The 57,233-nt window shown below is 63.9% G+C and carries 59 protein-coding genes (2 of these 59 cut by a window edge); 33 read left to right on the top strand and 26 right to left on the bottom strand.

The annotated features are described in order from the left end of the window. A protein-coding gene (gene kstD / locus G6N27_RS13535) for a 3-oxosteroid 1-dehydrogenase (RefSeq protein WP_163776791.1) crosses the window boundary here: on the bottom strand, window positions 1-160 show its beginning. Its footprint begins 1,523 nt before the window's first position; the window shows 160 of its 1,683 coding nt (coding positions 1-160); its start codon is at window positions 158-160; its stop codon lies off the left edge, out of view. A 73-nt stretch (window positions 161-233) separates the two neighbouring features. Here kstD and G6N27_RS13530 point away from each other — a divergent pair, with 73 nt between their 5' ends. The 7 genes from G6N27_RS13530 to G6N27_RS13500 all read left to right on the top strand — a co-directional run bounded on the left by G6N27_RS13530 (window position 234) and on the right by G6N27_RS13500 (window position 6,725). After that, a complete protein-coding gene (locus G6N27_RS13530) occupies window positions 234-1,019 on the top strand; it encodes a 2-keto-4-pentenoate hydratase (RefSeq protein ID WP_163776790.1) in 786 nt (261 codons plus the stop codon). 284 nt (window positions 1,020-1,303) lie between these two features. Beyond that, window positions 1,304-2,221 (top strand): acetaldehyde dehydrogenase (acetylating), encoded by a 918-nt coding sequence (locus G6N27_RS13525; RefSeq protein ID WP_163776789.1) that lies wholly within the window; start codon window positions 1,304-1,306, stop codon window positions 2,219-2,221. Continuing rightward, a complete protein-coding gene (gene dmpG / locus G6N27_RS13520) occupies window positions 2,218-3,267 on the top strand; it encodes a 4-hydroxy-2-oxovalerate aldolase (RefSeq protein WP_163776788.1) in 1,050 nt (349 codons plus the stop codon). The genes G6N27_RS13525 and dmpG overlap by 4 nt, the downstream gene beginning before the upstream one ends. Before the next feature lie 53 nt (window positions 3,268-3,320). Further along, complete coding sequence (locus G6N27_RS13515; RefSeq protein ID WP_163776787.1) at window positions 3,321-3,587, top strand: hypothetical protein; 267 nt, start codon at window positions 3,321-3,323, stop codon at window positions 3,585-3,587. Window positions 3,588-3,655: 68 nt separating this feature from the next. Continuing rightward, on the top strand, window positions 3,656-4,795 hold the full coding sequence (locus G6N27_RS13510) for a hypothetical protein (protein ID WP_163776786.1): 1,140 nt from the start codon (window positions 3,656-3,658) through the stop codon (window positions 4,793-4,795). Window positions 4,796-4,797: 2 nt separating this feature from the next. After that, entirely contained in the window at window positions 4,798-5,580 is a 783-nt protein-coding gene (locus G6N27_RS13505; RefSeq protein WP_163781769.1) for an SDR family oxidoreductase, read from the top strand. Further along, complete coding sequence (locus G6N27_RS13500; RefSeq protein ID WP_163776785.1) at window positions 5,580-6,725, top strand: sulfotransferase family protein; 1,146 nt, start codon at window positions 5,580-5,582, stop codon at window positions 6,723-6,725. Before G6N27_RS13505 ends, G6N27_RS13500 begins: the two co-directional genes overlap by 1 nt. A gap of 55 nt (window positions 6,726-6,780) precedes the next feature. On the opposite strand, the gene G6N27_RS13495 is transcribed toward G6N27_RS13500, so the two are convergent. After that, a complete protein-coding gene (locus tag G6N27_RS13495) occupies window positions 6,781-7,239 on the bottom strand; it encodes a hypothetical protein (protein WP_163776784.1) in 459 nt (152 codons plus the stop codon). Continuing rightward, window positions 7,236-8,387: a Rieske 2Fe-2S domain-containing protein gene (locus tag G6N27_RS13490; RefSeq protein WP_163776783.1), complete on the bottom strand. Its 1,152-nt coding sequence runs from the start codon at window positions 8,385-8,387 to the stop codon at window positions 7,236-7,238. The genes G6N27_RS13495 and G6N27_RS13490 overlap by 4 nt, the downstream gene beginning before the upstream one ends. Window positions 8,388-8,511: 124 nt before the next feature. Between G6N27_RS13490 and G6N27_RS13485 the strand changes: the two genes are divergently transcribed. After that, on the top strand, window positions 8,512-9,036 hold the full coding sequence (locus G6N27_RS13485) for a gamma carbonic anhydrase family protein (protein ID WP_163776782.1): 525 nt from the start codon (window positions 8,512-8,514) through the stop codon (window positions 9,034-9,036). A 12-nt stretch (window positions 9,037-9,048) separates the two neighbouring features. On the opposite strand, the gene G6N27_RS13480 is transcribed toward G6N27_RS13485, so the two are convergent. Continuing rightward, window positions 9,049-9,714 (bottom strand): SRPBCC family protein, encoded by a 666-nt coding sequence (locus G6N27_RS13480; RefSeq protein ID WP_163776781.1) that lies wholly within the window; start codon window positions 9,712-9,714, stop codon window positions 9,049-9,051. Between the two features lie 347 nt (window positions 9,715-10,061). Here G6N27_RS13480 and G6N27_RS13475 point away from each other — a divergent pair, with 347 nt between their 5' ends. After that, window positions 10,062-10,760 (top strand): ABC transporter ATP-binding protein, encoded by a 699-nt coding sequence (locus G6N27_RS13475; RefSeq protein WP_163781767.1) that lies wholly within the window; start codon window positions 10,062-10,064, stop codon window positions 10,758-10,760. Further along, entirely contained in the window at window positions 10,757-13,261 is a 2,505-nt protein-coding gene (locus G6N27_RS13470; protein WP_163776780.1) for an ABC transporter permease, read from the top strand. Before G6N27_RS13475 ends, G6N27_RS13470 begins: the two co-directional genes overlap by 4 nt. Before the next feature lie 28 nt (window positions 13,262-13,289). Here G6N27_RS13470 and G6N27_RS13465 read toward each other — a convergent pair whose 3' ends face one another. From G6N27_RS13465 to G6N27_RS13425, 9 genes are all read right to left on the bottom strand, one after another. After that, window positions 13,290-13,739, bottom strand: coding sequence for a hypothetical protein (locus tag G6N27_RS13465; protein ID WP_163776779.1), 450 nt, complete (start codon window positions 13,737-13,739; stop codon window positions 13,290-13,292). A gap of 127 nt (window positions 13,740-13,866) precedes the next feature. Further along, window positions 13,867-14,352: a hypothetical protein gene (locus tag G6N27_RS13460; protein ID WP_163776778.1), complete on the bottom strand. Its 486-nt coding sequence runs from the start codon at window positions 14,350-14,352 to the stop codon at window positions 13,867-13,869. Window positions 14,353-14,412: 60 nt separating this feature from the next. Next, window positions 14,413-15,045 (bottom strand): class I SAM-dependent methyltransferase, encoded by a 633-nt coding sequence (locus G6N27_RS13455; RefSeq protein WP_163776777.1) that lies wholly within the window; start codon window positions 15,043-15,045, stop codon window positions 14,413-14,415. Next, on the bottom strand, window positions 15,032-15,667 hold the full coding sequence (locus G6N27_RS13450; protein WP_163776776.1) for a DUF4389 domain-containing protein: 636 nt from the start codon (window positions 15,665-15,667) through the stop codon (window positions 15,032-15,034). The genes G6N27_RS13455 and G6N27_RS13450 overlap by 14 nt, the downstream gene beginning before the upstream one ends. A 31-nt stretch (window positions 15,668-15,698) precedes the next feature. After that, a complete protein-coding gene (locus G6N27_RS13445) occupies window positions 15,699-16,106 on the bottom strand; it encodes a nuclear transport factor 2 family protein (RefSeq protein ID WP_163776775.1) in 408 nt (135 codons plus the stop codon). A gap of 54 nt (window positions 16,107-16,160) precedes the next feature. Then, complete coding sequence (locus tag G6N27_RS13440; protein ID WP_163776774.1) at window positions 16,161-17,039, bottom strand: TIGR03619 family F420-dependent LLM class oxidoreductase; 879 nt, start codon at window positions 17,037-17,039, stop codon at window positions 16,161-16,163. Beyond that, entirely contained in the window at window positions 17,036-18,205 is a 1,170-nt protein-coding gene (locus G6N27_RS13435; protein ID WP_163776773.1) for a thiolase domain-containing protein, read from the bottom strand. The genes G6N27_RS13440 and G6N27_RS13435 overlap by 4 nt, the downstream gene beginning before the upstream one ends. Before the next feature lie 54 nt (window positions 18,206-18,259). Continuing rightward, window positions 18,260-19,321: a thiolase domain-containing protein gene (locus G6N27_RS13430; protein ID WP_163776772.1), complete on the bottom strand. Its 1,062-nt coding sequence runs from the start codon at window positions 19,319-19,321 to the stop codon at window positions 18,260-18,262. A gap of 9 nt (window positions 19,322-19,330) precedes the next feature. Next, window positions 19,331-20,323: a Zn-ribbon domain-containing OB-fold protein gene (locus tag G6N27_RS13425; RefSeq protein ID WP_163776771.1), complete on the bottom strand. Its 993-nt coding sequence runs from the start codon at window positions 20,321-20,323 to the stop codon at window positions 19,331-19,333. A gap of 58 nt (window positions 20,324-20,381) precedes the next feature. Here G6N27_RS13425 and G6N27_RS13420 point away from each other — a divergent pair, with 58 nt between their 5' ends. From G6N27_RS13420 to G6N27_RS13390, 7 genes are all read left to right on the top strand, one after another. Continuing rightward, window positions 20,382-21,413, top strand: coding sequence for an LLM class F420-dependent oxidoreductase (locus tag G6N27_RS13420; RefSeq protein ID WP_163776770.1), 1,032 nt, complete (start codon window positions 20,382-20,384; stop codon window positions 21,411-21,413). A 43-nt stretch (window positions 21,414-21,456) separates the two neighbouring features. After that, complete coding sequence (locus tag G6N27_RS13415; protein WP_163776769.1) at window positions 21,457-22,173, top strand: acetoacetate decarboxylase family protein; 717 nt, start codon at window positions 21,457-21,459, stop codon at window positions 22,171-22,173. After that, window positions 22,170-23,372 carry a cytochrome P450 gene (locus G6N27_RS13410; RefSeq protein ID WP_163776768.1) on the top strand — a complete coding sequence of 401 codons (1,203 nt, stop codon included), beginning with the start codon at window positions 22,170-22,172 and terminating at the stop codon, window positions 23,370-23,372. Before G6N27_RS13415 ends, G6N27_RS13410 begins: the two co-directional genes overlap by 4 nt. 686 nt (window positions 23,373-24,058) lie before the next feature. After that, on the top strand, window positions 24,059-25,381 hold the full coding sequence (locus G6N27_RS13405; RefSeq protein WP_163776767.1) for a UDP-glucose dehydrogenase family protein: 1,323 nt from the start codon (window positions 24,059-24,061) through the stop codon (window positions 25,379-25,381). Between the two features lie 43 nt (window positions 25,382-25,424). After that, a complete protein-coding gene (locus G6N27_RS13400) occupies window positions 25,425-26,369 on the top strand; it encodes a UDP-glucuronic acid decarboxylase family protein (RefSeq protein WP_163776766.1) in 945 nt (314 codons plus the stop codon). Further along, a complete protein-coding gene (locus G6N27_RS13395; RefSeq protein WP_163776765.1) occupies window positions 26,366-27,136 on the top strand; it encodes an ABC transporter ATP-binding protein in 771 nt (256 codons plus the stop codon). Before G6N27_RS13400 ends, G6N27_RS13395 begins: the two co-directional genes overlap by 4 nt. 25 nt (window positions 27,137-27,161) lie before the next feature. After that, a complete protein-coding gene (locus G6N27_RS13390) occupies window positions 27,162-27,911 on the top strand; it encodes an ABC transporter permease (protein WP_163776764.1) in 750 nt (249 codons plus the stop codon). A gap of 16 nt (window positions 27,912-27,927) precedes the next feature. Here the strand turns inward: G6N27_RS13390 and G6N27_RS13385 are convergent, their stop codons facing one another. The 6 genes from G6N27_RS13385 to G6N27_RS13360 all read right to left on the bottom strand — a co-directional run bounded on the left by G6N27_RS13385 (window position 27,928) and on the right by G6N27_RS13360 (window position 34,059). Beyond that, entirely contained in the window at window positions 27,928-28,620 is a 693-nt protein-coding gene (locus G6N27_RS13385) for a hypothetical protein (protein WP_163776763.1), read from the bottom strand. A gap of 171 nt (window positions 28,621-28,791) precedes the next feature. Next, on the bottom strand, window positions 28,792-29,619 hold the full coding sequence (locus G6N27_RS13380) for a sulfotransferase (RefSeq protein WP_163776762.1): 828 nt from the start codon (window positions 29,617-29,619) through the stop codon (window positions 28,792-28,794). A gap of 16 nt (window positions 29,620-29,635) precedes the next feature. After that, window positions 29,636-30,670 (bottom strand): FkbM family methyltransferase, encoded by a 1,035-nt coding sequence (locus G6N27_RS13375; RefSeq protein WP_163776761.1) that lies wholly within the window; start codon window positions 30,668-30,670, stop codon window positions 29,636-29,638. After that, the gene (locus G6N27_RS13370; RefSeq protein ID WP_163776760.1) at window positions 30,667-31,944 is read right to left on the bottom strand and encodes a hypothetical protein; all 1,278 of its coding nucleotides are present in this window, start codon (window positions 31,942-31,944) and stop codon (window positions 30,667-30,669) included. The genes G6N27_RS13375 and G6N27_RS13370 overlap by 4 nt, the downstream gene beginning before the upstream one ends. Further along, window positions 31,941-33,032, bottom strand: a complete 1,092-nt coding sequence (locus tag G6N27_RS13365) for an NAD-dependent epimerase/dehydratase family protein (RefSeq protein ID WP_163776759.1) — start codon at window positions 33,030-33,032, stop codon at window positions 31,941-31,943. The genes G6N27_RS13370 and G6N27_RS13365 overlap by 4 nt, the downstream gene beginning before the upstream one ends. A gap of 226 nt (window positions 33,033-33,258) precedes the next feature. After that, the gene (locus tag G6N27_RS13360; RefSeq protein ID WP_163776758.1) at window positions 33,259-34,059 is read right to left on the bottom strand and encodes a crotonase/enoyl-CoA hydratase family protein; all 801 of its coding nucleotides are present in this window, start codon (window positions 34,057-34,059) and stop codon (window positions 33,259-33,261) included. A gap of 69 nt (window positions 34,060-34,128) precedes the next feature. On the opposite strand from G6N27_RS13360, the gene G6N27_RS13355 reads away from it, so the two are divergent. The 3 genes from G6N27_RS13355 to G6N27_RS13345 are packed head-to-tail and all read left to right on the top strand — an operon-like array spanning window position 34,129 to window position 38,116. Beyond that, window positions 34,129-35,775 (top strand): acyl-CoA synthetase, encoded by a 1,647-nt coding sequence (locus G6N27_RS13355; RefSeq protein WP_163776757.1) that lies wholly within the window; start codon window positions 34,129-34,131, stop codon window positions 35,773-35,775. Then, a complete protein-coding gene (locus tag G6N27_RS13350; protein ID WP_163776756.1) occupies window positions 35,772-36,539 on the top strand; it encodes a fructosamine kinase family protein in 768 nt (255 codons plus the stop codon). The genes G6N27_RS13355 and G6N27_RS13350 overlap by 4 nt, the downstream gene beginning before the upstream one ends. A gap of 20 nt (window positions 36,540-36,559) precedes the next feature. Continuing rightward, window positions 36,560-38,116, top strand: a complete 1,557-nt coding sequence (locus G6N27_RS13345; RefSeq protein ID WP_163776755.1) for an acetolactate synthase large subunit — start codon at window positions 36,560-36,562, stop codon at window positions 38,114-38,116. Here G6N27_RS13345 and G6N27_RS13340 read toward each other — a convergent pair. From G6N27_RS13340 to G6N27_RS13325, 4 genes are read right to left on the bottom strand one after another with little or no spacing between them, the layout of a single operon-like run. Continuing rightward, window positions 38,102-38,773, bottom strand: a complete 672-nt coding sequence (locus tag G6N27_RS13340) for a serine hydrolase (protein ID WP_163776754.1) — start codon at window positions 38,771-38,773, stop codon at window positions 38,102-38,104. The two genes, G6N27_RS13345 and G6N27_RS13340, sit on opposite strands and share 15 nt — an antisense overlap. Window position 38,774: 1 nt before the next feature. Continuing rightward, complete coding sequence (fadD17, locus tag G6N27_RS13335; protein ID WP_163776753.1) at window positions 38,775-40,280, bottom strand: long-chain-fatty-acid--CoA ligase FadD17; 1,506 nt, start codon at window positions 40,278-40,280, stop codon at window positions 38,775-38,777. A 2-nt stretch (window positions 40,281-40,282) separates the two neighbouring features. Then, the gene (locus G6N27_RS13330) at window positions 40,283-41,380 is read right to left on the bottom strand and encodes an acyl-CoA dehydrogenase family protein (RefSeq protein WP_163776752.1); all 1,098 of its coding nucleotides are present in this window, start codon (window positions 41,378-41,380) and stop codon (window positions 40,283-40,285) included. A 17-nt stretch (window positions 41,381-41,397) separates the two neighbouring features. Continuing rightward, window positions 41,398-42,579, bottom strand: coding sequence for an acyl-CoA dehydrogenase family protein (locus G6N27_RS13325; RefSeq protein ID WP_163776751.1), 1,182 nt, complete (start codon window positions 42,577-42,579; stop codon window positions 41,398-41,400). A gap of 176 nt (window positions 42,580-42,755) precedes the next feature. On the opposite strand from G6N27_RS13325, the gene G6N27_RS13320 reads away from it, so the two are divergent. The 12 genes from G6N27_RS13320 (at window position 42,756) to G6N27_RS13265 (ending at window position 54,586) form a co-directional block, all read left to right on the top strand. Further along, window positions 42,756-42,947, top strand: a complete 192-nt coding sequence (locus tag G6N27_RS13320; protein WP_163776750.1) for a ferredoxin — start codon at window positions 42,756-42,758, stop codon at window positions 42,945-42,947. A 63-nt stretch (window positions 42,948-43,010) separates the two neighbouring features. After that, window positions 43,011-43,922: a 3-oxoacyl-ACP reductase gene (locus G6N27_RS13315; protein ID WP_163776749.1), complete on the top strand. Its 912-nt coding sequence runs from the start codon at window positions 43,011-43,013 to the stop codon at window positions 43,920-43,922. A 266-nt stretch (window positions 43,923-44,188) separates the two neighbouring features. Beyond that, complete coding sequence (locus G6N27_RS13310; protein WP_163776748.1) at window positions 44,189-44,953, top strand: MlaE family ABC transporter permease; 765 nt, start codon at window positions 44,189-44,191, stop codon at window positions 44,951-44,953. Between the two features lie 4 nt (window positions 44,954-44,957). After that, a complete protein-coding gene (locus G6N27_RS13305; protein WP_163776747.1) occupies window positions 44,958-45,800 on the top strand; it encodes an MlaE family ABC transporter permease in 843 nt (280 codons plus the stop codon). A gap of 49 nt (window positions 45,801-45,849) precedes the next feature. After that, complete coding sequence (locus tag G6N27_RS13300; protein WP_163776746.1) at window positions 45,850-47,052, top strand: MCE family protein; 1,203 nt, start codon at window positions 45,850-45,852, stop codon at window positions 47,050-47,052. Next, on the top strand, window positions 47,052-48,098 hold the full coding sequence (locus G6N27_RS13295) for an MCE family protein (RefSeq protein WP_163776745.1): 1,047 nt from the start codon (window positions 47,052-47,054) through the stop codon (window positions 48,096-48,098). Before G6N27_RS13300 ends, G6N27_RS13295 begins: the two co-directional genes overlap by 1 nt. Continuing rightward, a complete protein-coding gene (locus G6N27_RS13290) occupies window positions 48,088-49,158 on the top strand; it encodes an MCE family protein (RefSeq protein ID WP_163776744.1) in 1,071 nt (356 codons plus the stop codon). Before G6N27_RS13295 ends, G6N27_RS13290 begins: the two co-directional genes overlap by 11 nt. Beyond that, complete coding sequence (locus tag G6N27_RS13285) at window positions 49,155-50,561, top strand: virulence factor Mce family protein (RefSeq protein WP_163776743.1); 1,407 nt, start codon at window positions 49,155-49,157, stop codon at window positions 50,559-50,561. Before G6N27_RS13290 ends, G6N27_RS13285 begins: the two co-directional genes overlap by 4 nt. Beyond that, window positions 50,558-51,718 (top strand): MCE family protein, encoded by a 1,161-nt coding sequence (locus G6N27_RS13280; RefSeq protein ID WP_163776742.1) that lies wholly within the window; start codon window positions 50,558-50,560, stop codon window positions 51,716-51,718. The genes G6N27_RS13285 and G6N27_RS13280 overlap by 4 nt, the downstream gene beginning before the upstream one ends. Then, window positions 51,718-53,430: a virulence factor Mce family protein gene (locus tag G6N27_RS13275; protein WP_163776741.1), complete on the top strand. Its 1,713-nt coding sequence runs from the start codon at window positions 51,718-51,720 to the stop codon at window positions 53,428-53,430. Before G6N27_RS13280 ends, G6N27_RS13275 begins: the two co-directional genes overlap by 1 nt. Before the next feature lie 14 nt (window positions 53,431-53,444). Further along, window positions 53,445-54,104 carry a mammalian cell entry protein gene (locus G6N27_RS13270; RefSeq protein ID WP_232064575.1) on the top strand — a complete coding sequence of 220 codons (660 nt, stop codon included), beginning with the start codon at window positions 53,445-53,447 and terminating at the stop codon, window positions 54,102-54,104. Then, complete coding sequence (locus G6N27_RS13265; RefSeq protein ID WP_163776739.1) at window positions 54,104-54,586, top strand: mammalian cell entry protein; 483 nt, start codon at window positions 54,104-54,106, stop codon at window positions 54,584-54,586. Before G6N27_RS13270 ends, G6N27_RS13265 begins: the two co-directional genes overlap by 1 nt. Before the next feature lie 12 nt (window positions 54,587-54,598). On the opposite strand, the gene G6N27_RS13260 is transcribed toward G6N27_RS13265, so the two are convergent. The 3 genes from G6N27_RS13260 to G6N27_RS13250 form a co-directional block, all read right to left on the bottom strand. Beyond that, on the bottom strand, window positions 54,599-55,162 hold the full coding sequence (locus G6N27_RS13260; RefSeq protein ID WP_163776738.1) for a hypothetical protein: 564 nt from the start codon (window positions 55,160-55,162) through the stop codon (window positions 54,599-54,601). 64 nt (window positions 55,163-55,226) lie between these two features. Beyond that, window positions 55,227-56,720 carry an alpha,alpha-trehalose-phosphate synthase (UDP-forming) gene (locus G6N27_RS13255; RefSeq protein ID WP_163776737.1) on the bottom strand — a complete coding sequence of 498 codons (1,494 nt, stop codon included), beginning with the start codon at window positions 56,718-56,720 and terminating at the stop codon, window positions 55,227-55,229. Further along, complete coding sequence (locus G6N27_RS13250; RefSeq protein WP_163776736.1) at window positions 56,721-56,885, bottom strand: hypothetical protein; 165 nt, start codon at window positions 56,883-56,885, stop codon at window positions 56,721-56,723. 146 nt (window positions 56,886-57,031) lie between these two features. Between G6N27_RS13250 and G6N27_RS13245 the strand changes: the two genes are divergently transcribed. Continuing rightward, window positions 57,032-57,233, top strand: the 5' end (the start) of a protein-coding gene (locus G6N27_RS13245; protein ID WP_163776735.1) for an enoyl-CoA hydratase. The gene runs 713 nt beyond the window's last position; the window shows 202 of its 915 coding nt (coding positions 1-202); it begins with the start codon at window positions 57,032-57,034; its stop codon lies beyond the right edge, outside the window.

Here is a 57,233-nt window from a genome sequence, read left to right as displayed (position 1 = left end):
GAATCCAGACACCACCGCCGGAGCGCGCGGTGGAGCCGCCGTAGTGCGCTGCCTTCTCGATGACTATGGTCGATAGACCCCGGTGGGCGGCCGCAAGGGCAGCAACCATGCCGGCGCCGCCGCTACCGACCACGACGACGTCGAACTCCTGAGCTGTCATGTAGAACACGTTATAGAATTGCCGGGGCCGGGCGCTACTGGCCCGGTCACACGAGTGAGGGGACTTCGGCTACATGCTTCCGTCAGCCACCCGTGATGCGCTGGCCGCCGAGCTCGCACAAGCCGAGCGGAGCCGTCAGCCGATCGCTCCGCTGACGTCCGGGCACCCCGAAATCGACGTCGTCGACGCCTACGAAATCCAGCTGATCAACATCCGCCAGCGGGTCGCCGAGGGGGCCCGGGTGGTCGGCCACAAGGTGGGCCTGTCGTCGTTGGCGATGCAGCAGATGATGGGCGTCGACGAGCCGGACTACGGTCACCTGCTCGACGAGATGCAGGTCTTCGAGGACGTCCCGGTCAAGTCCAACAGATACCTGTACCCGAGAGTCGAGGTCGAAGTCGGTTTCATCCTGGCCCACGATTTGCCCGGCGCGCACTGCACCGAAGATGACGTCCTCAAGGCGACCGAGGCGTTCGTGCCCTCGATCGAGTTGATCGACACCAGGATCACCGACTGGAAGATCGCGCTGTGCGACACCATCGCCGACAACGCCTCGTCGGCCGGTTTCGTGCTGGGCGAGGCGCGGGTGGCGCCGGCCGACATCGACATCACCAAGATCGACGCGGTGCTGACCAACAACGGCGAGGTCGTCGCCGAGGGCCGCAGCGATGCGGTGCTGGGCAATCCGGTCACCGCAGTGGCGTGGCTGGCCCGCAAGGTGGAAGGCTTCGGGGTGCGGCTTCGGGCCGGTGACATCGTGTTGCCCGGTTCCTGCACCCGAGCGATCGACGCACCCCCGGGCAGCAATTTCGTTGCCGAGTTCGACGGCCTCGGGGCCGTCCGGTTGTCTTTCGAGTAAGGAGCGATCGCAAGCGCGGCGAAGCCGGGCGCAGCGGGTCGCGACATGAGATGAAGGAGCGATCGCAAGCGCGGCGAAGCCGGGCGCAGCGGGTCGCGACATGAGATGAAGGAGCGATCGCAAGCGCGGCGAAGCCGGGCGCAGCGGGTCGCGACATGAGATGAAGGAGCGATCGCAAGCGCGGCGAAGCCGGGCGCAGCGGGTCGCGACATGAGATGAAGGAGCGATCGCAAGCGCGGCGAAGCCGGGCGCAGCGGGTCGCGACATGAGATGAAGGAGCGTCCATGCCGTCCAAGGCGAGCGTTGCCATTGTGGGTTCGGGCAACATCAGCACCGACCTGCTCTACAAACTGCTGCGCTCGGACTGGCTGGAGCCGCGCTGGATGGTCGGCATCGACCCCGAGAGCGAAGGCCTGGCCCGGGCTCGAAAGCTGGGTTTGGAGACCACCCACGAGGGCGTCGACTGGCTGCTCGCGCAGTCCGAGAAACCCGACCTGGTGTTCGAGGCGACCAGCGCCTACGTGCACCGGGACGCGGCGCCGAAATACGAGGCCGCGGGAATCCGGGCGATCGACCTGACGCCCGCGGCGGTCGGCCCGGCGGTGATCCCACCGGCGAACCTGCGCGAGCATCTGAACGCGCCCAACGTCAACATGATCACCTGCGGCGGGCAGGCGACCATCCCGATCGTCTACGCCGTCAGCCGCGTTGTGGAAGTGCCCTACGCCGAGATCGTCGCATCGGTGTCGTCGTCGTCGGCCGGTCCGGGCACCCGGGCCAACATCGACGAGTTCACCAAGACCACCAGCAAGGGCGTCGAGACCATCGGCGGCGCCAAGCGCGGCAAGGCGATCATCATCCTGAACCCGGCCGACCCGCCGATGATCATGCGCGACACCATCTTCTGCGCCATCCCCGAGGACGCCGACCACGATGCGATCGCCCAGTCGATAAAGGACGTGGTCGCCGAGGTGCAGACTTATGTGCCCGGCTACCGGATGCTCAACGAGCCGCAGTTCGACGAGCCGTCGGTGCACTCCGGCGGCCAGGCACTGGTCACCACGTTCGTCGAGGTCGAGGGTGCCGGCGACTACCTGCCGCCGTACGCGGGCAACCTGGACATCATGACCGCGGCGGCAACCAAGGTCGGCGAGGAGATCGCCAAGGAGTCTTTGACTGCGGCCGCTGGAGGACAAGCATGAGCACGCAAGAGGTCTACTTCGACCCGATGTGGGACGTGCGGATGACCGACACGTCGCTGCGCGACGGCTCGCACCACAAGCGTCATCAGTTCACCAAGGACGAGGTCGGTGCGATCGTCGCCGCCCTGGACAACGCGGGCGTGCCGGTGATCGAGGTGACCCACGGCGACGGTCTCGGCGGGTCGAGCTTCAACTACGGGTTCTCCAAGACGCCCGAACAGGAGCTGATCAAGCTCGCCGCCGAAACCGCCAAAGAGGCCAAGATCGCCTTCCTGATGCTGCCCGGCGTCGGCACCAAGGAGGACATCAAGGAGGCCCAGAACAACGGCGGGTCGATCTGCCGGATCGCCACCCACTGCACCGAGGCCGACGTGTCGATCCAGCACTTCGGTCTGGCCCGCGAGCTCGGCCTGGAGACGGTCGGGTTCCTGATGATGTCGCACACCATCCCGCCGGAGAAGCTGGCAGCGCAGGCCCGCATCATGGCCGACGCCGGCTGCCAGTGCGTGTACGTCGTCGACTCGGCCGGAGCGCTGGTCCTCGAAGGCGTGAGCGACCGGGTGGCGGCGCTGGTCGCCGAGCTCGGCGACGACGCGCAGGTCGGTTTCCACGGCCACGAGAACCTCGGCCTGGGCGTGGCCAACTCGGTGGAAGCCGTTCGGGCCGGCGCCAAGCAGATCGACGGCTCCTGCCGGCGCTTCGGTGCGGGCGCGGGCAACGCCCCCGTCGAAGCCCTGATCGGGGTGTTCGACAAGATCGGCGTCAAGACCGGCATCGACTTCTTCGACATCGCCGACGCCGCCGAAGAGGTGGTCGCCCCGGCCATGCCCGCCGAGTGCCTACTCGACCGCAACGCGCTGATCATGGGCTACTCCGGGGTGTACTCGAGCTTCCTCAAACACGCGGTTCGCCAGTCCGAGCGCTACGGCGTGCCGGCGCATCAGCTGTTGCACCGAGCGGGTCAGCGCAAACTGATCGGCGGTCAGGAAGACCAGCTGATCGACATCGCGCTGGAGATCAAGCGCGAGCAGGCCGCTAGCGACTAGACGGCAGCTTTACGCACAGGTCGCGCATAGGTGTCGCGGGTATTCTCGCGCGCATGAGTACCACATTGAGACGCATCCTCGCCGGTGGGCTGTTGACGGCGGCGGCGTTGGTCACGGTGCCAGTCGCCAATGCTGCGCCGTGCAACCAGACCGTGGGTAATTCCATCGACTCGTACCTGCAGCGGCATCCCGACATCCACCGGCAGCTGCAGGCCAAGTCGGAGGCCGAGGGCGGCGGTCCCAACGTCATCGACTACCTGAACCGGCATCCGGATGTGCGGCAGCATCTGATCGACCTGTCGCAGCAGTGCGCGCCGTAGTCGATTAGCGCGCGTGCCTGATGTGTTCGCTTATTGACGAAAATTAGAACACGTTCTAGCGTCGAGGCGTGCCCGCTCCCCGCTTTTCCGAACCGCTTGTCGCTGCCATCGCCGAGGCCGAGGAGCTGGTCACCGCCGCACCGCATATCGAGAGCGAAGCCGACCTGCTCGAAGGCCTGCAATATCTGGCGGGCTGCGTGGCTGCCTGCGAGCACATGGTCTTCGACTACGAGCGCGACCACCCGATGCTGCTGTCGGGCACCGGGCCTTTCACCAAGATGGGGCTCGACAATCCGGACACCCTGTACTTCGGCTGCCGCGTCCAACCGGACCGCGACTACCTCGTCACCGGCGTGCGCGGTACTACCACCGACCTGAGCTTCCAGCTGCTCGGTGGCGAGTACACCGACGACAACGTACCCGCCAGCCAGGCCGCTTTCGACGACCGGGAACTCGAGATCGCTGCTGACGGCAGCTTCCACTGGCAGGTGCGGCCGACCAACCCCGGCCAGCTCGTCATCCGCGAGGTGTTCGGCGACTGGTCACAACGACGCGGCACGCTGGCGATCCAGCGGCTCGACACCGCCGGAACGGCGCCGCCACCGCTCACCCGTGCGGCCATCGAAAAGCGTTACAGCACAACCGGAAAGCAGCTCGTCAACAGGATCAAGACCTGGTTGCAGTTTCCGCAGTGGTTTTACCTCGACATCCCCGTCAACACGATGGTGCCGCCCCGGTTGACACCCGGCGGTCTGGCGACGCAGTACTCGTCGGTCGGTCATTTCGACCTGCGGCCCGATCAGGCGCTGATCATCACCCTGCCGGTGACCGACGCGCCCTACCTGGGCTTCCAGCTGGGCAGCATGTGGTACATCTCGCTGGACTACATCAACCACCAGACCTCACTGAATTCCGCTCAGGCTCAAGCGGACCCGGACGGCAAGGTCCGCATTGTGGTCGCCGACCAGAACCCAGGCGTCACCAACTGGGTCGAAACACTCGGCCATCGCCGCGGATTCCTACAGTTTCGCTGGCAGCGGGTGTCTCGCCAATTGACCGAGACTGACGGGCCCACCGTCGAACTGGTCGACCTGGACGCGGTGCCGGCGGCGCTACCTCATTTCGAACACAACAAGATTTCCGAAGAAGACTGGCGGACGCGAATCGCGTTGCGCCAGGTGCAAATTGCGGCCAGGATGCTGGGGTGATCATGACAAGGATGCTCGCGAACAAAGTTGTGGTGATCAGCGGTGTCGGGCCGGGTCTCGGCACCACGCTGGCGAACCGCTGTGCGCGTGACGGCGCCGACCTCGTGCTGGCGGCACGGACGGTTGAGCGTCTCGAGGAACTCGCCAAGCAACTCAACGATGCCGGGCACAAGGCACTGGCGGTGCGCGCGGACATCACCGACGACGACGAGGTCGCCTACCTCGTCGAGTCCACCACGGCGGCCTTCGGCAAGGTCGACGTCCTGATCAACAACGCGTTCCGGGTTCCGTCGATGAAGCCGTTGGCAGGCACCAGCTTTCAGCACATCCGCGATGCCATCGAGCTGAGTGCGCTCGGCGCGTTGCGTCTCATCCAGGCGTTCACGCCTGCGTTGGAAGAGTCGAAGGGCGCGGTCGTCAACGTCAATTCGATGGTGCTCCGGCACTCGCAGGCCAAGTACGGGGCCTACAAGATGGCGAAGTCCGCGCTGCTGTCCATGTCGCAGTCGTTGGCCACCGAGCTCGGCGAAAAAGGGATACGGGTCAATTCTGTTGCGCCCGGGTATATCTGGGGTGAGACGCTGCAGGCCTACTTCGAGCACCAGGCCGGCAAGTACGGCACAACGTCCGACCAGATCTATCAGGCCACTGCGGCCAATTCCGACCTCAAGCGCCTGCCCACCGAGGACGAGGTCGCGTCGGCGATCATGTTCATGGCCAGTGACCTGTCCAGCGGCATCAGCGGCCAGACGCTGGACGTCAATTGCGGTGAGTACCACAACTAATGACTGAACGCACCGACATCGCCACCGTCGACGAGCTGCACGCGTCGGCCACCAAGCTGACCGGGCTCGACGACTTCGGTGGCGACAGCGACAACTACCGCGAGGCGTTGAGCGTGTTGCTGGACTCCTACCGACAGGAAGCCGGCCTGACGGTGTTGGGCAGCAAGATGAATCGCTTCTTCTTGCGCGGCGCGCTGGTGGCCAGGCTGCTTTCTGAGTCCGCCTGGAAGCAATATCCCCAACACGCCGATGTGCCGGTCGAGCGGCCGATCTTCGTGACCGGGCTGGTGCGCACCGGGACCACGGCGTTGCATCGGCTGCTCGGCGCCGACCCCGCGCATCAGGGTCTGCACATGTGGCTGGCCGAGTTCCCGCAGCCGCGTCCGCCGCGCGACACCTGGGACTCACACCCGCTGTATCGCCGGCTCGACGACCAGTTCAACCAGCATCACGCGGACAATCCCGGCTACACCGGTCTGCATTTCATGGCCGCCTACGAGCTCGAAGAGTGCTGGCAGTTGCTGCGCCAATCGGTGCATTCGGTGTCCTACGAGACACTGGCGCACCTGCCCAGCTACTCAAAGTGGTTGTCGCAGCAGGACTGGACGCCGGCTTACGCGCGGCATCGTAAGAATCTTCAGCTGATCGGTCTCAACGACATCGGCAAGCGATGGGTGCTGAAGAACCCCAGCCACCTGTTCGCGCTCGATGCGTTGATGGCGACGTACCCGGACGCGCTGGTCATCCAGACGCACCGGCCGGTCGAGACGATCATGGCGTCGATGTGCTCGCTGGCGCAGCACACCGCCGACGGCTGGTCGACGTCGTTCACCGGCGCCCAGATCGGTGCTGACGCCATGGAAACCTGGTCGCGTGGTCTGGAGCAGTTCAACACCGCGCGGGCGAAATACAACCCGGCGCAGTTCTACGACGTCGACTACCGCGAACTCATCGCCGATCCGCTCGGCACCGTCGCCGACATCTACCGCACATTCGACATCCCGCTCACCGACGAGGCTCGGCAGGCCATGGAAGACAGCCACGCCGAAAGCCAAACGGGCGCAAGGGCGCCCAAGCACAAGTACTCGTTGGCCGACTACGGGCTGACCGCCGAAGTCGTCAAGGAGCGATTCGCGGGACTGTGATCAGATTGCCCGGCTCCTCAGCCGTTCGCTGCGCGAACCGCATCGTCGCCGGGCTCTAGCCGTCGCCGGGCGGTGGAGCGGTGGACACCGCATCCAGGCACCCTTCGGCGACGGCGTGTTCGATGCTGTCGGCCAATTTCGGGCAGGACCGCGTCCGCGCGCTGTCGGTGCCAGACGCGCGGAGCTCGGCGAAATAGGCGCAGCGCTGTGATGCTTCGCTATTCCATTGCACCGCAGTGTGTCCCGGGCCGAGTCGTTTGACATTCACTGTGGCGTGGCAGAACCGGCAATCCACCGGCTGCAGCCCGGAGGTCAGATAGCGGGTCTTGTCGGCCTGGGTGGCTTCGCGCGCAGCGGCGGCGCGCTTTGGATCGTCGGCGAAAGCCGTTGCCTTGGAGCGGGACTGGCCGCCGGCGACCGGAGCAGGCTCATGGTCATGGGTGTGATCGCCATGGAGCATCAGCATCGACCGAGCTAGCCGATCGACGTCGGGCGGCTGGTCGGACGGACTCATGTGGCCGGCTGCTCCGCCTTCTCTTCGGCCTGCTGCTTGAGGTTTTCCTCAACCTCGACGTGCCACTTCTCGTTGGCGATGGTGGTGTCGACCTCGATCTCGAAGCGGTCCGTCATGTCCGGCGTGACGTCCGCGACGTCGACGTAGAACTGCTGATACCACCGTCGCATCTGATACACGGCGCCGTCTTCCTCGACCAGCAGCGGGTTCTCGATGCGCGTCTTGTGTTTCCAGATCTCGACGTCTTGCAGGAATCCCTTGCTGACGCCTTCGGTGAAGACCCTGGACAGCTTCTCGGTCATCTTCTCGTCCATGCCTTTGGGCTTCTCGACGATGACGCCCCACTGCAGCACGAACGAGTCCTGGGTGACCGGGTAGTGGCAGTTGATCAGAATGGACTCAGCCTTGAAGTCGCCGTACTTGTTGTGCAACCAGTTGATCATGAACGACGGACCGAAGTACGACGCCTCCGAATCGAGGTGCGCCTCACCGTACGAGGTGCCCATGTCGTCGATGTCCGGGCGGCCGACATTGTGCAGATACTGCGAGGCGATGTGACCTTCGAAGACGTTCTTGAAGTACGTCGGCAACCCGAAGTGGATGTAGAAGAAGTGCGCCATGTCGGTGACGTTGTCGATGATGTCCCGGCAGTTGGAGCCCTCGATCAGGATGGAGTTCCACCGCCAGTCGGTCCAGTCGCCGCTGGTGAACTCGGGGATCTCCGGGATCTGCACCTCAGGGGTCGGCGGGTTGCCTTCGTGGTCATGCCAGACGAACAGCAGACCGCTGCGCACATCGGTCGTCCAGGACCGGGTACGGGCCAGCCGTGGTGTGCGCTTGGCGTAAGGCACCAGCTTGCACTTGCCGTCACCGCCCCAGCGCCAGTCGTGGAAAGGACAGGCGATCTCGTCGCCCTTGACGGTGCCCTGCGACAGGTTGCCGCCCATGTGCCGGCAGTAACCGTCGAGCACGTGCACGTCGCCATGCGAGTCGGCGAACACGACCAGACGGGTACCGAACGCGTCGATCCCGTGCGGCTCGCCGTCCAGGTAATCGTTGACCGGGCCGAGGCAATGCCAGCCGCGGGCATACCGGTCGGGCAGGGTGCCGGCGTCGATCTCGCGAATACCGGCAGTCTCGGTAGCCATGACGCCTCCAGATTTTTGGCTTCTAACTAGAACACGTTACAGTTTTGCCCCGGTAAAGCGCAACGAAGGGCACCTTTACTGCCGGGCAATCGCCTGGCTACCCGGCCCGCGGTATATCTGGACGATGCCGCTGTTCTCCTTTGAAGGACGATCGCCAAGGGTTGATCCGACTGCGTTCGTCGCGCCTACCGCGACTCTGATCGGTGACGTGACGGTCGAGGCTGGGGCGTCGGTCTGGTTCAACACCGTGCTGCGTGCCGACTACGGGCCGGTGATCGTCCGCGAAGGGGCCAATGTGCAGGACGGATCGGTATTGCACTCGCCGCCCGGTATCCCAGTCGACATCGGTCCGGGCGCAACCGTCGCGCACATGTGCATCATTCACGGCGCCCACATCGGCGCCGAGGCGCTGATCGCCAACCACGCCACCGTTTTGGACGGCGCGGTGATCGGCGCCCGCAGCCTTGTCGCCGCGGGCGCGCTGGTGACAGCCGGCACGAAGATCCCCGCCGAGGTTCTGGTGGTCGGGGCGCCGGCGACCGTCAAAGGTCCGATTGCGGGTACCGGCGCCGAGATGTGGGTGAAGGTGAACCCGAAGGCCTATCAGGATCTCGCGCAGCGTTATCTGACTGGGCTGGAACCGATTTAGCGTATCCGGCGGCTATCTCATCCAGTCCGGTGTCACCGGTAGCCCGTTGCGGTGCCGGTATTCCGCGATGGCTTTGAGGTTCTTCATCTCGAGCAGATGGCCCGGGCCGAACATCTCCCAGAAGTCGCCGACCCAGACCGGACGGTCTGGCGGGCTGGCGTCCGGATACGGATTGCGGTCGTAGAACGGGTGGTGGCAGTTGGTCCACAGCACCACCGAGCCCGGCTTGTCCAGCACGATTTGGGCATCGACGACCCGCATTAGGTAGACCATCCACAGATGTTTGCCTTGATCCCACGCGCAGTGGTAGTCCACCGTCCGCCCTTGCTCACTGGCTACGGTGCGGGTGTAGATCTTGGTCTCGGAGCCCAGCCGGTCGTAGGCCTCCCATAGTCCGGGCTCGTCGGTTTCGGTGAACCCACGCAGACTGTAGGTCCACTCTTCCAGGCAGCGGGTGTCGGACATGTACGCGAACAGCTCGTCCGGCGGGCAGTCGATGTAGTCGTTGACGGTGCAGTACTGGCCGAAAACCTGATCGTGCGGATACACCGAGTGCATCATCTCCATGATGATCGGCGTGGCTTTCTCGCGTGGACTGGTTTCGATCCGGGTTACCCCATCGATCGGCTCGGTGCTGCCGGTGTGAGCGGCGATATCTTCCAGCGCGGGCAGCGACATCGATTCGGTCTCCTTCGCGAGCGAACGATAATGATTGAAAAAATTGTCCCCTGTCAAAAACGTTGCAAACAATTGGATTTCGCTGACAATGTGAATTGCACTATACACCGATCGCCACTGCCCGGCTGCGGTCTTCCGCGGCGCATTATTCCGCGCAGAATTAATTTCGAATTCATCGAACCGTTTGGGACTCGACCTCGTTATCTTTGATACCAGCGCCTTTGCGACATGATCCGCACGGGCGTGGCCGTCGGTCGCACACACGTCGCCGCGGCCGATTGAATGCTGCGAATCGCGGGAGTGCCATGATCGGACGACTTGCCACCGGCGATAGGCGAGTGCACGAACTGACCATCGAACTTCGCGACGTAACACGCGAATACCGGGTCGGCGGGCAGAGCGTGCGCGCGCTCGACGAGATCAGCCTGCGGTTCGGCGGCGGCCAATTCGTTGCGGTTGTCGGGCCGTCAGGCGCGGGTAAAAGCACATTGCTGCACCTGCTCGGGGCATTGGATTCCCCCGACTCCGGCTCGATCACTTTCGACGGCGACGAGATCGGCCACCTCAGCGACGAGCAACAGTCCCAATTTCGTCACCATCGCGTGGGCTTCGTATTCCAGTTCTTCAACCTCTTGCCGACATTGTCGGCGTGGGAAAACGTGGCGGTCCCCAAGCTGCTCGACGGTGTCCGGCTGGGCAGGGTCAAGTCGGATGCGATCCGGTTGTTGGACCGGGTCGGGCTGGGGGACCGCACCCAGCACCGCCCCGCGGAACTGTCGGGTGGCCAAATGCAGCGGGTAGCCGTGGCGCGGGCCTTGATGATGGACCCGTCGCTGATTCTGGCGGACGAACCGACCGGGAACCTCGACTCCTCAACGGGCGCTTCGATCTTGGCGTTGCTAGCGGAGGTGGCACACGAGGACGGCGGTAGTCGGATGGTGGTGATGGTGACCCACAACGCCGAGGCCGCGGCGACAACGGATCGGGTGATCACACTGCAGGACGGCCGGGTCGGCTCCGACGAATTGTTGGCGGTCGCGGGATGAGACCGGGCTCGGCCGTCGCGGCGACGACGAGCCGGCTGCGGGTGTTCAGTCTTCGTGAACTGGTCGTGCACCGACGACGCACCGTCGCGTCGATCGCCGTAATGGCAGTGTCGGCAATGTATCTCGTCGCGGTCATCGGAATCTTCGGGTCGATCACCGGATCGGTGAACCGGCTGTCCGATGGAATCGCCGGAATCGCGGCGATCGAGGTGTCGGGCATCACCGACGCCGGTTTTCCCGACGCGATAGCGACCGATGTCGCCGCTGTGGCCGGTGTCGCGACCGCGGCGCCGATGATACGGACGTCTGCGGCCACGGCGTCGGGCCCAATTCTGTTGTTCGGCGCGGACAAGAGCAGTGCCGCGTTGGGTGGTGCCTTGAAGGACGCCGTCGCGAAACCGTTGAAGACACTGTCCGCCAACCCCAACGGCGTCCAGGTCGGGCCCGGTGTCGGTTACGCCAAAGGCGAGACGTTCCGGCTGGGGTCGGCTTCGGTTGCCGTGACAGAAGTGCTCACCGGCAAGCAACTCGCGGACCTCAACGGCGGCCACTACGCTCTGGCCCCACTTGCATTGGCACAGAACATAACCGGGCGAAAAGGCCAGCTCGACTCGATACTGATCACGACAAAGCCCGGTGCCAACCTCGCAGCGGTGCGGGCCGCAGTGACGGCCGCGGTGAAGGGCCGGGCAATCGTGGCAGAGCCCAGCATGCGCGCAGCCCGGGCCGGCGACGGGGTCAAGCTGATGAACTACATGGCGTTGATGGGCGCCGGGGTTGCGCTGGTGGTCGGCGCGTTCCTGATCTACACCACGATGACAATGGCGATCACTCAGCGCCGCCCGGTCATCTCGATGCTGCGCGCGATCGGCGGCCGACGCGCGACGATCGTTCGCGACCTGCTCGCTGAGGCCGCGATTCTCGGGGTGATCGGCGGTGCGATCGGGTCGGGTCTCGGAATCCTCATGGGCCGCATGGCGATTGGTCGATTGCCTCCGGCGATAACGCAAGGCCTCGAAGCCCGGGTCGAGTACTGGTTGCCGGGCTATGCGATACCGGTGGCTCTGGCGGCGACGGTCCTCACCAGCGGGGCAGCGTCGGCGATGGCTGCGCGGCAGGTGTACAAGGTTTCGCCGATCGAGGCGTTGGCGCCGGTCGGGGTTTCAGCCGCCGATGTCGTACCGCGATGGCTGCGGCTGGCATGCGGGATCGCCGCGGTCGCCGTTTTTGCGGCAGCGATCGTCGTCGTTGTCGGCCAACGCGGCACCCTGGCTTTCGCCGCGATCTTCGCTGTCTTTACAGCTGAGATCGCGCTCGGCTTCGCACTCGCCGCGCTGATGGTCAAGGCGACTGCGACAACGGCCGGGATGTTCGGAGCGGTTGGGCGACTCGCGGCGGCGACGGTCGAGCGCGCCCCGCGGCGGGTGTGGGCCACGGTGATGACCGTGCTCATCGCGGTGGTCACCACGGTCGTGATCACCGGGACGAACGCCGACATGATTCGGTCGGCGCGCGCCATCTTCGCACCGGTCGCCGACGTCGACGTGTGGGTGAGTGCGGATCCTCCGGACAGCTATGCCGTCGATGCGCTGCCACCGGATCTCGCCCGCAAGACGGCCGGGGTGCCGGGCGTACAACGAGTCATCGAGGGCGCATCAGGATTCGCCGAGGTCGGCGGCACCCGCGTGATGCTCGATGGATTTTCGGCCGGGACCGCCGATCCACTCTTCCGGGCGCTCGATCAACGGGTCCGCGGTGAGGTCCTTGCCGGTCGGGGCGTCGTGCTTTCGCAGAACCTCGGCAAGACCCTGCACGTCCGGGTCGGCGACAACCTGCAGCTGCAGACGCCGCACGGCCCGCGGCAGGCCACCGTGCTGGCCCTGGTCCCGTACTTCTCGACGGTCATCGGCACCGTCGGCATGGACCTCGATCGGATGCGGGCATGGTTTGACCGCCCGGCCGCGACGGCGCTCCAGCTCACCGGAGCCCCGGGCGTGGACAGGAATCGGTTGCTGGCCGACGTACGGCGGGTGGTGCCTGCGCCGAACTACGTCTACGACGGTCGCGCGGCACTGGCAGGCCTCGAGGCGCCGCTGCATCAGAGCATGTACATCGCCAACGCCGTGTGGATCATTGTTGTATTCGTCGCGGCGATAGCGCTTTTCAACACGTTGACGCTCTCGGTTCTCGAACGGCGCCGCGAGATCGGTGTGCTGCGAGCGATGGGTACCAGCCGGCGGTTCACCGTGCAGATGATTCTGGCCGAAGCCGCCGCCATCGGAGTCGTCGGCGGCGTCTGCGGTCTGCTCTTCGGCCTCGCCGACCAGTGGCTCTACAGCCTTGTCAGCGGGGACCTGATGAATTTCACCGTCGACTTCCGGCCGAGTCCAATGGCGCTCGTGTTCACGGTGGGCGCGTTGGCGATCAGCCTGCTCGGCTCGCTGCCGCCCGCGCGACGCGCGGCGCGACTCAACATCATCGACGCCGTCGGCGTCGACTAGGCGGCGGGGTCTCAGTTCAGCTATTTCCTCAGAGGCCAAAGAAGTCGTGAGCAACAAGAAGGTCCCACAGCCCGGCAAGGGGATCCGTGAAGGGAATGGTGAACGTGCTGTTCAGGAGTGGGTCCATCGAATCTGTGAACGTGTTGACTGTCACGCCGGCGGTCCCGACGGCAATGTCATCGGGCACCCCGAATGCCGCCAAGCTATCCGAGGGGTCGGCCCCAGAAGTCAATACATCGGTGATGTGGAGCGACGGAATGTTCAGGACCATCGCCTCAAAATTGTCGTCAGGGTCGGCAAATCCCACGTCATTGATGCCGAAGAGGGCAAATAACTTGTCGGTTGCAGAGATGAAGTCCGTGTCCACTGCTGGGCTGACGTCGTCAGCGTCGGCTCGGGCAGAGCCAGCGGCAGCCAGCGGTATGAGCCCGGCGGCCAGGAAAGCACCGGCGGCCGTGCCGAGAGCGACTGTCACCATCCGAGAACTCATTCGAAAACTCCGATCGTATGTGTGATCCAGATCACTGTTAGCAATACCCTGAGAATATACCTAAAAATTCCTGAGCGAAACCTCCTCACCAGCCCGTCTTATTGTCCAGCTGAGGTCAGAAGCCAAGCGGCAGTAGCGCGGTGAAGAGTTCGGCCAACGGGTCCGTGAACGGAAGCGAGAACGACAGCAAGGATTCGAGCGCCGGGTTGCTCGGGTCGATGAAGGTGTTCACTGTCTCTCCTGCCACGCCGATGCCCGCGTCCCCGGGAACGCCGAAGGCCGCCAAGCTGTCCGACGGGTCGGCCCCAGAAGTCAGGACATCAGTGAAAGAGTGGCCCGAGAGGACAGTCGCGACGAACTCGTGGTCGTCGGGGTCGGCAAACGACTGGTCGGTGAACAGTCCGAAATTCTGCAGCGGACCAACCATGAAGTCGGTTTCGGCCGCCGGCATCACGTCGCCAACCAAGAAGTCTGCGCCTACTACCGGCGTCAGGTCTTCGCCGTCGGCATGCGCGACGGGGCCCGTCGCCAACGAGATCAGCCCGGCGGAGATGAGACCACCGGCAGCCCTGCCGAGGCCGGGCAGAATTGTGCGACTCATGATCGACTCCCATCGCCAGTGATCGACTTGCCTGGTACACGAAGCCGCGGCGAAAAAAGTTCACCCGTCGCGGTCGATGACGGTGGCGAATCCTTGCAGATGAGGTGTGCACGGCGGAGGCACCAGCGTTCGTCGAATGCGATGCAGGCCGGCGACGTCGAATCCGGCTGCGGTAATGGCGTCGACGGTGCGACGATTCGGTTCGCATCCTGACGCAAGCCACGACCACGGCTGGGCGATCAAGTCCTGAAACCACCCCATCAAGCCTTCTCCGCGGACATGCTCGAGGACGACCAGCCTGCCGCCCGGCGCCAGTACGCGTCGGATTTCGGCCAGGGTGGCCCCAACGTTGTCGACCGAGCACAGAACGAGCCCGATATGCACAGAGTCGAAGCTGTCGTCCGGAAAGGGAATCGACTCCCCGACCCCATCGACGATGTCGACGTCGATGCCGTGGCGGCGCGCCAGGGCGGACGCCATCCTGCGCATCGCCGGCTCTGGCTCCACCGCGGCGACGGACACCACCGCCGGGGGAACGAACAGTAGGTCGGTTCCGGGACCCAGTCCCACCATCAGCAGTCGGCCGACCGCGTGTGACATCGCGGTGCGTCGGTAGCGACGATAGAAAAGCCGGTCGAAAATCGGCATCCCGAGTCGATAGATGTACGGGAACAACGGATTACGCCGCGTCATGATCCACCTGCACGCTACCCAGATCCATCCGGAACGGTGGATACTCGTCGCGCATCAACGAGACGTACACGGCCACCCGATAACGCCATCGAACGATGCCCAGCAGAAGGTCGAACATGCCCTGGTTGATCGTGCCGATGCACAACAACCACGCCGCGTTCATCACGCAGAGCAGTTGCAGAAGCGGCTCCATCGCCCAGCAGAGAAGTATCTGCGGCATGCCCAGGAGCCATCGCGTGAAAAGCGCGGCGCGGTTGGTGGGGCCATCGGGGTAGTCCACGTCGAGGTCAGCCGGGTAGTCCGGCTGCGATGCGAGCGTGAAGGGCGGGTACTTGTCGGTGCTGTTCATCGGGAAGCGGTAGTTCATCAGGCGCCACGACCACCGCAGCACCCCGACGTTGAAGTCGAAGAGTGGGCGCGGATGGCGGCCGGTGAACAAGATGGCGACGCCGGCGGCGATCGTCACAAATGGATACAGCAGGTACAGGCCGATCAGGATGGGATAGTGCGGCACCGCCAGCGCACACCATTTGACCAGCCAGAGCCGGCGCGACGGCGCGTCGAGATCGCTTCGTACCCGCACAGGGCCGTCCGCGAGAACGGGCTCGGCAACGCCGTCCATAACTTTTATACGGCGGCGAACAGCGCTGGGTTCAAATCTTGCGGGCGCTCGCGGTGGCCTGGTCGACTTCCCAGTAGGCGCGCAGCGCCAGCATCTTGCCGTCGTCGTCGACCTTGTAGGTGAAGACGCCTTCGGCGGTGACCTGGTGTCCGGCCGCGGTGATCAGGATGTGGCCGATGTTGGCTTCTTCGTTGCCGCAGTGGTACGTCTTGTCGAAGACGAACTCGATCTTGTCGGTGGGCGCAATCGCCATGTCCCAGAACGCCGAGATGGCGTCGCGCCCGCGATGCCCCTTGCCCTCGGGATCGAAATGCGACGGGCCAATCGGGTCCTCGACGATGGCGTCGTCGGCGAAGTTCGCCAGCCAGGCTTCTTTGTCCCTGGCCGCCACCGCATCGCGGGAACGCTTGCCAGCCAGGTGTGCGGGAGAGTCAGTCATTGGCGCCGCTCCTCCTCATCGCATCGCTCTGCATCGTCGCCGGCGCGCGTCATCTCAGTCCTGCCAGCCCGAGTGGATGTAGGTGTCAGCCCAACGCTTCAGCGAGTCTTTCTTTTTGTCCAGCGGCGCGTCGGTCCCGAGGCCGTCCAGAATCCACGGGATGGTGATGTAGTCGGTAACCCCTATCTCGGCGAGCTCGCGATGGCCGTCCACGCCGAACTTGTCGATGCACACCGCCTGGATCTCGAAAGGCAGTTCCGCGCGGCCATTTTCGGTGCGCAGCGCGTCGAGCTTGCCGATGGTTTCGGCGAGCTGCGCGTGCGTCATCATCGCGCTGGTCCAACCGTCACCGATCCGAGCAGCACGGCGCAGCGCCACATCAGTGTGGCCGCCCACGTAGAACGGCACCGGTTCAGTGGGCGCCGGGCTCATCTGAAGGCGGTCAAAATCATAGAAGTCGCCGTGGAATTCGACCATCCCGCCGGCCAGCACCAGCTTGATGACCTCGATCATCTCGTCGACACGCTTGCCGCGTTTGGCGTAGGGAACGCCACACCACTCGAATTCCTCTGGTGCCCAGCCGATCCCGACGCCGAATCCGAAGCGGTTGTTGGTCAGATTAGCCACCGAGCCAACTTGGCGGGCCAGCAGCAGCGGGTTGCGCGAACCTAACTTCATCACGTTCGTGTAGAACCGCAGCTTCGAGGTAACCGCGCCCATCGCGCCCGCCAGGATCAGCGGGTCGACCCAGGGCGACTCCTCGTCGAACATCCGCTTGCCGTCGGCGGTGTAGGGGTAGTCGACGGACTGCTTTTCGAAATAGAAGATCGAGTCCGGCAGCGCGATCGAGTCAAACCCCACTTCCTCTGCGGTCTTGGCCAGTTCGGTCAGCTGGTCGATCTGGCCGAACGCGATACTGCAGGTGTACTTCACGGCTTGTCAGCTCCTACGACCCACATCGAGTAGTACTGCGAGCCACCGCCGTAGGCGTGGCCAAGTGCCTTGCGGGCGCCCTGAACCTGGTGATCACCCGCTTTGCCCATCACCTGGATGGCCGCTTCTGCGAACCGGATCAGACCGGATGCACCGATTGGGTTCGACGACAGCACACCGCCGGACATGTTGAGCGGGATTCGGCCGCCGATCTTGGTTTCGCCCGCCTCGGTGAGCTTCCAGCCTTCGCCTTCGGCCGCAAATCCGAGGTTCTCCAGCCACATTGGTTCGAACCAGGAGAACGGTACGTACACCTCCGCGCAGTCGATCTCGTCGATGGGGCTGGTGATGCCGGCGGCTTTCCACAGTGCCTTCGCGGCGTCACGGCCGGCCTGCGGGTTGACCTGGTCGCGGCCGGAGTACGCCAGCGGTTCGGTGCGCAACGCGGTGGCGTGGATCCACGCCACCGGATGACCGTCGGCGACGCGCTTGTCGGCGACGTCCTCGTTACCGATCACCACCGCGCATGCACCGTCGGACGACGGGCAGGTCTCGTCGAAACGGATGGGATCCCAGAGCATCTGCGACGCCATCACTTTTTCCAACGTGATGTCGGGCTGATGCAGATGCGCCAGCGGATTCTTGGCACCGTTCAGCCGGTCCTTGACCGCGACCATGGCGCCGATGTGCGTCGGCGCGCCGGACCGGCGGATGTAGGCACGCACATGCGGGGCGAAGTAGCCACCCGCGCCCGCTCCCACCGGCTTGGTGAACGGCACCGGAATGCTCAACGCCCACATGGCATTCGACTCGGACTGCTTCTCCCACGCCATCGCCAGCACGCGCCGGTATTTGCCCGACTGCACCAGGCTGGCGGCCACCACACCGGTCGACCCGCCCACCGAACCCGCGGTGTGAACCCGGATCAGCGGCTTGCCGGTCGCGCCGACGGCGTCGGCCATGAACAGCTCCGGCATCATGACGCCCTCGAAGAAGTCGGGCGCCTTGCCGACCACGACCGCGTCGATGTCGTCCATCGTCGACCCGGAGTCGGCCAGCGCCTTATCGATGGCCTCGCGAACCAGGCCGTTCATCGAAACGTCTTGCCGCTTGGCGACATACTTCGTCTGGCCGGTGCCAAGCACCGCGGCGAGCTGCTTACCCATCGGCGCCGTTCCTCCTCATCGCTCCGCTCTGCATCGTCACTGGCGCGGACATCGTTATTTCCCTTCCAGCACGGCGACGAGATTCTGTTGCAACACCGGGCCGCTGGTCGCGTGGGCGAGCACCCGTCCCGCGGAGCCATCGAAAATGTGTTGTGCCGCAAAGCCGATGCGCTCGAGGCCTGCCGAGAACATCGGGTTGGCCGCCAGTGCGCCGCCCGACGGGTTGACCTTGGTCGATGACGGCAGTCCGATGGCCTCGGTCAGGATGAGTTGCTGATGGGTGAACGGCGCGTAGATCTCGGCCACCTCGATCGAGGCGGCATCGCCGCCCGTCGCGGCCTTCGCCGATGCCTCCGTCGACGGCGACGTGGTGAGTTCCCGCGCGCCAAGCACCGGTGTCTCGATGCGGTGCTCGATGCCGGTGATCCACGCCGGGTTCTCGCGAAGCTCGCGGGCCCTGTCGCCGGCCGCCAGCACTATCGCCGACGCTCCGTCGGTGATCGGCGCAATGTCATGGCGGCGAAGGGGATCGGCGAAGTACGGCCGCGCCAGCAATTCGTCGATGCTCTTCGCCGGCTTCTCGGCGTCGGTGCGCTGAGCGACCGCGAAGGAGTCCAGCGCCACCTGCGCCATCTGCTCGGCCGTCCACTTGCCGGCGTCCAGGCCGAAGCGTGCTTGCAGCCCCGCCATCGACACCGAGTCCGGCCACAGCGGCGCGACCGTGTACGGATCGGTCTGCAGCGACAGCACCCGGCGCAGCGTGCCCGCCGACGACTTGCCGAACCCGTAGACCAGCGCGGTGTCGACCTGACCGGTCAGCAACTTGATGTAGGCCTCGTAGAGCGCCCACGCTGCGTCCATCTCGACATGTGACTCGTTGATCGGGGGCACCGCCCCAATCGAGTCGATCGCGGAGATGAACGAGAAGGCTCGGCCGGCAAGGTAATCCGATGACCCGGAGCACCAGAAGCCGATATCGGTCTGCTGCAGGCCGAGCTCGTCGTATAGCGCGTGAAAACACGGCATCAACATTTCGACGCCGTTGGTGGTGCCGTCGGTGCGCCGCACATGCGGCGCGTGGGCGAATCCGACGACAGCTACATCGCGATCGGTCACTTTGTCCCTTTACAGGTGGTGTTTGTAGGTGTCGTACTCGGCGTCGGGTTCGCCGGTCGGCTTGAAGTATTCGATGTTGTCGATGCCCAGGCCCCATTCCTCGCGGGGCTTCCACACCGCCTCGACCCGCATGCCCATTCGGACCTCGGTGGCGTCGATCTCCTGAATCAGGTGCAGGAACGCGATGTCGGCGCCGTCGAGCAGGACGTACGCCGCTACGTACGGCGGCTTGATGCGTTGCCCGGCGAACGGGATGTTGATGATCGCAAACGTCGTCACGGTGCCCTTGTCGGGCAGTTCGATGAAGTTGTCGAGTTCCAGACCGGTCGCGGGATCCGCTTCTTTCGGTGGGAAGTACACCTTTCCGTCGGCGCCGGTGCGGGCACCGAGCAACTTGCCCTCTTCCAGCGCCCGCAGGAACGCGGTCTCGGGAAGTGAAGCGGTGTGCTGGATTTCGATGCTGCTCGGTGTCACTTGGACCGTCACCGGCTCTCGGTCGTCGGTCGTTTCAGACGCTGCTTCAGCCTCGTCACCGAGCGCGAAATAGGCGATGTCGGTGATCGCGCCGGCCGGCTCGTCGACCCAGTGTGCGTGCACCCGCGCTCCGGTGCTGATCGCGTCGGATGATCCAGCGTCGATAGCGTGCAGCAGCGGGACGTCGGCGCCGTCGAGCTTGATCAGCGCCCACGCGAACGGTCGGTCCAGCGGCTGACCCTGCAGTGGCTCGGGCTGCCAGGTCCACGACAGCACGGTCCCGACGCTGGCCACCGGTACGATCTCGGTCAGTCGTTCGTAGGTCACGGGGTCGAACTCGGCAGGCGGAACGTAGACCCGGCCATCAGAGCCCCGGACACCGACGATGCGTCGCTCGCGCAGGGCGGTGAAGAACTGGCTAAGGGTAGGTCCGACTGAACGGGTGTAGTCGAACGACAGCTTCAGAGGCGCCGACAGTGGCTTCTGATGGGTATCGATCTGCACCGGGCTGCTTTGGCTGGTGGTCACAGCATCGAGTAGAACAGGTTCTAGGAATCTGGGCAAGCAGCCTACCGAGGAGGCGGAAATGAAGCTGGGACTGCAGCTGGGATATTGGGGCGCTCAGCCGCCCGACAACCACGCCGAACTCGTGGCCGCCGCTGAGGACGCCGGTTTCGACGCGGTATTCACCGCCGAGGCGTGGGGTTCAGACGCCTACACTCCGCTGGCCTGGTGGGGGTCGTCGACGCAACGGCTGCGGCTGGGCACCTCAGTGGTGCAACTGTCCGCGCGCACCCCGACCGCCTGCGCGATGGCAGCGCTGACGCTCGACCACCTGTCCGGCGGGCGCCACATGCTCGGGTTAGGGGTATCGGGTCCGCAGGTCGTCGAGGGCTGGTACGGCCAGTCGTTTCCCAAGCCGCTGGCCCGTACCCGCGAATACATCGACATCGTCCGCCAGGTGCTGGCCCGGGAGAAGCCCGTCACGAGCGACGGCCCGCACTATCCGCTGCCGCTGACCGGTGAGCGCACGACGGGTTTAGGCAAGGCGCTCAAGCCGATAACGCATCCGCTGCGGGCCGACATCCCGATCCTGTTGGGCGCCGAGGGGCCGAAGAACGTCGCGCTGGCCGCCGAGATCTGCGACGGCTGGCTGCCCATCTTCTACACGCCGCGGTTGGCCGACATGTACAACGAGTGGCTTGACGACGGCTTCGCCCGGCCCGGTGCCCGTCGCACCCGCGAGACCTTCGAGATCTGCGCGACGGCCAACATCGTCATCACCGACGACCGCACCACGGCATTGGCGGCCATGAAGCCCTACATCGCCCTGTACATGGGTGGGATGGGCGCCGAGGACACCAACTTCCACGCCGACGTCTACCGCCGGATGGGCTACGCCGAGGTGGTCGACGAGGTCACTGCGCTGTTCCGCAGTGGACACAAGGACAAGGCCGCCGAGGTCATCCCCGACGAGGTCATCGACGACGCGGCGATCGTCGGCGACGTCGACTACGTGCGTAAGCAGATCAAGGCCTGGGAAGCCGCGGGCGTGACCATGATGGTGGTCTCCGGCCGCAGTACAGCGCAGGTCCAAGAGCTGGCGTCGCTGGTCTGACCCGGTGCTTGCCAGGCGATAGAACACGTTCTAAGTTGTCCGGATGACAGCCTCGCAGCACACCATCGCGGGCACGGTACTGACGATGCCGGTGCAGATCCGCAAGGCAAACCAGCACATGGCGATGTTCTCGGTAGATGCCGACGCCGCGCAGCGGATGATCGATTACAGCGGCCTGCGGGTCTGCCGCTATCTGCCCGGGCGCGCGATCGTGATCCTGATGTTGATGCACTACATCGACGGGGACCTGGGCAGGTATCACGAGTTCGGCACCAGCGTGATGGTCAATCCGCCAGGGTCGAACGCGAGCGGACCCCGTGCCTTGGGGTCGGCCGGCGCCTTTATCCACCACCTGCCCGTCGATCAGGCGTTCACGCTGGAAGCCGGCACCAAAATCTGGGGCTACCCGAAAGTCATGGCGGACTTCACCATTCGAGAGGGCCGCCAATTCGGATTCGACTGCAGCGTCGACGGTCAGCTGGTGGTCGGCATGGAATTTCGCCGCGGCCTGCCGATTCGGTTGACCCCGCGACAGCAAGCGCAGCGCACCTACTCGTACCGCGACGGGGTTACCCGTGAGACCTCCTTCGAACACACGCTCGACGGTGTGCGCAATCGATTCGGTGGAGTGCGCATCTGGCTGGGTGATCACCCCTACTCGAAAGAGCTGGCGTCGCTGGGCCTTCCGAAGCGCGCGATGCTGAACAGCTCTGTTGAACACGTGCAAATGACATTCGGCGATGCTCAGGAGATCTCATGACAACCGTAGAGACCAGACCAGATGTCGATCTGACCGACGGCACCTTTTACGCGGGTGATTCCCGGTCGGTCTACCGCTGGATGCGGGAGAACGAGCCGGTGTTCCGGGACCGCAACGGGTTGGCCGCCGCGTCGACGTATCAGGCCGTCATCGAAGCCGAGCGCAACCCGGAGCTGTTCTCGAATGCCGGCGGCATCCGGCCCGACCAGCCCGGCGTCGAGATGATGATCGAGATGGACGACCCGCAACACCTGTTGCGCCGCAAGCTCGTCAACTACGGCTTCACCCGCAAGCGCGTGAAAGATCTGGAATCCAAGATCACTTCGCTGTGCGACACGCTGATCGACGCGGTGTGCGAACGTGGGGAGTGCGACTTCGTCTGGGACCTCGCGGCGCCCCTGCCGATGGCGGTCATCGGCGACATGCTCGGGGTGCGCCCGGAGGAACGCGAGATGTTTCTCAAGTGGTCCGACGATCTGGTCAGTTCCTTGAGCAGTACCGCGGCCGAAGCGGACGTGCAGGTAACGATGGATGCCTTCGCTGCTTACAGCGGATACATGATGGGAATGATCGAGGCCCGCAAGGCCGAACCGACGGACGACCTGGTCAGTGTCCTCGTGCATGCGGAGGTCGAAGGGTCACGCCTGGAGGACCATCAGATCGTCACCGAGGTTCTGCTGCTGCTGATCGGCGGCGACGAGACGACACGCCACACGCTGTCCGGCGGAACCAGGCAGCTGCTGCTGCATCCCGAGCAGCACCAGCGGCTGGCGGGCGACTTGGCTTTGCTGCCCAACGCGATCGAAGAGATGCTGCGCTGGACCGCGCCGGTGAAGAACATGGCCCGCACGATCACCGCCGACACCGAGTTTCACGGCACTGCGCTGCACGAGGGCGAGAAGATGATCCTGCTGTTCGAGTCGGCGAACTTCGACGAGAAGGTGTTCGAGGCGCCGGAGAGCTTCAACATCGAGCGCTACCCGAACAACCACCTGGCGTTCGGCTTCGGGACGCACTTCTGCCTGGGTAACCAGCTAGCCCGGCTGGAGCTGTCGATCATGCAGACGCGGCTGCTGCAACGCATTCCGGACATGCGGCTGGCCTCGGATGCCGCGCTGCCGTTGCGACCGGCGAACTTCGTCTCCGGTTTGGAGAAGATGCCGGTGACCTTTACCCCGAGCGCGCCGCTATCCGGCTAACCGCCGCAGACCGTGCGGTCCAGGGGACGACTGTTAGATGTCTGTGGGTTTAGCGACCCCAGCGTGCCGGCGACGATCTGAAGGCTGTGGTTGACGGCTCACCGGCGGTGGCGGTATTGGCGCGTCTTGTCTAAGTGGCGAAGATCGCCGCTGTTGGGTCTAGTGCAGGCGGTCGGCAAACTAAAAATATTCGTCGGGAAAAGGTGATCAGCTGCTCGGACCCGCGTAGGCCGCCCCTCCTCTTGTAGCCCCCGAGTCGTCCAATCAGTTTGGCATTCTCGCCTGAAACCGCGTCACATCGCCGTCGAATCCTATGGCTACCGAGATCACGTAATCGCGCACACGACTGCGGCTTGGGGTGAGAGCATGGGGAATGGAGCCTGGTTGTTGGATCGTTACCGCTGTGCGCTTCCCGGCTAGCGTGTGGTTACCGACTGCGCAGCATTGGTCGGTCAACCGCCGGAATTCATTATCGCCTTCGGCCACGATGGTCAACTCGCGTGCGCCGTGGAAAATGTCTTGGCACGCGCGCTTGAGCTCTCTTGAAGGGCTGAAGCGTTGAATCGCGGAGTTGCTTCGGCAAAGACGACAACAACACACGTGTGCAACCGGAGGCTGCTCCAGGCCACGCCAGAAATCGTCGCTGTAGTCGACCACCATGTCGTGCGAAAGCGAGCGGATTTCAGATGCGCATAGCGGTGATTGGAACGGGGTATCTGGGTACAACCCATGCTGCTTGTATGGCACACATTGGCCACGATGTCCTGGGTGTCGATACCGACCCGGGCAAGGTAGCCAAGCTTCAGTCCGGGGAGGTGCCGTTCTTCGAACCGGGCATCGATGACATCGTGCGGGACAACCTGACGTCGGGGCGCCTCCGCTTTACCGACTCTTACGTGGAAGCGGCAGATTTCGCGGACGTGCACTTTCTTACCGTAGGTACGCCACAAAGCGAATTGGGGTTCGGCGCGAACCTGTCGTACATAGACGCGGCGGTCGATACTCTGTCTCCGCATTTGAATAGACGAGCTCTGATCGTCGGGAAGTCGACGGTACCGGTGGGCACAGCCCAGCGGCTGGCAAGGCGTATGCGAAGCATTGCCCCTGCGGGTGACGATGTAGAGCTCGCCTGGAATCCCGAGTTCCTCCGCGAAGGATTTGCCGTGCGCGATACGTTGCACCCCGATCGCATTGTCGTCGGTGTGGAGAGCTCGCACGAAGGGCGGGCGGCGAAAACGCTTGCAGCGCTGTACAGCCCGCTGTCGACCGATGATGATATTCCGTTCTTGATCACGAGCCTGGCGACCGCTGAATTGGCCAAAGTGGCGGCCAACGCTTTTCTCGGAACAAAGATTTCATTTATTAACGCGATCTCTGAAGTGTGCGAAGCCGCATCCGCCGACGTGACTATGCTCGCCGCGGCCATCGGGGCTGACAAGCGCATCGGGCGGGAATTCCTGGATGCCGGGCTGGGTTTCGGCGGCGGATGCCTCCCGAAAGACATACGTGCCTTCATGACTCGGGCCGACGAGCTGGGCCTCGGCGATGTCGCCACATTTTTGCAGATCGTCGACAACATCAATATCAGACAACGCAGCCGGGTAATCGATGCCACTCGCGAAGTTTGTGGCTCGCTGGATGGGGCGCGAGTGGCGGTCCTTGGCGTTGCCTTCAAGCCGAACTCAGACGACATTCGTGACTCGCCGGCACTCGATGTCGTCGGGCAATTACAGCTACAGGGTGCCATTGTGAGCGTGTTCGACCCCAAAGCCATGGACAACGCGCGACAGGTGTTCCCGACGCCCAATTATTCGTTGTCAGCCTTGGATGCATGTCAGGGGGCCGATGTGATTCTGATTCTCACCGAGTGGGATGAATTTCGGGCACTGCAACCGGAAGAACTCGAAACGGTAACCGGATCGAAGCGCGTCGTCGATGCGCGTAATTGCCTTGACCCGCTGTGTTGGCGTGCGGCGGGCTGGAATTACCGGGGCTTCGGGCGTCCATGATGGTGCCGCAACTAAGGCAAACGCAACCGCAGGGGGAAAAGCCGTGAGAGTCCTCGTTACCGGTGGGGCAGGGTTCCTCGGATCACATCTGTGCGATCTGCTGATCGCCCACGACCATACGGTTGTATGCCTGGACGATCTCTCAACCGGCTGGCGCACCAACATCGAGCATCTCGCTACGTCTGCCAAATTTTCACTCATCGAGGCGAGCGTCCTTGAGCCCGTTGACATCTACGGCAGGTTCGACGGTGTGATTCACCTCGCCAGCCCTGCGTCGCCGTCCGCATACCTGGATAGGCCCATCTTCACTCTGCGGACGGGGTCGGAGGGAACGCGGAATGTGCTCGAGTTCGCCGTCGCCAAATCCGCACGCTTCATCCTCGCGTCAACCAGTGAAGTTTATGGTGAACCCCTGATTCACCCGCAGCCAGAAGAATATTGGGGCAACGTCAATCCCGCCGGACCACGAAGTGTCTACGACGAGGCCAAACGATACGCAGAGGCGTTGACGACGGCATACCGCACCTACTGTGGCGCAGACACCGGAATTCTGCGGATTTTCAACACTTACGGCCCTCGGATGCGCCCCGATGACGGGCGCGTTGTCTCCAGTTTCATTGACCAGGCCCTGAATTCCAGACCCCTGACCGTTTTCGGCGACGGTACACAGACCCGAAGCCTTTGCTATGTGGACGACCTGGTTCATGGGATCCTGGCGATGCTGGATTCCAGCGAGCCAGGACCAATTAACCTCGGCAACCCAGTGGAACTGAGCGTCGTCGAGATCGCCGAATTGGTGCTCGAGCTAAGTGGTTCCTCATCCCGGATAGAGCTGCACCCGCTGCCACAAGATGATCCCACCCGCCGGCGACCCGACATCACAAGAGCGCGTGATCGGCTTGGGTGGAACCCTCAAGTTTCGGTGCGTGAGGGGATCGCACGCACTGTCGAGTGGCATGTAAAGGAAGTCGAGAAGCTGGCCTCGTGAACGCGGCTGATGTCCCGATCTTGCTCGACGTGAAGCATCTGACGAAGACATTTCGTAAGTTGCGCGCCGTGGACGATGTGTCCTTCTCCGTTTACCAAGGCGAAATCGTTGGCCTGGTCGGTCCGAATGGAGCGGGCAAGTCGACGATCGTGCACATGCTCTCAGGGTTGATTACGCCAAGTGCGGGCACATTTTCCTTGTTCGGTAAAAGTTTGGACGCAGATCGCGAGTGGATACTGCAACGACTAAATTTCACCTCGCCCTATGTGGCATTTCCGGCCCGGCTGACGGTACGGGAAAATCTGACCGTTTATGCCCGGATATATAACGTCAGTAACCCGATGGCTAAAATCGCCGAACTGCTCGAACGGTTCGGCATAAGCAAGTTGGCGCGGAAGCCGATATCACGACTGTCCTCCGGTGAGATCGCGCGCGCGGGCCTGTGTAAAGCATTCCTGAACGATCCCGAATTGTTGTTACTCGATGAACCGACCGTCTATCTTGACCCGTTGATCGCACTCGAAGTGAGAGACGCCTTGCTGGATCTACAACGAAGTCGCGGTACCAGTATTCTCTATACCTCACACAATATGGCCGAAGTGCAGCGGATGTGTAGTCGAGTTGTCTTTCTAAGCCATGGCAGAAACATTGCAAGCGGTAGCCCAATCGAGGTCACCCGGGCCGTCTTATCGGAGCGCCGGGACGAACCCGCTCTCGAAGAGGTATTTATCCACATCGCCAGGCGGCAAAGAGATGCGACTCCATAGAATCGAGGCAGTCGTCCTGCGCCATATGTACGAACTGCGCCACAACGGCAATCACTTGATCAACATGGTGTATTTCCCCGTGGTGAATATCGTAATGTGGGGCTTCCTCACTATCTACCTTACCAATCACCAACGCCTACAACTGGGCCTCATAAGCTCGCTCCTCGGGGGCGTTGTTTTGTGGGGCTTGTTTTATGGCTTCCAGCGTGACATGGCGCAGGGATTTCTTGAAGAGGTTTGGACGCGAAACCTTGTCGGCCTCTTCAGCTCACCGCTCAGCGTGGCAGAGTACATTTACGCATTGGTCTGCGTGAATCTGATCAAGGCGTTCTTTGGATTGGCCTTGGAATCCGTTATTGCACTGCTCTGCTATCACTTCAATATTTTTCCGTTACTGATCGAATTCGTGCCGTTTATTGCGGTCCTCATGTTCTTTGGCTTCTCAATCGGCGTCGTAATCACCAGCCTGATCGTGCGGTACGGATCGAAGCTTGAAGGACTGGCCTGGAGCTTCGCCGGTATCCTGATGCCCTTTTCCTGCGTTTTCTACCCGCTGAACACGCTGCCGGTTTTCCTGCATCCACTCGCACTGGCGCTACCCACCACTCATTCGTTCGAAGGGATGCGGCAGCTGCTCGCGGGTGGGGGATTCTCGATTTCGGACTTCCGATCCGGCATCACGCTGGACATCGCGTACCTAGCACTGGCGATTTTGTTGTTCCGGAGGATGTTCGAGTCGGCTCGATCGCGGGGCTTGCTGATCAAGATGGAGTAGGCAGAGGTTCGTTGTGTTAGGCGTCTCGCATGACTGACGGGGCGGCGACGCCGCCGTCACCCTTTTCGCGCAGCAAGTTCCGGAGCCGGCGCAGCTGGGACCGCGTCAATCGAGTCGTGCCGTAGCCGGTGCTGCCGTCACGAATGTGATCGAGGTGGAGCAGGGTGTCAGGATCGTAGAGATAGCTACGGTCGTGCGCTGTATCAGTGTATGAAGTTCGGTCGAGGCGAACCAGACGCTCTTCATAGTCGAGCATGCCGATCGCTTTCAGCCTTTCGCGCACTCTGTCAAATGAATTCGCGTCGACGATCTCAGCGATCTGATCTTGGCCCACGGCGACATTCAGATAACAGGCGACTGCAGCCACCGATTCGGCAGGTTGCTGGGTGATCGCCGCATAGCTCAGGATGAGCGCGCCGTTCCTCCGATGGCGCCCATAGAGGTCGAGCGAACTCGACATGAGAGCGATAGTGTGCTCGAAGTCGACGTCGAACATGGTCATGAAGGATGCCGTCGCATCGGCTAAATCGCGCCACGTGTAGACGACCTTGGCGGCGTGCAATTGAGCAAGACTTAGGCCAGCAGCGTCAAGCGAATGACATTTGACGACCGCGTGCGCACAGGCCGCCGGCAGGCCGCATAGGAAGCGATGCAGGTTCTCGTCGTAGCCGCCATAGACCTCCTCCGCAGTAAGGCGCAGCAGGGCCATGGTGACGTTGTAGGACCACGTCGACGCGCTGCGCGGCATTCCATTGCAGATAACGAGCATCGCGATCCCTCGGTCGGCAGATCAGTGGGCAATTCAAGGTTAGTTGGCACATCGGTAGGCACAGCCCGGCTTTCGCCATCGTCTTAGGTTGTACTACCGATGGCTGAGGGGCTAAGCGGAGTAGCCCATCTCGATGAGAAGCTGGGAGTAGGACCCGAACCGACGCAACTCTTCATCGGCCAGCGCGGCAGCGTCGGTCTTTCTAGGCTCCCGGATAACCGATTCTTTATTGCCGTCCGGATTACCGGTTACTTGGTCGATGGAAGCAATTCTTTCGAGCGCACTCAGGTCCCATCCAAGACCGAGCTGAGAACAAATCTGGGGAAAATAACTCCGGGGGTCTGCGACGATATCCTCGTATCGAAAAAGTGGCGCGCCCTTCATGGCATCTAAAAACGTAAAGTAGGAATTTAGGTAATGCTCGGCAGTGAGATTCGCGCGTATCGCTCGATGTGAGCGCAGGCTCGCGAGTTGGTCGCCAGGATGACGGACCACGACGATCGGAGATAAACAAAAACGTCCGGCTACTGCCAAGTCGAGGCTGGAGGCATGCGCTACGGGCCAGACAAAGGGTATGCCGATGAAATCTACATAGTTAAAATCACGAACGACGAGGTTGCGGCCCAGCTTTTCCGATGCGGAATGCAGGCATTCCAGTAATTCGCCGAAGCGTGGTGGGTACCCTAACTCGTGCTCATCGAATGTAGATATGGCTGCGGCTAACTCGGGTGACCACTTGCGAATCTGAACAATCGGATTCAAGTACCCGTTGTAGAGAGCCGATGAACGCGGGTTGGTCTCGCTGAGCAGAACGACCTCAGGCAGTGCTGCTATTACGCGAGCCAATATGGTGACGCCACATCCACCCAAGTTGCGAATGACCGGAAGACGGGGAAGTTCGCGCTGCACAGCAGATACTCGAAGCTCTGGACGAGTCATAGGGGCAGGCGAGGTCCTACCCGTGCAGCGTAGGTCGCAGCACAGCTTCACACCATTGCGCCGCACGGGCGAAAAGGGATCGCTCTTTGAAGAAGATCGCATTGCCCCAGGAATTGGGGATCGTCTGCGCATTATTAAAGTAGTAGGAAATAGTTTCGTTTTCATCGATGTGGTAGATCACCACGTGCCAGGCATAGCCTAGTGAGCGCATAAGCGCCACAGTGGGTCCCAAGTGCCCGTGCGTCCCCGCTCCGAACGCGTGCTGAGAATCCCAGAATTCGGTCATCACGACTGGAATATCGGGCTCGCCGAGACCCTTGATGATCTCGATGTCGGCACCCTCGGCGTCGATCTTGAGAATTCCGATCTGTTCGGGAATCTCGACTTTCTGTCGAAGGCTGGCGAGGCTCCGGACTTGGACCTCGACGGCATCGGCGAACCGGATGCTTGTGCCCAGTGGATGATCGACCAGGCTGTGGAATAGCGAGGCGTCCAGCCCCTCAGCGCCGTTCGCCGCTGCCGCGATATTGAGCTTGCCCTCGCCATCCGCCGCGCCGATTGCGCTTGGCGATGCGGTGAAGTCTGCCCTGCCGCCGAGCCGGTCCTGAAGAGCCGCAAAGCTCGCCGGGAAGGGCTCGAACGCGTAGACCCGGCAACCACAGTCGAGGAGACGTTCGGCGACATCACCGAGATGGGCGCCGACGTCGACCACAGTGCGGTTGTCGATGTACGACGAAACATGTTGTAAAAGGCCGATTTCGGGATTGAGCGCGGAGAACTCATCGGCGTTCGGCGCGACGACGGGTGCGCTCGGGCGGGTCGAGGAGCCAAGGTCGGCGACGACCGCGGTCAGCGAACGGATTTCCGCGACGAGCCACGTCTGGTGCTGCTCGGCCTGCGCCTCCAGCTTGGCGATCAGGCCAAGCGTGCGGGCCAGCGCGTCGATGATGCTGCTGTCGTTCAGCACCAGGGTCTCGATGTACTGCTCGAGCTCACGCTTAAATTCGGCGAACTCGTCTAGTTTGACGACAACATCGTCACGCTCGGTCATGATTGGGCGACCGTCGCGCTCACGTTGCGTCTGGGCATCAGGTCCTCGTATATCGAGGTGATCGGTCGCCCCGCATCGAGCGAGTCCCAAATCCACTCGCTTGCACCGGCCGCGGTGAAATACCCGCTCAATCGCGCGGCCCTGGCGCGAACGTCGGCCTGGCGGTCCGGGGTGGTCAGGGCTTCGATAGACGCGAGCACGGCGGCGCGATCATATGGCGCGATGGCGCCGAGGTCGAAGCGCTCGACAAAGCCGCCAGCACAGGTGGCGGGACTGCCGACCACCAGCATCGGCAGGTGCGAGGTCGCCATCATGGTGACCATCCGGCTGGGCAGGCTCAGCTCGGCGATGGCGCGCACGGCAAGCGGGCTCAGACCATCGAGCGTGTCGGTGGGAACGACGGCGAATGCGTACTCGCCGAGCACCCTCGGCAGGTCATCTTCGGCGATTGGATTCCGTTGCACGATGCCGTCCGCGGCAAGTTCGTCCCGGTCGTATTCCAGCCCCGGCGGATTGATTTGATTGCAATACCAGTCGATGGTCACGCCGGCACCCCGAAAAATCTGCCGCAGCATGTCTAGCCACCGCTGACCCCAGATGTTGCCGAGCAGAACCCCGCGACGCGGGTCGATGCCTGGCGCGGACGACGCTGCATCACGTTCCACGATGTGGTCGGCAACGACTGGAGGCATGACCCAGAACGGCATGTCGTATTTCTCTTCATAGGCATCGCGCATTTCGGGGCCGATCACCAGCCGCAAGCTTGCCTTCTCCAGGAGTTCGCGCATCAGGCCGTCGGTGATCCCGTCTGCACAGACGTTTTTGTCGTCCATGACGTAGACGGCCAGGGGCGCGCCGAGCAGCTCGTGGGCGGCCAGCGCCAGAGTTGCTTCCGCCGGCGTGTAGGGGACGCAAAGTATGCGTCTGATGTTCACGCCCGCGAGGCTCGATTTGAGCCAGGCCAATATCACCGGCCTCGCGGCCTGGGCAAGTGGAAGCCGCAGTCTCACACAGCCGAAATCTGTTGCCCCGTCGTAGAAATCCTCAGCGCGAAGCGAGATGATCGATCTCTGGTCGGGAAAGATTCTCAGCAACAATGTGCCGGTTCCATGCAGGGGGTTGACCTCGCAGGCGGTGATCACAAGATCCACGGAGTCGGGCAGGCTCGCCAGGTCCACCTCTTCGATGCTTGCCGCCGCGTCAACTTCCCCGGAGAGGATGGCCTGCAACCGCGCGCGCGCCTTTTCGGCGATGACCAGTGGGCTGCCGATCATTTCACAGCTCCTCCGATAGGTGTTGCAGGCGTCCGGACAAATTTCCCGTCACGGAGCCGGCCGTCTTGGAGCCTAACCATTTCATCGATGCACTGCTGCAGGTTATATTCTATCTTCCACTCCGGAAAATGTGATCGTATCTTTTGGAGATCCGATATGTAGCAAATATGATCGCCGGTCCTGTTGTCCGCATTCAGCTGGTATTTCAAGGGGTGGCCCATCCCGTCGAGAATGTCAATCGTCTCAAGAATCGATAGGCTGTTCTCCCGGCCGCCGCCAAGGTTGTATACCTCGCCGTTTCGTGGTTGCGAGTAGAAGTCCAGGAATAGCCTCGCTACATCGTCGCAATGAATTTGATCTCTAACCTGTTTTCCTTTGTATCCGAAAATGGTGTAATCGCGTCCGGTCAGGGCGCATTCAACGATATAGGCCAGATAGCCATGCAGTTCCACCGCGGCGTGCAGGGGACCGGTCAGGCATCCGCACCGAAATATGCCGATCGGCATGTTGAAATAACGGCCGAATTCCTGTGCTAGGACGTCGGCCGCGACCTTCGAAGCGCCGAACAGCGAATGTAGGCAACCGTCAATCGACATCGTTTCGTCGATCGCCCGCAGGCCGTCAGCGTAGTCGTAGCGGGTGCGGTGCTCCTCCAGCGGCAGGAAGTTGGGACGGTCACCATAGACCTTGTTCGTGCTTGTGAAGCAGAACGGGGATTCGGGGCAAAAATCGCGAGCCGCCACGAGGATATTCAGGGTGCCCACCGCGTTGACGTCAAAGTCATCGTATGGGATTTTGGCTGCCAAGTCGTGGGACGGCTGGGCCGCGGTGTGAATGATGAAATCCGGACGATGCTCCGCGACGACGTCTCTGATTAGCTGCCGATCACGGATGTCGGCATCAATATGACGGTAGCGGCGATACTGGTCTTTGAGGCTGGCGACTACTGTCGCGGTCGATCCGGCCGGACCGAAGAATTGCCGGCGCATGTCATTGTCGACGCCGATGACTTCCCACCCGCGCGAGATCAGAGCGCTTACACATGCCGACCCAATGAGACCCGCGGAACCAGTTATCAGCGCCTTCACTGGGCCTCCTTTCGTCAGCGCCCGCTGTTCGTTGGAGGTTAGAGTACGGTGCGCTGGCGTTTCGCATGCCCGATCGACTACTCAACGCCCCAATCGTGATGGACGACATCCACCTCGGCCGGAGACCAGAGTCGAGCCGCCGATGTGCGCCGGAAGACGCTTGACGAATTCACTGGTTGCGGTAAACGCTCCTCCGCGGTTGGTATTCACCACCGACGGTCGACGATCAGCGCCCTTTGAATTGCGGCGCGCGCTTCTCCTTGAAGGCCAGCGGGCCTTCCTTGGCGTCGTCGGACAGGAATACACCGATGCCGAGCTTGGTGTCGATCTTGAACGCGTCGTTCTCCGGCAAACCCTCGGTCTCCCGGATCGAGCGCAGGATGGCCTGCACGGCCAGCGGCCCGTTGTTCGAAATCACGTCGGCGATCTCGAGTGCCTTCTCCAGCGCGCTGCCGTCGGGTACGACGTAGCCGATGAGGCCGTACGACAGGGCTTCCGTGGCGGTGATGTGCCGTCCGGTCAGCAGCAGGTCCGCGGCGATCGTGTACGGAATCTGACGCACCAGGCGCACCGCCGAGCCGCCCATCGGGTACAGGCTCCACTTGGCCTCTGAAATGCCGAACTTGGCGCTCTCGCCCGCGATGCGGATGTCGGTGCCCTGCAGGATCTCGGTGCCGCCCGCGATGGCCGGTCCCTCCACGGCCGCGATCAGCGGCTTGGTCAGCCGACGGCCCTTCAGCAGCGCGTCGATGCGCGACGGGTCGTAGCTGCCGTCTTTGAACGAGTCGCCCGGCGGACGCGCGGTCGCGGCTTTGAGGTCCATGCCCGCGCAGAAGTACCCGCCGGCCCCGGTCAGGATGCAGCACCGGATGTCGGGATCGGTGTCGACGCGGTCCCAGGCCTCGACCATGATCGAGAGCATCTCGGTGGAAAGCGCGTTGCGGGCCTCCGGGCGGTTCAGCGTCAGGATCAGGGTGTGTCCGCGCTGCTCAATGAGGGCGTCGGCCTTCTTTTCTGACTCGCTCACCGATGGTCACCTTCCTGTGCGCCGGTCGGAAACTTGTCAGGAAATGTAACACGTTCTAATTTAGGTCCCGTGGCCTTGAATATTGCCGATTTGGCGGAGCACGCCATCGATGCCGTCCCCGACCGTGTCGCCTTGATCTGCGGCGACGATCAGCTGACCTACGCCGAGCTCGAGGAGAAAGCCAACCGCCTCGCGCACTACCTGCAAGAGCAGGGCGTAAAGAAGGACGACAAGGTCGGCCTGTACTGCCGCAACCGCAACGAGATCGTCATCGCGATGCTGGGCATCGTCAAAGCCGGCGCGATTCTGGTCAACGTCAACTACCGCTACGTCGAGGGCGAACTCCGCTACCTGTTCGACAACTCCGACATGGTCGCGCTGGTGCACGAGCGGCAGTACTCGGATCGGGTCGCCAACGTACTGCCGGACACCCCGGACGTCACGACGATCTTGGTGATCGAGGACGGCAGTGACGCCGACTACCAGAGCTATGGCGGAGTAGAGTTCTACTCCGCGATCGCCGACAGCTCGCCCGAGCGTGACTTCGGTGAACGCAGTGCGGACGATATCTACCTGCTCTACACCGGCGGTACGACGGGCTTCCCCAAGGGCGTGATGTGGCGACATGAGGACATCTACCGGGTGCTGTTCGGCGGAACCGACTTCGCCACAGGCGAATTCATCAAGGATGAGCACGACCTCGCCAAGGGTGCCGCCGCCAATCCGCCGATGATTCGACACCCGATCCCGCCGATGATCCACGGCGCCACCCAATCGGCCACCTGGATGTCGATCTTCTCGGGCCAAACCACCGTTCTTGCACCGGAATTCAACGCCGACGAGGTCTGGCGCACGATTCACAAGCACAAAGTGAACCTGTTGTTCTTCACCGGCGACGCGATGGCACGGCCGCTGCTCGACGCCCTGTTGGCACACCAGGAAAAAGGCAACGAGTACGACCTGTCGTCGCTGTTCCTGCTCGCCTCGACCGCGGCGTTGTTCTCGCCGAGCATCAAGGACAAGTTCCTTGAACTGCTGCCGAACCGGGTCATCACCGACTCGATCGGCTCCTCGGAAACCGGGTTCGGCGGCACCAGCATCGTCGCCAAGGACGCACCGCACAGCGGCGGCCCGCGCGTGACGATCGACCACCGCACCGTCGTCCTCGACGACGACGGTAACGAGGTCGAACCCGGTTCCGGTGTGCGGGGTTTCATCGCGAAGAAGGGCAACATCCCGGTCGGCTACTACAAGGACGAGAAGAAGACCGCCGAGACGTTCAAGACGATCAACGGTGTGCGCTATGCGATCCCGGGTGACTATGCGACCGTCGAGGAGGACGGCACGGTGACCATGCTGGGTCGCGGTTCGGTGTCGATCAACAGCGGCGGTGAGAAGATCTATCCCGAGGAGGTCGAGGCCGCTTTGAAGGGGCATCCCGACGTCTTCGATGCGTTGGTGGTCGGGGTGCCCGATCCCCGTTACGGCCAGCATGTGGCCGCCGTCGTCCAGGCCCGGCCCGGAGCGCGGCCGACGCTGTCCGATCTTGACGCTTTCGTGCGTGCCGAGATCGCGGGATACAAAGTACCGCGCAGTCTTTGGCTGGTCGACGAGGTGAAGCGCTCACCGGCCGGGAAACCCGACTACCGGTGGGCCAAGGAGCAGACCGAGGCGCGACCTGCCGACGACGTGCACGCCGCGCACGCGACCGCTTGACCGACTTCGTCAAGAGTCACCGCGACGCACCCGAAGACTTCTTCGCGTGTGAAGCCGCTGGGCTGCAATGGCTTTCAGCCGTCGAGGGTGGCGTCCCCTGCGTGCCGGTGCTATCGGTGGACGCGACGAGTCTGACACTGCGGCGGCTCGATTCGGTGAATCCGACCGCACAGGCGGCTGCTGAGTTCGGCGGCCGGTTGGCCGTCACCCACGACGGGGGAGCCGCAGGTTTCGGTGCCGGGCCCGATGACTGGGATGGCCCGGGATTCTTTGGGCCGTTATCGCGGCCGTTGCCGATGTCGCTCCGGTCGTGCGAACGCTGGGGCGAGTTCTACGCCGACGAGCGGCTGGCGCCGATGGCCGAGCTCGCGGCGCCGCGCCTGGACGCCGCGACCCGTGCCGCGGTCGGCGATGTCGCGGCGCGCTGCCGGGCGGGAGACTTCGACGACGACGATCCGCCCGCCCGGCTGCACGGCGACCTATGGGGCGGCAACGTGATGTGGACCCCCGACGGAGTCGTGCTGATCGACCCCGCCGCGCACGGCGGCCACCGCGAGAACGACCTGGCGATGCTCGCACTGTTCGGCTGCCCGCACTACGACGCAATCGTCGACGGCTACCAACGGGTGCACCCGTTACGGTCGGCCTGGCGCGGCCGCATCGGCCTGCACCAGCTCTTCGCACTACTCGCACATGTTGTGTTGTTCGGCGGCGGGCACGCACAACGGACCGGTGTCTGTGCCCGGTCCGCGTTGGCTCTGTGAGAAGCATCTACAGTCAAGTCGTGAACGGCGCGCAGGCTCTGATCAATACCTTGGTCGACGGCGGCGTCGACGTGTGCTTCGCCAATCCCGGCACTTCGGAGATGCACTTCGTCGCCGCGTTGGACACCGTTCCGCAGATGCGTGGCGTGTTGACTCTGTTCGAAGGCATTGCCACCGGGGCGGCCGACGGCTACGCCCGGATCGCCGGCAAGCCCGCTGCGGTGCTGCTGCATCTGGGCCCCGGGTTGGGCAACGGGCTGGCCAACCTGCACAACGCGCGGCGGGCCCGCGTCCCGATGGTGCTCGTCGTCGGTGACCACGCTACGTATCACAAGAAGTACGACGCCCCACTGGAATCCGATATCGACGCACTGGCCGGCAGCGTCTCGGGGTGGGTGCACCGAACCGATGACACAGCCGACGTCGCCGCCGATGCAGCCGAGGCGATCGCAAGAACTGTTGCCAGTCAACGGATCTCCACGCTGATCCTGCCCGCGGACACCTCATGGACAGACGGCGCCCACACCGACGGCGTATCGGTTCAGCAGCCGAAGCCGGTCGACGTCGACACCGAGGCCGTGGAATCAGCTGCCGCGGTGTTGCGATCCGGCGAACCCACGGTTCTGCTGATCGGCGGCGGCGCCACCCGCGGCAGCGGTTTGACGGCGGCCGTTCGGATCGCGGAGGCCACCGGAAACCGTTCGTACTGCGAGACATTTCCGACGCGACTGGAGCGTGGTGCTGGAGTTCCTGCAGTCGAACGCATTCCGTACTTCGCCGAAGCCGTTGTCGCACAACTTGAGGGCACCAAACACTTGATCTTGGCCGGTGCGCCGTCACCGGTGTCGTTCTTCGCCTACCCGGGCAAGCCGAGCGATCTGGTGCCGGAGGGCTGCAGCGTCCACGTGCTGGCCGGGCCAAACGGTGCCGCCGCGGCACTTGCGGCGCTCGCTGACGAGCTGGCGCCCGGCACGACGGCCACCGTCGCGATACCGTCGCGCCCCGAATTGCCCACCGGCCCATTGACGGCCGTGTCGGTGGCAGACGTCGTCGGTGCGCTGCTGCCCGAACACGTGATCGTTGTCGACGAGTCCAACACGTCCAGTGTGCCGTTGACGGCGGCGACCGCCGGTGCGCCCGCCCACGATTGGCTGACACTGACCGGCGGAGCCATCGGCTATGGCATTCCGGCCGCCGTCGGCGCCGCGGTCGCCGCGCCCGACCGGCCGGTGCTGTGTTTGGAATCCGACGGGTCGGCGATGTACACGATCTCGGGTCTGTGGACGCAGGCGCGGGAAAAACTCGACGTCACGACCGTCATCTACAACAACAGCGCGTATGACATCCTGCGGATCGAGCTGCAGCGAGTCGGGGCCGGCGCCACGCCCGGCCCCAAAGCGCTGGACTTGCTCGACTTATCGCGACCAACAATAGATTTCGTCAAGATCGCCGAGGGACTCGGTGTTCCGGCCCGCCGCGTCACCGCTGCCGAGGACTTCGCCGACGCCCTGCGCAGCGCCTTCGCCGAGCCTGGTCCCCACCTGATCGACGCGATCGTGCCGTCAATCCTCGGCTAGGACCTCGTCGACGACCCAGTCGGCCAACGTGTTGACCACGTCGACCCCTACCTCGTATCCGCCCTCACCGACGTCGGCCGCAACCGCGACACCGACCGTCCCGGAGACGATTGCAAACTGGCGGACCAGGTACCCTCCTGTGATTCCCGGGCCCCAACCGCCCTTTGCGGCATAGCCTTTCGCTGCCAAGCCCCAACGGTGATCGGAGCTGAGGTTGCGCATCAGGTCGAGGACACGCGACGCATCGGGTACCTGTGGCAGACCGGCGGCAAAACGGGCCTGGTCGGCCAGCGACCAACGGGTCTGACCGAACGGGGTGTATTCGGCACGCAGTCGCCGTGATTCGACCACGGTCGCCTCATCGCCTGCGTCACGGATGACGGACTGCACGAGCTGTGCAGCGGGTTCGCCAAGCTGCGCCCACAGTTGTTCTGCCGCGGCATTGTCGGATTGCGTGATCGTCGCGAACAGCTGATCGGGGCTCGCCGAGCCTGCGCGCCATGCGGCAATAGCAAGCGGCACCTTGATCGTCGACCACGCCACTCCGGCGGTCCACTCGCCGAGGGAAATAGGCTCTGCGCCAATGGAAGCGATCGCGACGCCGACCTTCCCGGGCAGTGTCAACGCGTCGAGGCTCGCTTCCAGTGCGTGATTCACGTCAGCGGTGGATCGGTATTACCGGGTCAGCGCAGTCGACTCCTTCGGCCGACAGCTGCCGCTTGAGGATCTTGAATGTCGCGGTGCGAGGTAGGCCGGTGCTGAGCCGGACGTATGCCGGCCACTGCTTGGGCCCCAGGTCGGGCTGCTCGGCGAGAAACGCGCGAAACTTGTCCGCGTCGAATTCCGCACCCGTCGCCAACACCAGCGCTGCCATCACCTGGTCGCCGACGGCCGGATCCGGCACGGCGTACACCGCCACCTCCATTACGTCCGGATGGCGTGCCAATACCCGTTCGATGGGCGCTGTGCCGAGGTTTTCGCCGTCGACCCGTAGCCAGTCGCCGAGGCGTCCGGCGAAATACGCGTATCCTGCCTCGTCGCGGTAGGCCAGGTCGCCGCTGTGATAGATGCCACCGGCCATTCGTTGCGCGTTGGCCTCCGGGTTTTTGTAGTAGCCCTCGAAACGCCCTGCGCCGGTGACGTTCACCAACTCACCGACCACACCGACCGGGCAGGGTTCACCGGTGTCGACGTCGACGATCTGAACCTCGTCGGGCAGCGGACCCAAAGCCCCGACCGGGGTATCCGGCGTCCGCCCGATGGCAATCCCACCCTCGGTTGAGCCGAACCCGTCGATGACCCGGCAGCCGAACCTGGTGGCGAAGCGGTCGATGTCGGCGGGTGCGCCTTCGTTCCCGTAGACCGCTCGCAACGGATTGTCGGCGTCGTCCGGACGCTCGGGTTGGGCCAGCACATACGACAGCGGCTTTCCCACGTAGTTGGCGTAGGTGGCGCCGTAGCGGCGGACGTCTGGCAGGAATCCAGACGCAGAGAATTTGCGCCGCAACACCATTGAGCCTCGGCAGGCCAACGCCACCGCCCATCCGACCAGCACCGCGTTGGAGTGGAACAACGGCATCGATGCGTAGCAGACGTCGCTCGGGCCGAGTCCGAAGCGATCGGTCATCGTCACGCCCGCAATCGCGACCTTCCCGTGGCTGCACATGACCGCCTTGGGATCGCCGCTGGTGCCCGAGGTGTAGATCAGCATGAACAGGTCGTCGGCCGAAGCGGACTGAAATTGCAGCGGTGCGTCGCGGTGCGCGGTCACCTCGTCGCGCCATGCGGTGGAATCCACATTGATGTGCTCGGTATCGCCCAGTGGGGCAGCCGAATTCGTGTCCGCCAACACCAATTGACAATCAGCATGGTCGATGTCGAGTTGCAGCGCCGCGCCGCGACGCACCGGGTTCAGACCGACCGGGACGATCCCGGACATGCCTGCCGCGACCAGGACGGCTGAGAAGAACGGCGTGTTCTCCAACAAGACCCCGACATGCGGGGGTCGGTCCGGGTCGAGGCGCGCGCGCAGCGTCGCGGCAATTGCGGCGCCGTGTCGCAGATGGTCGCGCCAGTTGACGTAGGAGTCCTCGAAGTAGACGCCCCGATCGTCGACATCAACGAGCGGCCGAAGCAGATCGACAACGGTCGGAAGCGGGTCCACAGTTAGGCGGGAGTGTCCGCCAATTCGCGGCCGATGCGCAGCAGTTGCCCGGTCGCGCCGCCCACTGCGAACTCAGTCTGCTTGGCTGCCAGGAAATATCGGTGCACCGGGTGGTCGGTGTCGATGCCGACACCACCGTGGATATGCACGATGCTGTGCGCCACCCGGTGTCCGGCATCGGCCGCCCAAAAGGCCGCGGTCGCGACCTCGGTGTCGGCCGGCAGGTCCTCGCTGAGCCGCCACGCCGCCTGGGTCAACGTCAGCCGCAGGCCCTTGACGTCGATGTAGCCGTCGGCCAGCCGTTGCCCCACCGCCTGGAAACTGCCGATCGGACGGTCGAATTGCTCACGCGTCTGCGCGTATTCGGCGGTCAACTGCAGCCCGCGTTCGAGCACGCCGAGCTGAAAGGCGGCATGACCCAGCACGCCGAGGGTGGAAATCCAGGAGACGACCTCCGCACCGCCGACGATCCGTTGCGCGGAAACCTCGACGCCGTCCAGTCGGAGATGCCCGATGCTGCCGAGTCCGGTGGTCTCCAGCGCAGTCACCGTCACGCCGGCATCGTCAGCAGCGACCAGGAAAACGGAAGTGCCCGAATCGGTTTCCGCGGGAACGAGGAAGCCGTCTGCCACCGGACCGTAGGCGATCTGGGTGCGAGTTCCGGTCAGTCGGTAGCCGTCACCCGAGCTGGCGGCCTGCACCGGGCCGTCGCCCATTTCGCCGTCGAGCGCGACGGCGAGCACCTTCTTGCCGCTCACCGCGGGAACGCCCCACTCCTGCTGGAGTTCTGCGGGCCCGAACCGGGCCAACGCTCCGGCGGCCAGCACCACCGACTCCAGGTATGGCACCGCGGCGAGCTGACGGCCTAGGCCGACCAGCACGGCGACCTCCTCGAGCACGCCAAACCCGCCTCCGCCCAGCGACTCCGGGGCGGCGGTGGAAAGGATGTCGGCGTCGACGAGCTTGCTCCACAATTCACGGTCGAATCGTTGGTCGAGCCCATCCAGCTTGCGCTGATGCTCGGGCGTGCACACCGCGTCGACGATCGTGGTGACCAGGCCACCGAGATCTTCGGCGGCTTCGGTTGTCGAGAAGTCCATGGGTTCTCCAGAATTCGTTAGCGGTTGGCTCGGGGCAGGCCGAGCGCCACCATGCCGATGATGTCGCGCTGCACCTCGTTGGTGCCACCGCCGAAGGTCAGAATCAGGCAGGCCCGGTGCATCCGCTCGACCCGGCCGCGGAGCAGTGCGCCGGGCGAATCCTGTCGCAGCGTCGCCGCTGTGCCCAGCACCTCCATCAGCAGCCGGTAGGCCTCGGTGGCCAGTTCGGTGCCGAACACCTTGGCCGCCGAGGCGTCGGCCGGCGACGGCGACGCGGAGTCCGACGAGGCCAGCTCCCAGTTGATCAGCTTGAGCACTTCAACCTTGGCGTGCACGCGGGCCAGGTTGAGCTGCACCCATTCCGAGTCGATCAGCCGGGCGCCGCCGGCGTCCTTGGTGTTCTGCGCCCACTCGCGAACTTGGTTGAGCGCCATGATGATCGGCATGGGCGACACCAGCGCGACACGCTCGTGGTTGAGCTGGTTGGTGACCAGCTTCCAACCGGCATTCTCCTCACCCACCCGGTTTGCGACCGGAACGCGGACGTCTTGGTAGTAGGTGGCGCTGGTGTCGACACCCGACATGGTGTGCACCGGCGTCCAAGAGAACCCTTCGGCAGTGGTCGGCATGATCAGCATCGAGATGCCGCGGTGCTTCTTGGCTTCGGGGTTGGTGCGGACGGCCAGCCAGACGTAGTCGGCGTAGGCGATCAGGCTCGTCCACATCTTCTGGCCGTTGACCACGTAGTCGTCGCCGTCACGCACTGCGGTGGTCCGTAGGTTCGCCAGGTCGGTGCCGGCGCCGGGCTCGGAGTAGCCGATCGAGAAGTGCAGGTCACCTGCGGCGATCTTGGGTAGGAAGAATTTCTTCTGCTCCTCGGACCCGAAGTGCATGATGGTCGGCGCGACACTGTTGATGGTCAGGAACGGCACCGGCGCGCCGGCGATCGCGGCCTCGTCGGTGAAGATCAGCGAGTCCATCGGGGAGCGGTCCTGACCGCCGTACTTCTTGGGCCAGTTGAGCGTGAGCCACCCGTCTTTGCCCATCTGGGAGACGGTCTCGCGGTAGACGTTGCCTTCGCCGACCTCACCCGATGTCGAGCTCAGCGCTTCGCGACGTTCGGGGGTGATCAGCTTCTCGAAGTACGACCGCAGTTCGCGACGCAGCTCTTCCTGCTCGGGCGTGTAACTGATGCGCATTCCGGCCGCCTCCAGTCGTCGGTGGATTTTCGGCAGCCAGCATCGACGGCCACCCATTCGCCTTCCTGGTTGTAACACGTTCTAGTCTGAGGGTCCAGCGACCGATCGCCCAGACGCAGCAGGACGGGTCGTATGGTGGGCATACCGAATTGGAAGTCACGTTCTAGGAGGTTGTCGTGCGGGTGATAGTCGACCACGACCGGTGTGAGGGCAACGCGGTGTGCTTGGGAATCGCGCCGGATATCTTCGACCTCGATGATGACGACTACGCAGTGGTGAAGACCGACCCGATTCCGGCCGATCTGGAGGCTGCGGCCGAGCAGGCGATCGCCGAATGCCCGCGAGCCGCCCTGACGCGCGAAGACTAGAGGTATTCATAACCGCCGGCGACGATGCAGAGCTCCGGCGATGAGGAGGAGCGGCGTACCTAGATGAGTAACAGCACAAATTCGGCCGACCTGTCCGGAAAGGTCGCGGTGGTGACCGGGGCGGCCGCGGGATTGGGCCGCGCCGAAGCGATCGGCTTGGCCCGCGCGGGCGCAACCGTCGTCGTCAACGACATTGCCGCCGCGTTGGATGCTTCTGACGTCATCGACGAGATCAGCTCCGCCGGCTCCAAGGCGGTCGCGGTCGCCGGTGATATCAGCCGACGCGACACCGCCGACGAGTTGATCAGCACCGCCGACGGGCTCGGCGGCCTGAGCATCGTGGTCAACAACGCCGGGATCACCCGCGACCGGATGCTGTTCAACATGTCCGACGAGGAGTGGGACGCCGTGATCGCCGTGCACCTGCGCGGCCACTTCCTACTGACCCGCAATGCCGCGACGTACTGGCGGTCCAAGGCCAAAGACGCCGGTGGATCGGTCTATGGCCGCATCATCAACACCTCGTCGGAGGCTGGGCTGGTGGGTCCGGTCGGGCAGGCCAACTACGGCGCCGCCAAGGCGGGCATCATCTCGCTCACCTTGACCGCGGCGCGGGGTCTGGGTCGCTACGGGGTGTGCGCCAACGCGATCGCGCCGCGGGCCCGGACCGCGATGACGGCCGACGTGTTCGGCGATGCGCCGGAGGTCGACGCCGGGGGGATCGACCCGCTCTCGCCCGAGCATGTCGTCACGTTGGTGCGCTTTCTGGCGTCGCCGGCGGCCAAGGACGTCAACGGCCAGGTTTTCATCGTGTACGGCCCGCAGGTGACGCTGATGGCGGCTCCTACGGTCGAGCACCGATTCCAGGCGGACGCGCAGGCCTGGGACGCCGACAAGCTCAGCGGCGCGCTCGGAGATTACTTTGCTGATCGCGATCCGACACGCACGTTTGCAGCTACCGGTTTGGTGGACTGACAGCCTGGTTCGGACCAGGCTCGATGGCGTTACTACGTAACTAGAACACGTTTCAGCATGACCTGGGTCACAATGGCCCTGACCAGCTGAAACTATTAACTTTTGTCTAATTTTGCCGTTCTTTGACACTCCGAACTTGTTCTAGTTACGATTGGCCGGCTCACGCGGACCGCCGCCGGCTCAGAAACACGCCAGGGTGGTGCCCACCGGGGACGCAGTGGCATCGCTGGCGAACTTGCAGACACCCGCGCGAGAGGGGAACCAGGTTGATCGAACAGCTCGCGGTGCCGGCACGGGCCGTGGGCGGTTTCGTCGAGATGTCCCTGGACACGTTTCGCAAGACATTCCAGCGCCCCTTTCAGTTCCGCGAGTTCCTCGACCAGACCTGGATGATCGCCCGGGTATCACTGGTTCCCACGTTGTTGGTGGCGATTCCGTTCACGGTTCTGGTGGCGTTCACGCTCAACATCCTGCTGCGCGAGATCGGCGCCGCCGACCTGTCCGGGGCCGGTACCGCGTTCGGCACGATCACCCAGCTCGGACCCGTCGTCACCGTGCTCGTGGTGGCCGGGGCGGGCGCGACCGCCATCTGCGCCGACCTGGGTGCGCGCACCATCCGCGAGGAGATCGACGCCATGCGGGTCTTGGGCATCGACCCGATCCAGCGTCTGGTGGTGCCCCGGGTGCTGGCGTCGACATTTGTCGCGCTGCTGCTCAACGGACTGGTGTCAGCGATCGGCATCGCCGGGGGCTACGTCTTCTCCGTCCTGTTGCAGGGCGTCAACCCGGGGGCGTTCGTCAGCGGCCTGACCGTGCTCACCCATCTCGGCGAGCTGATTCTCTCCGAGGTCAAGGCACTGCTGTTCGGTGTGGTGGCCGGCCTGGTCGGTTGCTACCGCGGGCTGACAGTCAAAGGGGGGCCGAAAGGCGTCGGTGTCGCCGTCAACGAGACGGTGGTGTATGCCTTCATCTGCTTGTTCGTCATCAACGTGATCATGACGGCGATCGGCGTTCGAGTGCTGGCCCGGTGAACGGATGAGTTACGACGCCTCGCTGCGGATCCGCCGCTTGTTCTCCCGGTTCGGCGGGCCGGTCGACTCCTTCGGCGAGCAGGCGCTGTTCTACGGCGAGTCGATGCGCTACATCCCGAATGCGATCACCCGCTATCGGAAAGAGACGATTCGCCTGATCGCCGAAATGACCATGGGCACAGGCGCATTGGTACTCATCGGCGGCACGGTCGGTGTCGCCGCGTTCTTGACGTTGGCGTCCGGCGGCGTCATCGCGGTCCAGGGCTACGAGTCGCTGGGCAACATCGGCATCGAGGCGTTGACCGGGTTCCTGTCGGCGTTTCTCAACGTGCGCATCGTCGCGCCCGTCGTCGCCGGTATTGCGTTGGCCGCCACGATCGGCGCAGGCACCACCGCCCAATTGGGCGCGATGCGGGTCGCCGAGGAGATCGACGCGATCGAGTCGATGGCGGTGCACTCGGTGTCCTACCTGGTGTCCACCCGGCTGATCGCGGGGCTGATCGCGATCGTTCCGCTGTACTCGCTGGCGGTGCTGGCCTCGTTTTTCGCGGCCCGCTTCACCACCGTGTTCATCAACGGGCAGTCGGCCGGTCTGTACGACCACTACTTCGGCACGTTCCTGATCCCCACTGATCTGTTGTGGTCGTTCCTGCAGGCCATCGTGATGTCGATCGGGGTGATGCTGATCCATACGTACTACGGCTACAACGCTTCTGGCGGTCCGGTGGGGGTCGGTCTGGCGGTAGGTCAGGCGGTCCGCACGTCGCTGATCGTCGTGGTCGTCATCACTTTGTTCATCTCACTGGCTGTCTACGGCGCATCCGGTAATTTCAACCTCTCCGGGTAACGGGGGCCGGGCGGCGATGCAGAGCCCGGCGAGTTAGGAAAGGGGGACGGTGGCGAGCACCGGCGCACGACGCACTCACGTCAGGCTGGCAGCGGCGCTGCTGGCCTCTCTGTTGCTGGCGTTCGCGGCGCTGACCTACCTGTCCTACACCGCGGCGTTCTCCTCCTTCGACACCGTCACTGTCACCGCACCCCGCGCCGGCCTGGTCATGGACCGTGGCGGCAAGGTCAAATATCGCGGCATCCAGATCGGCACGGTCAACAACATCAGCTACGCCGACGACCAGGCGCAGTTGACTCTGGCCATCGACTCCGGCCAACTGAAGTACATCCCGGCCAATGCGCCGGTGCACATCGCCAGCAACACTATTTTTGGCGCCAAGTCGGTGGAGTTCGTCCCACCCACCTCGCCGCTGGCGAACACGCTGCGCCCGGGCGCACACGTTGCGGCGTCAGCGGTCTCGCTGGAAGTCAACACCTTGTTCCAGTCGCTGATCGATTTGCTACACAAGATCGACCCCGTCGAGCTGAACGGCACACTTGGTGCTGTCGCCGAAGGCTTCCGTGGACACGGTAATGATCTCGGCGCATTGCTTGCCGGGCTGAATACCCTTGCGCAGCAGACCAACCCGAAACTCCCGACCCTCCAACAGGACTTTCGGAAGACGGCTGCGGTCGCCAACATCTACTCCGATGCGGCGCCCGATCTCGTCTCGGTGTTCAACAACACGCCGACGATCGCCCGGACGGTCGTCGATCAGCAGACCAATCTGAACACCACCCTGCTTTCGGCGATCGGGTTGTCCAACAACGCATATGACACGCTTGCACCAGCCGAGCAGGATTTGATCGCCGCTCTGCAACGGCTGCGCGCGCCGCTCAAGCTCGCCGGTGACTACTCGCCGGAATTCGGCTGCCTGTTCGCCGGAATCGAGCGTGGCATCGAAGAATTCGCGCCCCTGATCGGTGTGCGCAAGGCGGGACTGTTCACGTCGTCGAGCTTCATCCTGGGTGCGCCGTCGTACACCTATCCGGAAAGCCTGCCGGTCGTCAACGCGACGGGTGGGCCGAACTGCCGTGGCCTGCCTGACATCCCGACCAAGCAGAGCGGCGGGTCCTTCTTCCGGTCACCGTTCCTGGTGACCGACAACGCCAACATTCCCTACGAGCCGTTCACCGAGATGCAGGTCGACGCGCCTTCGACGCTGCAGTGGTTGTTCCACGGCGCGTTCGCGGAACGGGACGACCGCTGATGGACGGTAGGGAATCGCAGCGCTCGATGCTGATCAAGGTCGGCATCTTCACCGTGACCATGCTCTTGGTGGCGGTCGGCCTGGTGGTGATCTTCGGTGAGTTCCGGTTCGGGCCGGAGAACACCTACCACGCCAACTTCACCGACGCGACGCGGTTGAAATCCGGCCAGAAAGTCCGCATCGCGGGGGTCCCGGTCGGCGCGGTCAAAGGGCTCAAGCTCAATCCCAACAACAGCGTCGACGTGACCTTCGGCGTGGACAAGCGCTACACGCTGTACACCTCGACGCGCGCGCTTATCCGCTACGACAACCTGGTCGGTGACCGGTTTCTCGAAATCACCGCCGGCCCTGGGGAATTACGCAGGTTGCGGCCGGGAGGGACGATCGACCAGCAGCACACCCAGCCGGCGCTGGACCTCGACGCGCTGCTCGGCGGCCTACGTCCGGTGCTCAAGGGCTTGGACGCCGACAAGATCAACACGGTCAGCAGCTACGTCATCCAGCTGCTGCAGGGCCAGGGCGGGGCACTGTCGAATCTGCTGGCCGACACCAACACCTTCGGATCGACGCTGGGTGCCCGCGACCAAGTGATCGGCGACGTGATCACCAACCTCAACACGGTGCTGGGCACCGTCGACGCCAAGGGCGCGCAGTTCTCGGCCAGCGTCGACGAGCTGCAGAAACTGATCACCGGGCTGGCGCAGGGCCGAGACGCGATCGCCGGCGCCATTCCGCCGCTGGCCTCGGCGACAACGGATCTGACCCAGTTCCTGAAGCAGGGACGACGGCCGCTGCAGGGCGTCATCGAGAACACCCGACCGATCGCCACCGAGACCCAGGATCGAATAGGCGAGGTGGACAACGACGTCGAGCAACTCGGCGAGGACTACCTCCGGCTGTCCGCGCTCGGGGCATATGGGGCTTACTTCAACATCTACTTCTGCACCGTCACGCTCAAGATCAACGGACCGGCCGGTAGCGACATTTCGATCCCGTTCGGCGGTCAGGCCGATCCCAGCAAGGGGAGGTGCGCTTTTGCCAAGTAACGCCGGCTCCAGACAAGAACGGGACCCGCTGCGCACGGGCATCTTCGGCGTGGTTCTCGTGGTGTGCGTCATTTTGGTCGCGTTCGGGTACAGCAAGTTGCCGTTCTGGCCCCAGGGCCGGGGTTACACCGCGTACTTCAGCGACGCGGGCGGCATCAATCCTGGAAACGACGTTTTCGTCTCGGGTATCAAGGTCGGTAAGGTGCAGTCGGTCAGCCTGGCCGGCGACACCGCCAGGGTCGACTTCACCGTGGACCGTCACGTGCACGTCGGCAACCAATCGCTGGCAGCGATCCGGACCGAAACCATCCTGGGGCAGCGCTCGGTCGGCGTGACGCCGGCCGGCAGCGGGATGGCCACGACGATTCCGCTGAACCGGACGACCACGCCGTACGCCTTAGGCTCCGCGCTGGAGGACCTGGGCGACAACGCCGGCAACTTGGACAAGCCCCAATTCGAGAAGTCGCTGAAGGTCCTTACCGACGCACTGCACGACGCCACGCCGCAACTGCGCGGCGCGCTGGACGGCGTCACGTCGCTGTCGCGGACGCTGAACAAACGTGACCAGGCATTGGAAAGCCTTCTGGCGCACGCTAAGTCGGTGACTGCGGTGCTGGCGCAGCGAGCCGGACAGGTCAACAGGCTGGTCGTGGACGGCAGCCAACTGTTTGCCGCGCTCGACGCGCGGCGTGCCGCGCTGGCCGAGCTGATCGCCGGCATCGACGATGTGTCCGCACAGCTTTCGGGTTTCGTGGCCGACAACCGCAGAGAATTCGGGCCGTCGCTGAACAAGCTGAATTCTGTGCTGGACAACCTAAACGAGCGTCGCGATTACATCAGCGAAGCGCTGAAACGGCTGCCACCGTACGCGACCACGCTCGGTGAGGTCGTCGGATCAGGCCCTGGCTTCAACGTGAACGTCTACGGGCTACTGCCGTCACCGCTGGTCGCGACGATGTTCGATGCAGTGTTCCAGCCCGGCAAGCTGCCGGCGAGTTTCGCGGACTACCTGCGCGGGATGGTCCAGGAACGCTGGCGGATAAGGCCGCAGGCGCCATGAAACTTTTCTCGGCCCTCAGGCAGCGCCACCGCAGCGTGCGGCGAGCGCTGGTCGTACTGCTCGCCCTATTGCTCGCGGTGGGTGCCTATCTGGTCTGGCCGGGCAACGGCGGCAACAAGATCGTTGCTTATTTCACCTCAGCGGTCGGGCTGTATCCCGGCGACCAGATCCGGATCGTCGGCGTACCGGTCGGCAAGATCGCGTCGATCGAGCCCCGCGCAACCGACGTCAAAATCACCATGGCGGTGGACGACGGGGTCAAGGTTCCGCAGGGTGCACGCGCGGTCATCATGTCGCCCAATCTCGTTGCGGCGCGGTTCATCCAGCTCACGCCCGCCTACACCCACGGGCCGGCGATGCCGGACGGGGCGACGATCGACTTGGCGCACACCGCGGTGCCGGTCGAGTGGGATGAGGTCAAAGCATCGCTGACGGATCTGGCCAAACAGCTGAGCCCCGCCGCCGGGCAGCTGCAAGGACCGTTGGGCACACTGATCAACCAGGCCGCCGACACGTTCGACGGCAACGGCGACTCGTTCCACAGCGCGCTGCGTGAGTTGTCGCAAGTTGCCGGCCGTCTCGGTGATTCCCGCACCGATGTCTTCGGCACGGTGAAGAACCTCGGGGTGCTGGTCGACGCGCTGTCGAAGAGCAACGAGCAGATCGTCTCATTCGCCGGCCACGTGGCGTCGGTCTCGCAGGTCCTCGCCAACAGCTCTACCCACCTCGACCAGACTCTCGCGACCCTGAACCAGGCGCTTGTGGACGTCAGAGGTTTCCTGCAACAGAACAACTCCACACTGATCGGGACCGTCGACAAGCTGAATGATCTGACCAAGGTATTGAGCGATCAGAGCGAAGACATCGAGCAGGTGCTCCATGTCGCCGGACCCGGTATCGCCAACTTCTACAACATCTACGACCCGGCCCAGGGCACGCTGAATGGTTTGCTCTCGATTCCTGAGTTCTCCAACCCTGTTCAGTTCATCTGCGGCGGTTCCTTCGACACCGCGGCCGGGCTGTCCGCGCCGGAGTATTACAAGCGTGCCGAAATCTGCCGGGAACGACTGGCTCCGCCGCTGCGCCGGTTGACGTTCAACTATCCGCCGATCATGTTCCACCCGCTCAACACGATTACCGCCTACAAGGGTCAGATCATCTACGACACCCCGGCCACTCAGGCCAAGGCGCAGACACCGATTCCAGATCTGAAATGGATCCCGGCGCCCGGTGTGCATCCGCCCAACCCGACGGATCTGCAGGCACTGTTGATGCCGCCGGCCCCGGGTGCGGGTCCCACCCCCGCCGCACCTGCCCCGGCGTCGGGTCAGTTCGGTCCGCTGCCCGGGCCTGCCCCGGCCGCCCCGGGACCCTTACCCGCCGAGCAAGGGGCGGGCCGATGAAGCGGATCTTGTTGCGTGGCAGTGTGTTAGCGGCGGGGAGTGCTCTGCTGGCGGGATGTCAGTTCGGTGGATTGAACTCAGTTGCGCTGCCCGGGACTGCAGGACACGGCCCAGGCTCCTACTCGATCACCGTCGACCTGGCTGACGTGGCAACGCTGCCGCAGAATTCGCCGGTGATGGTCGACGATGTCACTGTCGGCAGCGTGTCCGGGATCGACGCCGTGCAGCGTCCGGACGGAAGTTTCTTCGCCGCAGTCAAACTCGCGGTGGACCGCAACGTGGTGCTGCCGGCGAACTCGACGGCCAATGTCGCGCAGACCTCGCTGCTGGGTTCGCAGCATGTCGAACTCGCCGCACCGAAGAACGAACCGGCGGTGGGCAAGCTGGTCAACGGCTCGACCATCCAGGAATCTCGTACCAAGCGCTATCCCACCACCGAAGAGGTGCTTTCCGCGCTCGGCGTCGTGGTGAATAAGGGTAATCTCGCGGCGCTGCAAGACATCACTGACGAGACATACAAGGCGGTCGCCGGCAGAGAAAGCCAATTCGTCGATCTGGTGCCGCGGCTCGCTCAGTTGACGGCCGGGCTGAACAACCAAGTCAACGACATCATCGCAGCCATCGAAGGATTGGACCGGTTCTCGGCCATCCTGGCCGGCAATAAAGACAGCCTCGGGCGAACCTTGGATTCGCTGCCCGGTGCGCTGATCGTGCTCAACAAGAACCGGGACAAAATTGTCGAGGCGTTTGCCGCGCTGAAGAAGGTGGCGACCGTTGCCGCCCATGTCCTTTCGCAAACCAAAGTGGATTTCGCCGAAGATCTCAAAAGCCTCTACTCGGCGACCAAGGCGCTGGCCGACAATCGGAAGAACTTCGTGACGTCACTGCAGTTGTTGCCGACGTTCCCGTTTCCGAACTTCGGGATCAAGCAGGCGGTGCGTGGTGACTACCTGAACGTCTTCACCACGTTCGACCTGACGGTCCGCCGGCTCGGCGAGACGATCTTCACCACGTCGTGGCCGCTGGACCCGAACATGCAGCACATGCCCGACGTCTTGAACCCGCCGGACTTCCTCATCGGCGAGATGGCCAATCTGTCCGGGCAGGCTGCCGACCCGTTCAAGATCCCTCCGGGCGCACCGGCAGGACAACACTGATGCTTGATCGTCTGACCAAAATGCAACTGGCTATCTTCGGGGTGGTCACGGTGATCACCGTCGCGGTGATGGCGATCTTCTATCTGCGGTTGCCCGCTGCGCTGGGCATTGGGACCTACTCGGTGACAGCGGATTTCGTCGCCGGCGGCGGTCTGTACAAGAATGCCAACGTCACCTACCGCGGAGTCGCGGTCGGACGGGTCGAGTCGGTAGGCCTGAATCAGCACGGTGTCGATGCGGTCATGCGACTGAACAGCGGCACCAGCGTCCCGTCGAACGTCACCGCGTCGGTGAAGAGCGTGTCTGCAATCGGCGAGCAGTATATCGACCTGGTGCCACCCGCGCGTCCCGCAGACACCAAGCTGCACAACGGGTCTCGCATCGCACGAGACAACACGGTGATCGGTGTGGAAGTTGCGACCTTGCTGCACCAATCGGAGACGCTGGTCAACAGCGTCGCCGATACCCGACTGCGGGAGCTCTTACACGAGACCTTCACCGCGTTCAACGGAACCGGTCCGCAGCTGGCCAGGTTGATCGAGTCGGCCCGTCTGTTGGTCGACGAAGCCAACGCCAACTTCCCGCAGACATCGCAACTGATCGATCAGCTCGGGCCCTTCCTGCAGGCCCAAATCCGTTCCGGCGACAGCATCAAGGCGCTCTCCAACGGGCTGGCGCGGTTCACTTCCGAAGTGCGCAACGCCGACCCGCAGCTGCGGACGACCTTGGACGTCGTGCCGGGGGCAGTGGACCAGGCGAACACGGCTTTCTCCGGCATTCGCCCGTCGTTCCCGATCCTCGCGGCCAGCCTGGCCAACCTCGGCCGGGTCGGCGTGATCTATCACAAGTCGATCGAGCAACTCCTCGTCGTGCTGCCCGCGTTGTTCGCCGCCATCACCACCGCGGCGGGCGGTGAGCCTCAGGACGAGGGCGCCAAGCTCGACTTCAAGATCAACATCGACCCGCCGCCGTGCAACACCGGCTTCATCCCGCCGCCGTTGATCCGGACACCCGCCGACGAGACGGTGCGGGAGATCCCGACGGACATGTATTGCAAGACGGCGCAGAACGATCCGTCGACTGTGCGCGGCGCGCGTAACTACCCGTGCCAAGAGTTTCCGGGTAAGCGGGCGCCGACGGTTGCGCTCTGCCGTGATCCGCGCGGCTACGTGCCGACCGGCACCAATCCCTGGCGCGGTCCGCCGATCCCGTACGACACCCCGGTGACCAACGGGCTGAACATCCTGCCGCCCAACAAGTTCCCCTATATCCCACCGCGCAATGACCCCGACCCGGGTACAGCGATCGCGGGGCCGCTCCCGCCGGGTGTGGTCGCCGGGCCCGGTCCGGCCCCAAACCAGCCTTTCCCGGTGCAACCGCCACCCAACACCGGTGGCACCGACGGGAGGCAGGCGTGGATCCCGCCGTCGCCTTACCCGCCGCAGAACCCGGCGATACCCTTCCCCAAGGCGGTTCCGGCGCCGCCACCGCCCGAAGGGTTGTCACCTCCGGCGCCGTACCCGCCGCCGGAGAAGCCGTGGGGACCGCCGCCCGGCCCGGCGCCGCAGGCCAACGGCGCGGCGTACACCACCTACGACCAGAGCACCGGCGCTTTCCAGGACCCCGATGGAACCACTGGTATCTTCGCGCCCGGCAGAGTGTCGAGTGCGGAGAATTGGGTGGACCTGATGCGTGACCCGAGGCAGTTGTGACAGAAGCAGAGCCTGTGACCCGGCCCGCGCGACGACGGGCTTCGCGGGCCGCTGGGCCCACCGGTAGTGAGGTTGCGACTACGACCGTCGAGGTCGCCACGTCGGCATCGTCGGTCAAACGGCAGAACACCCCGGTCGGGCCGCCACCGCGTCGGCCCGCCCACCGCGTGCGGGTGGGTTGGCTCGCGCTCGCCTTTGGAGTGATCGGGATCGCCGCGCTGGCAAGCGGTTTGACATTCGAGCTGATCCAGCAGCGCCACGCCGATGCCACCCAGGCGCGCCAGCAGCGCTTCATCGACACTGCCACCCAGACGGTGGTCAACATGTTCAGCTATACCCAGGACACCATCGACCAGAGCGTCGGGCGAATGGTGGACGGCACCAGTGGGCCGCTGCGAGGCATGCTCAGCGCCAACAACAACGTCGAGAACATCAAAGCGATTTTCCGCCATACCAATTCCAGCTCGGAGGCGGTCGTCAACGGCGCCGCCTTGGAGGGCGTCGACGACGTCACCGACAATGCGTCGGTGCTGGTGTCGCTGCGGGTGACCGCGACCGACATGGAAGGCGTGAACAAGCCGTCGGTTCCGTTTCGGATGCGCGTCATCGTGCACGAGGACGACACCGGTCGGATGACCGGCTATGACCTGAAGTACCCGGACGGGGGCAACTGATGCGGTGGTTGATCGCCGCCGTCGTCAGCCTGCTGATTACCACGTTCGTCGGGTTGGCGGCCGCCAGCGGCTGGTTCTACTGGGATCGCGTCGAGACCCGTGGCGAGCAGGCGGCCCGCGCGACGCTGCCGAAGCTGGCCAAGGACGAGATACCCCGGGTTTTCGCCTATGACTTCCAGACCGTCGAGCGAAGCCTTTCCGACGCATTCCCGTTGCTGACGCCGTCCTATCGTCGAGAGTTCGAGCGAAGTGTCAACGCGCAGATCATCCCTGAGGCCAAGAAGCGGGAAGTGGTCGTGCAGGCCAACGTCGTCGGCGTGGGAGTTATGGCCGCCAAACGTGATTCGGCTTCGGTGATGGTCTACATGAACCGCACCGTGACGGACAAGTCGAAGCAACCGGTCTATGACGGCAGCAGGCTGCGGGTCGACTACCAGCAGATCGGCGGCAAGTGGCTGATCAACTTCATCACGCCGATCTGAGCCGTTCGTAGCTCAGCGACACTGTCCGATCTCGTTGCAGTTCAACGGGTAACGCTCGACCGGGTTGGGCAGCGGCGCCTGAAATGCCAGTGTGAACGGCGTTTTGGTCATCCCGGGCTGTAACCCGCAGACATCGCCGTGGACGCTGGTGTGCGTGCCGGCCAGCGAAACGTCATCGAACGCATACGTTTCCATCGTGGCCGCGGTGCTGCCATCCGGACACATCATGCCCTCAGGTTTCGGCACCTGAAAGGTCCACAGGTCACTGGTCAAGCGGGCCCTACCGCTGTAATTCGCCTGCCGCTCGGACCGGCTGGCCAGGCTCGGGGTGGTGCTCACGACGTTCAGCGCACACAGGTCCGCCGCGACGACCGGATCGGTGAAATCGGGGATCGCCCGCTGCCGTGACGGCGCATCGCAGAGCGCGTAGATCTTCCATGTGCCCGCCGGCGCACCCGCTTCGCTGAAGTTGTACAGACCATCCGGTGGCGGCCCCAACGCTTTGGCGGGGCCTGCGGTGGCGACGGCCGCGAGCGTCACGACGGCGGCGGCGGTCAGGCCGCGGGAGATGATCACCTTCGCGCTCCCTTCCGGACGGGTGCATCGAGTATCGCAGTGTGCCCGTAAGGGCACCACGGATTCAGCTGTTTGACGGCCGTCCCTCGGTCAGCGCATCGAGGAAGGACCGGGCCCACCGGTCGACATCGTGGACCAGTACCTGCCGTCGCAGCGCCCGCATCCGGCGCCGCCCCTCCTCAGGCGACTGGTTGAGCGCCGCTTCGATACCGGCTTTGACGCCTTCGGTGTCATGCGGATTGACCTGGTAGGCCTGTTGGAGTTCGGCTGCGGCGCCGGTGAATTCGCTGAGCACCAGTGCCCCGCCGAGATCGCTGCGGCACGCGACGTACTCCTTGGCCACCAGGTTCATCCCGTCGCGCAGCGGGGTGACCAGCATGACGTCGCTGGCGACGAAGAACGCGATCAGCTCGTCGCGCGGAATGGGGCGGTGCAGATAATGCACCACCGGATGGCCGACCTCGGCGTACTCACCGTTGATGTGGCCGACCTGGCGTTCGATGTCCTCGCGCAGCTTCTGATAGCTGTCCACCCGCTCACGGCTGGGTGTGGCGAGTTGCACGAGCACAGTGTCGTCGCCTTTGACACGGCCCTCGGCGAGCAGCTCGGCGAACGCCTTGAGTCGCACATCGATGCCTTTGGTGTAGTCCAGCCGGTCGACGCCGAGCATGATTTTGCGGGGGTTGCCGACCTCGGCCCGGATCTCCTTGGCCCGCCGTCGGATGCTTCGATCCCGGCCCTTCTGGTCGAGCTCAGCCGAATCGATCGAGATGGGGAACGCGCCCACCCGAACGGTCCGGTCGTCGAGGTCCACATGACCGGGTCGGGACCGCACCCCCACCGACGCGCGGGAGGTGGGCGCGCCGAGCAAGCGTCTCGCCAGGATGAGGAAGTTCTGTGCGCCGCCGGCCAAGTGGAACCCCACCAGGTCTGCGCCGAGCAGGCCCTCGACGATCTCGGAGCGCCACGGGAGTTGCATGAACAGTTCGACGGGCGGGAAGGGGATGTGCAGAAAAAACCCGATCGTCAGATCGGGTCGCAGTTCGCGCAGCATTTTCGGGACCAGCTGAAGCTGGTAGTCCTGCACCCAGACGACCGCGCCGGTGGCGGCGGCGCGTGCCGCGGCCTTGGCGAACCGGCGGTTGACCGCGACGTAGCGGTCCCACCACTCCCGGTGATAGAGCGGTTTGACGATGACGTCGTGATAGAGCGGCCAGAGCGTGGCGTTCGAGAAGCCCTCGTAGTACTCCTCGACGTCGTCGGATGACAGACGGACGGGGTGCAGCCGAAGCTCCTCGAGCAGGATCGGTTCGTCCTCGGCGTCGACGTCGTCGTCGTCGACGCCGCCCGACCAGCCGATCCAGGCGCCGTGCCTGCGACGCAAGATTGGTTCTAGCGCGGTGACCAGGCCGCCCGGGCTGCGCTTCCAGGTGGTGGTGCCGTCGGGCAATCGTTCCAAGTCGACCGGCAGCCGATTAGCCACCACCACGAAGTCGGATTCCCCGTTGACAGTCTTCTTCGGCGAACTTCGCCCCCCTTGGCCTGCCGCGCGGGGCACCTACACCTCGATCTTCGCCGGCCCGATGCCAAGCATCGACAAGAAGATGCGGCATTCGTCGGCGTCGGTCGCGTAGGCCGCTACTACGCGCCTGGCCTGGCTGGCCGTGTCGTCGGCCAGAGGCTCGACGTCGTCGATTTCATGGGTCTCAGATTTGGCGGGCATGACATAACTGTAGGCGAAGTGCGTAAACAGCCGCATCGGGTGCCACAACCCGCCGGTAGAGGCGTTACGGCGTGGTCGTAATGTGTAAGCACTCGCCCGACGAGAAGCCGGGTAGTGAGACACAACTCCAGCGAGCGAGGTGGCCGATGGCAGTCCCGGTTGAGGCGAAGTCCGATGAGTTGGTGGCCTACGAGACGCTCGACGAGGGCCGGGTTGCCCGGATCTGGCTGAACCGGCCCGAGGCCCACAACGCGCAGAGTCGCGGCCTGCTGGTCCAACTCGACGAGGCCTTCCTGAGGGCCGAGGCCGACGACACCGTGCGGGTGGTGATCCTGGCAGCGCGCGGCA

It is taken from the genome of Mycobacterium cookii (genome assembly GCF_010727945.1).
Classification (GTDB): domain Bacteria; phylum Actinomycetota; class Actinomycetes; order Mycobacteriales; family Mycobacteriaceae; genus Mycobacterium; species Mycobacterium cookii.
The sequence above is the reverse complement of the archived record's forward strand: the minus strand, read 5'-3'. Positions and strand labels throughout refer to the sequence as shown.

Bases quoted from the DNA above. Each gene is read 5' to 3' on its own strand.
- G6N27_RS13500 (WP_163776785.1), top strand. From the start codon at position 5,580: ATGACTGAACGCACCGACATCGCCACCGTCGACGAGCTGCACGCGTCG.
- G6N27_RS13250 (WP_163776736.1), bottom strand. From the start codon at position 56,885: ATGCCCGCCAAATCTGAGACCCATGAAATCGACGACGTCGAGCCTCTG.
- G6N27_RS13505 (WP_163781769.1), top strand. From the start codon at position 4,798: ATGACAAGGATGCTCGCGAACAAAGTTGTGGTGATCAGCGGTGTCGGG.
- G6N27_RS13380 (WP_163776762.1), bottom strand. From the start codon at position 29,619: ATGACTCGTCCAGAGCTTCGAGTATCTGCTGTGCAGCGCGAACTTCCC.
- G6N27_RS13295 (WP_163776745.1), top strand. From the start codon at position 47,052: ATGGACGGTAGGGAATCGCAGCGCTCGATGCTGATCAAGGTCGGCATC.
- G6N27_RS13325 (WP_163776751.1), bottom strand. From the start codon at position 42,579: ATGCGCATCAGTTACACGCCCGAGCAGGAAGAGCTGCGTCGCGAACTG.
- G6N27_RS13265 (WP_163776739.1), top strand. From the start codon at position 54,104: ATGCGGTGGTTGATCGCCGCCGTCGTCAGCCTGCTGATTACCACGTTC.
- G6N27_RS13370 (WP_163776760.1), bottom strand. From the start codon at position 31,944: ATGATCGGCAGCCCACTGGTCATCGCCGAAAAGGCGCGCGCGCGGTTG.
- G6N27_RS13385 (WP_163776763.1), bottom strand. From the start codon at position 28,620: ATGGCCCTGCTGCGCCTTACTGCGGAGGAGGTCTATGGCGGCTACGAC.
- G6N27_RS13275 (WP_163776741.1), top strand. From the start codon at position 51,718: ATGCTTGATCGTCTGACCAAAATGCAACTGGCTATCTTCGGGGTGGTC.
- G6N27_RS13480 (WP_163776781.1), bottom strand. From the start codon at position 9,714: ATGTCGCTGCCCGCGCTGGAAGATATCGCCGCTCACACCGGCAGCACC.
- G6N27_RS13455 (WP_163776777.1), bottom strand. From the start codon at position 15,045: ATGACGCGGCGTAATCCGTTGTTCCCGTACATCTATCGACTCGGGATG.
- G6N27_RS13330 (WP_163776752.1), bottom strand. From the start codon at position 41,380: ATGGACTTCTCGACAACCGAAGCCGCCGAAGATCTCGGTGGCCTGGTC.
- G6N27_RS13515 (WP_163776787.1), top strand. From the start codon at position 3,321: ATGAGTACCACATTGAGACGCATCCTCGCCGGTGGGCTGTTGACGGCG.
- G6N27_RS13390 (WP_163776764.1), top strand. From the start codon at position 27,162: ATGTACGAACTGCGCCACAACGGCAATCACTTGATCAACATGGTGTAT.
- G6N27_RS13375 (WP_163776761.1), bottom strand. From the start codon at position 30,670: ATGACCGAGCGTGACGATGTTGTCGTCAAACTAGACGAGTTCGCCGAA.
- G6N27_RS13530 (WP_163776790.1), top strand. From the start codon at position 234: ATGCTTCCGTCAGCCACCCGTGATGCGCTGGCCGCCGAGCTCGCACAA.
- G6N27_RS13490 (WP_163776783.1), bottom strand. From the start codon at position 8,387: ATGGCTACCGAGACTGCCGGTATTCGCGAGATCGACGCCGGCACCCTG.
- G6N27_RS13495 (WP_163776784.1), bottom strand. From the start codon at position 7,239: ATGAGTCCGTCCGACCAGCCGCCCGACGTCGATCGGCTAGCTCGGTCG.
- G6N27_RS13470 (WP_163776780.1), top strand. From the start codon at position 10,757: ATGAGACCGGGCTCGGCCGTCGCGGCGACGACGAGCCGGCTGCGGGTG.
- G6N27_RS13410 (WP_163776768.1), top strand. From the start codon at position 22,170: ATGACAACCGTAGAGACCAGACCAGATGTCGATCTGACCGACGGCACC.
- dmpG (WP_163776788.1), top strand. From the start codon at position 2,218: ATGAGCACGCAAGAGGTCTACTTCGACCCGATGTGGGACGTGCGGATG.
- G6N27_RS13280 (WP_163776742.1), top strand. From the start codon at position 50,558: ATGAAGCGGATCTTGTTGCGTGGCAGTGTGTTAGCGGCGGGGAGTGCT.
- G6N27_RS13285 (WP_163776743.1), top strand. From the start codon at position 49,155: ATGAAACTTTTCTCGGCCCTCAGGCAGCGCCACCGCAGCGTGCGGCGA.
- G6N27_RS13460 (WP_163776778.1), bottom strand. From the start codon at position 14,352: ATGAGTCGCACAATTCTGCCCGGCCTCGGCAGGGCTGCCGGTGGTCTC.
- G6N27_RS13525 (WP_163776789.1), top strand. From the start codon at position 1,304: ATGCCGTCCAAGGCGAGCGTTGCCATTGTGGGTTCGGGCAACATCAGC.
- G6N27_RS13485 (WP_163776782.1), top strand. From the start codon at position 8,512: ATGCCGCTGTTCTCCTTTGAAGGACGATCGCCAAGGGTTGATCCGACT.
- G6N27_RS13465 (WP_163776779.1), bottom strand. From the start codon at position 13,739: ATGGTGACAGTCGCTCTCGGCACGGCCGCCGGTGCTTTCCTGGCCGCC.
- G6N27_RS13315 (WP_163776749.1), top strand. From the start codon at position 43,011: ATGAGTAACAGCACAAATTCGGCCGACCTGTCCGGAAAGGTCGCGGTG.
- G6N27_RS13435 (WP_163776773.1), bottom strand. From the start codon at position 18,205: ATGGGTAAGCAGCTCGCCGCGGTGCTTGGCACCGGCCAGACGAAGTAT.
- G6N27_RS13305 (WP_163776747.1), top strand. From the start codon at position 44,958: ATGAGTTACGACGCCTCGCTGCGGATCCGCCGCTTGTTCTCCCGGTTC.
- G6N27_RS13405 (WP_163776767.1), top strand. From the start codon at position 24,059: ATGCGCATAGCGGTGATTGGAACGGGGTATCTGGGTACAACCCATGCT.
- G6N27_RS13445 (WP_163776775.1), bottom strand. From the start codon at position 16,106: ATGACTGACTCTCCCGCACACCTGGCTGGCAAGCGTTCCCGCGATGCG.
- G6N27_RS13420 (WP_163776770.1), top strand. From the start codon at position 20,382: ATGAAGCTGGGACTGCAGCTGGGATATTGGGGCGCTCAGCCGCCCGAC.
- G6N27_RS13450 (WP_163776776.1), bottom strand. From the start codon at position 15,667: ATGGACGGCGTTGCCGAGCCCGTTCTCGCGGACGGCCCTGTGCGGGTA.
- G6N27_RS13415 (WP_163776769.1), top strand. From the start codon at position 21,457: ATGACAGCCTCGCAGCACACCATCGCGGGCACGGTACTGACGATGCCG.